Annotated in this window: 24 protein-coding genes and 3 pseudogenes (2 of these 27 running past the window's edge); 22 read left to right on the forward strand and 5 right to left on the reverse strand. The window is 75.1% G+C overall.

Features of this window, described 5'->3' with window-relative positions:
• The 14 genes and pseudogenes from ACZ5NJ_RS19690 to ACZ5NJ_RS19755 all read left to right on the forward strand — a co-directional run.
• On the forward strand, positions 1-7,251 hold the 3' portion of the coding sequence (locus ACZ5NJ_RS19690; RefSeq protein WP_468766308.1) for a type I polyketide synthase. 3,534 nt of this gene lie to the left of the window's left edge; the window shows 7,251 of its 10,785 coding nt (coding positions 3,535-10,785); its start codon lies off the left edge, out of view; the stop codon is at positions 7,249-7,251.
• Between the two features lie 37 nt (positions 7,252-7,288).
• Positions 7,289-7,339 (forward strand): annotated as a pseudogene (locus ACZ5NJ_RS19695) (hypothetical protein); the annotation flags it as partial.
• A 66-nt stretch (positions 7,340-7,405) separates the two neighbouring features.
• Positions 7,406-18,109: a type I polyketide synthase gene (locus ACZ5NJ_RS19700; RefSeq protein WP_468766378.1), complete on the forward strand. Its 10,704-nt coding sequence runs from the start codon at positions 7,406-7,408 to the stop codon at positions 18,107-18,109.
• A 147-nt stretch (positions 18,110-18,256) separates the two neighbouring features.
• Positions 18,257-23,755: pseudogene (locus tag ACZ5NJ_RS19705) on the forward strand (type I polyketide synthase); the annotation flags it as partial.
• Positions 23,756-23,806: 51 nt separating this feature from the next.
• Positions 23,807-34,441, forward strand: coding sequence for a type I polyketide synthase (locus ACZ5NJ_RS19710; protein WP_468766309.1), 10,635 nt, complete (start codon positions 23,807-23,809; stop codon positions 34,439-34,441).
• A gap of 30 nt (positions 34,442-34,471) precedes the next feature.
• Complete coding sequence (locus ACZ5NJ_RS19715) at positions 34,472-35,248, forward strand: arylamine N-acetyltransferase (RefSeq protein ID WP_468766310.1); 777 nt, start codon at positions 34,472-34,474, stop codon at positions 35,246-35,248.
• 85 nt (positions 35,249-35,333) lie between these two features.
• Positions 35,334-36,677: an NAD(P)/FAD-dependent oxidoreductase gene (locus ACZ5NJ_RS19720; protein WP_468766311.1), complete on the forward strand. Its 1,344-nt coding sequence runs from the start codon at positions 35,334-35,336 to the stop codon at positions 36,675-36,677.
• A gap of 7 nt (positions 36,678-36,684) precedes the next feature.
• The gene (locus tag ACZ5NJ_RS19725) at positions 36,685-37,758 is read left to right on the forward strand and encodes a 3-dehydroquinate synthase family protein (RefSeq protein WP_468766312.1); all 1,074 of its coding nucleotides are present in this window, start codon (positions 36,685-36,687) and stop codon (positions 37,756-37,758) included.
• A complete protein-coding gene (locus ACZ5NJ_RS19730) occupies positions 37,755-39,086 on the forward strand; it encodes a 3-deoxy-7-phosphoheptulonate synthase (RefSeq protein WP_468766313.1) in 1,332 nt (443 codons plus the stop codon). The genes ACZ5NJ_RS19725 and ACZ5NJ_RS19730 overlap by 4 nt, the downstream gene beginning before the upstream one ends.
• Complete coding sequence (locus tag ACZ5NJ_RS19735; protein WP_468766314.1) at positions 39,083-39,901, forward strand: shikimate dehydrogenase family protein; 819 nt, start codon at positions 39,083-39,085, stop codon at positions 39,899-39,901. Before ACZ5NJ_RS19730 ends, ACZ5NJ_RS19735 begins: the two co-directional genes overlap by 4 nt.
• A 133-nt stretch (positions 39,902-40,034) precedes the next feature.
• The gene (locus tag ACZ5NJ_RS19740) at positions 40,035-41,195 is read left to right on the forward strand and encodes a DegT/DnrJ/EryC1/StrS family aminotransferase (protein ID WP_468766315.1); all 1,161 of its coding nucleotides are present in this window, start codon (positions 40,035-40,037) and stop codon (positions 41,193-41,195) included.
• Positions 41,192-42,271, forward strand: coding sequence for a Gfo/Idh/MocA family protein (locus tag ACZ5NJ_RS19745; RefSeq protein ID WP_468766316.1), 1,080 nt, complete (start codon positions 41,192-41,194; stop codon positions 42,269-42,271). The genes ACZ5NJ_RS19740 and ACZ5NJ_RS19745 overlap by 4 nt, the downstream gene beginning before the upstream one ends.
• A gap of 76 nt (positions 42,272-42,347) precedes the next feature.
• Positions 42,348-43,040, forward strand: a complete 693-nt coding sequence (locus ACZ5NJ_RS19750) for an HAD-IA family hydrolase (protein WP_468766317.1) — start codon at positions 42,348-42,350, stop codon at positions 43,038-43,040.
• A gap of 13 nt (positions 43,041-43,053) precedes the next feature.
• Entirely contained in the window at positions 43,054-43,953 is a 900-nt protein-coding gene (locus ACZ5NJ_RS19755; RefSeq protein WP_468766318.1) for an ROK family protein, read from the forward strand.
• A gap of 30 nt (positions 43,954-43,983) precedes the next feature.
• Here ACZ5NJ_RS19755 and mhpA read toward each other — a convergent pair whose 3' ends face one another.
• On the reverse strand, positions 43,984-45,618 hold the full coding sequence (gene mhpA, locus ACZ5NJ_RS19760) for a bifunctional 3-(3-hydroxy-phenyl)propionate/3-hydroxycinnamic acid hydroxylase MhpA (protein ID WP_468766319.1): 1,635 nt from the start codon (positions 45,616-45,618) through the stop codon (positions 43,984-43,986).
• Between the two features lie 402 nt (positions 45,619-46,020).
• Here mhpA and ACZ5NJ_RS19765 point away from each other — a divergent pair, with 402 nt between their 5' ends.
• Together ACZ5NJ_RS19765 and ACZ5NJ_RS19770 are read left to right on the forward strand one after the other, a co-directional pair.
• Entirely contained in the window at positions 46,021-46,821 is an 801-nt protein-coding gene (locus ACZ5NJ_RS19765) for a thioesterase II family protein (protein ID WP_468766320.1), read from the forward strand.
• Between the two features lies 1 nt (position 46,822).
• Positions 46,823-48,157: a cation:proton antiporter gene (locus ACZ5NJ_RS19770; RefSeq protein ID WP_468766321.1), complete on the forward strand. Its 1,335-nt coding sequence runs from the start codon at positions 46,823-46,825 to the stop codon at positions 48,155-48,157.
• A 67-nt stretch (positions 48,158-48,224) separates the two neighbouring features.
• Here the strand turns inward: ACZ5NJ_RS19770 and ACZ5NJ_RS19775 are convergent, their stop codons facing one another.
• Entirely contained in the window at positions 48,225-49,538 is a 1,314-nt protein-coding gene (locus ACZ5NJ_RS19775; RefSeq protein WP_468766322.1) for a LuxR C-terminal-related transcriptional regulator, read from the reverse strand.
• Positions 49,539-49,791: 253 nt separating this feature from the next.
• Here ACZ5NJ_RS19775 and ACZ5NJ_RS19780 point away from each other — a divergent pair, with 253 nt between their 5' ends.
• From ACZ5NJ_RS19780 to ACZ5NJ_RS19790, 3 genes and pseudogenes are all read left to right on the forward strand, one after another.
• Positions 49,792-50,238: a type II 3-dehydroquinate dehydratase gene (locus ACZ5NJ_RS19780; protein ID WP_468766323.1), complete on the forward strand. Its 447-nt coding sequence runs from the start codon at positions 49,792-49,794 to the stop codon at positions 50,236-50,238.
• 147 nt (positions 50,239-50,385) lie between these two features.
• Positions 50,386-53,085: an AAA family ATPase gene (locus ACZ5NJ_RS19785; protein ID WP_468766324.1), complete on the forward strand. Its 2,700-nt coding sequence runs from the start codon at positions 50,386-50,388 to the stop codon at positions 53,083-53,085.
• Positions 53,079-53,455, forward strand: a pseudogene (locus ACZ5NJ_RS19790) (6-pyruvoyl trahydropterin synthase family protein). Before ACZ5NJ_RS19785 ends, ACZ5NJ_RS19790 begins: the two are co-directional and overlap by 7 nt.
• Before the next feature lie 7 nt (positions 53,456-53,462).
• Here ACZ5NJ_RS19790 and ACZ5NJ_RS19795 read toward each other — a convergent pair.
• Positions 53,463-53,888, reverse strand: coding sequence for a nuclear transport factor 2 family protein (locus ACZ5NJ_RS19795; RefSeq protein ID WP_468766325.1), 426 nt, complete (start codon positions 53,886-53,888; stop codon positions 53,463-53,465).
• A gap of 104 nt (positions 53,889-53,992) precedes the next feature.
• Between ACZ5NJ_RS19795 and ACZ5NJ_RS19800 the strand changes: the two genes are divergently transcribed.
• Complete coding sequence (locus ACZ5NJ_RS19800) at positions 53,993-54,562, forward strand: PadR family transcriptional regulator (RefSeq protein WP_468766326.1); 570 nt, start codon at positions 53,993-53,995, stop codon at positions 54,560-54,562.
• The gene (locus ACZ5NJ_RS19805) at positions 54,549-55,322 is read left to right on the forward strand and encodes an SGNH/GDSL hydrolase family protein (RefSeq protein ID WP_468766327.1); all 774 of its coding nucleotides are present in this window, start codon (positions 54,549-54,551) and stop codon (positions 55,320-55,322) included. The genes ACZ5NJ_RS19800 and ACZ5NJ_RS19805 overlap by 14 nt, the downstream gene beginning before the upstream one ends.
• Here ACZ5NJ_RS19805 and ACZ5NJ_RS19810 read toward each other — a convergent pair.
• The gene (locus ACZ5NJ_RS19810; protein WP_468766328.1) at positions 55,319-56,104 is read right to left on the reverse strand and encodes a VOC family protein; all 786 of its coding nucleotides are present in this window, start codon (positions 56,102-56,104) and stop codon (positions 55,319-55,321) included. The two genes, ACZ5NJ_RS19805 and ACZ5NJ_RS19810, sit on opposite strands and share 4 nt — an antisense overlap.
• A 176-nt stretch (positions 56,105-56,280) precedes the next feature.
• Here ACZ5NJ_RS19810 and ACZ5NJ_RS19815 point away from each other — a divergent pair, with 176 nt between their 5' ends.
• A complete protein-coding gene (locus ACZ5NJ_RS19815; protein WP_468766329.1) occupies positions 56,281-57,114 on the forward strand; it encodes a sulfurtransferase in 834 nt (277 codons plus the stop codon).
• Between the two features lie 43 nt (positions 57,115-57,157).
• Here the strand turns inward: ACZ5NJ_RS19815 and sepH are convergent, their stop codons facing one another.
• Positions 57,158-57,671, reverse strand: partial view of a septation protein SepH gene (sepH, locus tag ACZ5NJ_RS19820; RefSeq protein WP_468766330.1) — the 3' portion only. The gene runs 509 nt beyond the window's last position; only the last 514 of its 1,023 coding nucleotides appear in the window; its start codon lies off the right edge, out of view; it ends in the stop codon at positions 57,158-57,160.

Raw genomic sequence — 57,671 nt, forward strand, 5'->3', positions numbered from 1 at the left:
TGGAACGGGCTGCGGCTGCACGCCGTCGGCGCCTCGGCCCTGCGGGTACGGGTCGCGCCGTGCGGACCGGACGCGCTGTCGTTCCAGGCGGCCGACGAGGCCGGCGGAACGGTCCTGACCATGGACTCCCTCGTCTCCCGCGTGGTCTCCGCCGACCAGCTGGACGCCGCGGCCGGCGACGACGGCCGTGACGCGCTGTTCGGCGTGGAGTGGACCGAACTGGCCCCCGCCGAGGGCGCCGCGGCCACCACGCCGTGGGTGCCGGTGGCCGACGCCGCCGACGTGGCGGCCCTGGCCGGGGACGCCGCGGTGCCGGTCCTGGAGGCCGTCGGCGGCGCGGGCTCCGCGCTGGAGCTGACCTCCCGCGTGCTGGAGGCCGTCCAGGCCTGGCTCGCCGGGTCCGCGCCGGAGACCTCCCGGCTCGTCGTCGCCACCCGGGGTGCGGTGCCCGCCGGGGACAGCGGTGCGGTGACCGACCCGGCCGGGTCGGCGGTGTGGGGTCTCGTCCGGGCCGCGCAGGCCGAGAACCCGGACCGGATCGTCCTGATCGACCTGGACCCCGCCACCGGAACGGGCGTCCAGCCGGTACTGGGCACCGTCCTCGCCGGCGGCGAACCCCAGGTCGCGGTCCGCGGGACCACCCTCACCGCCCCGAGGCTGGCCCGGGCCGCCGGCGCGGCGGCCCCGGAGGCCCCCGCCGTCTTCTCGCCGCAGGGCACGGTCCTCGTTACGGGCGGTACCGGCTCCCTCGGCGCCCTCGTCGCCCGGCACCTGGTCGCCCGGCACGGCGTAAGGCACCTGCTGCTGGCCAGCCGCCGCGGCCCGGCCGCCGAGGGCGTGCAGGCACTCGTCGCCGAACTCGCCGAACAGGGCGCCACCGTCTCGGTGGTGGCCTGCGACGTCTCCGAGCGCGCGCAGGTCGCGGACCTGCTGGCCTCCGTCCCCGCCGAGCACCCCCTCAGCGGAGTCGTGCACCTCGCCGGCGTCCTGGACGACGGCGTGGTCGCCACCCTCACCCCGCAGCGGCTCGCAGGCGTGTTCGCCCCCAAGGTCGACGCGGTCACCCACCTCGACGCCCTCACCCGGGACCTGGACCTCGACGCGTTCGTCGTCTTCTCGTCCGCCGCCGCCCTCATGGGCTCGGCCGGCCAGGGCAACTACGCGGCCGCCAACGCCTTCCTCGACGGACTGATGTCCCACCGCCGGGCCGCCGGCCTGCCGGGCCTCTCCCTGGCCTGGGGCCTCTGGGAGCAGAGCGACGGCCTGACCGCCCACCTCAGCGCCGTCGACCAGGCGCGCATGAGCCGCGGCGGCGTCCTCGCGCTGACGCAGACCGAGGGCCTCGACATCTTCGACGCCGGCCTGCACACGGACCAGCCGCTGCTCGTCCCGATCAAGCTGGACCTGCGGACGCTCCGCTCCCAGGCCGCGGCCGGCGGCGGCGTCCCGCACCTGCTGCGCGGCCTGGTCCGCGCCGGCCGCCGCGTGGCGCGGGCGGCCGCGGCGGACAGCGGCGGACTCGTCCGCCGGCTCGCCGGGCTGCCGGCCGCCGAACAGGAGGCCCTGCTGCTGGGCATCGTCCAGCAGGAGGCGGGCGCCGTCCTCGGCTTCAGTGGCCCCGAACTGGCCCAGGGCACCCGCGGTTTCAACGAGATCGGCTTCGACTCCCTCACGGCGGTCGAGCTCCGCAACCGGCTGAGCGCGGCCACCGGCGTGAAGCTGCCCGCCACGCTGATCTTCGACTACCCGACCCCGGACGCCCTCGCCCGCCACCTGCGCGACGAGCTCGGCGAGACCGCCGACGACGCCGGCACCCCGGCGCCGGCCGTGGCGGCCGCCGCCGTGGACCCGGACGAGCCGATCGCCATCGTGGGGATGGCCTGCCGGCTGCCCGGCGGGGTGGCCGGCCCCGAGGACCTGTGGCGACTGGTGGCGGAGGGCCGCGAGGGCATGTCCTCCTTCCCCGACGACCGGGGCTGGGACCTGGACGGCCTGTTCGACCCCGACCCCGACAGCGCGGGCACCTCGTACACGCACCGCGGCGGGTTCCTCCACGAAGCCTCCCGGTTCGACCCGGCGTTCTTCGGGATCTCCCCGCGCGAGGCCCTCGCCATGGACCCGCAGCAGCGCCTGCTGCTGGAGGCGTCCTGGGAGGCCCTCGAACGGGCGGGCATCGACCCGACCCGGGAGCGGGGCGGCAACATCGGCGTCTTCTCCGGCGTCTCCATCCACGACTACCTGGAATCCCTCAGCAACATGCCCGCGGAGCTCGAAGGCTTCGTCACCACCGCCACGGCGGGCAGCGTGGCCTCGGGCCGCGTCTCCTACGCCTTTGGCTTCGAGGGCCCGGCGGTCACCGTCGACACGGCCTGCTCCTCGTCCCTGGTCGCCATGCACCTCGCGGCGCAGGCCCTGCGGCAGGGCGAGTGCTCCATGGCCCTCGCCGGCGGCGTCGCCGTCATGGGCTCGCCGATCGGCGTCCTCGGCATGTCCCGCCAGCGGGGCCTGGCCGCCGACGGCCGGTGCAAGGCGTTCGCGGACGGCGCGGACGGCACCGTCCTGTCCGAGGGCGTCGGCATCGTGGTGCTGGAACGGCTCTCGGTGGCCCGCGAGCGCGGCCACCGGGTGCTGGCCGTCATCCGCGGCAGCGCCGTCAACCAGGACGGCGCCTCCAACGGCCTGACCGCCCCCAACGGCCCCTCGCAGCAGCGGGTCATCCGCAAGGCGCTGCAGAGCGCCGGCCTCACCGCGTCCGACGTGGACGTCGTCGAGGCCCATGGCACGGGCACGGCCCTGGGCGACCCGATCGAGGCCCAGGCGCTGCTCGCCACGTACGGCAAGGCCCGGGACGCGGAGCGGCCGCTGTGGCTGGGCTCCCTGAAGTCCAACATCGGGCACACGCAGGCCGCCGCCGGCGTGGCGGGCGTCATCAAGATGGTGCAGGCGCTGCGGCAGGGCGTCCTGCCCCCGACCCTGCACGCGCAGGAGCCCACCCGGCAGGTGGACTGGTCGGAAGGCGCCATCGAGCTGCTGACCGAGTCCCGCGACTGGACCGGGAACGGCCGGCCGCGCCGGGCGGGCGTGTCCTCGTTCGGCATCAGCGGGACGAACGCCCACCTGATCCTGGAGGAGGCCCCTGAGGCCCCCGAGGCGGAGCCCGCGGAGCCGGTGTCGGTGGCGGGTGGTGTGGTGCCGCTGGTGGTGTCGGCGCGCAGCGCCGCCTCCCTGGCCGGTCAGGCCGAGCGGCTGGCGGCGTACGTCGGCGGGAGCGACGCCCCCCTGGCGGAGGCCGCCGCGGCCCTGGTCTCGCGGCGCGCGGTCTTCGGTGAACGCGCGGTCGTCGTGGCCGGATCCGCCGAGGAGGCGCTGACGCGGCTGGAGGCCGTCGCACGCGGTGAGGACGCGGCCGGTGTGGTGAGCGGCAGTGCGGGTGCGCCGGGGCGGACCGTGTGGGTGTTCCCGGGGCAGGGTGCGCAGTGGGCCGGTATGGGTCGTGAACTGCTCGACTCCTCGCCGGTGTTCGCGGCGCGGATCGCCGAGTGCGCTGCCGCGCTGGAGCCGTGGGTCGACTGGTCGCTGGTCGAGGTGCTGCGGGGTGAGGCCGGTCCGGAGCTGCTGGAGCGGGTGGATGTCCTCCAGCCGGCGAGTTTCGCGGTGATGGTGGGTCTGGCCGCCGTGTGGCGGTCGGTGGGCGTCAAGCCGGATGCGGTGCTCGGGCATTCGCAGGGTGAGATCGCCGCCGCCTGCGTCGCGGGCGCCCTGTCGTTGGAGGACGCGGCCCGGGTGGTGGCCCTGCGCAGTCAGGCCATCGCCAAGGAGCTGGCCGGCCGGGGCGGAATGGCCTCGGTGGCGCTGAGCGCCGACGAAGCGGTCGCGAAGCTGGCGCCGTGGGCGGACCGGGTCGAGGTGGCGGCGGTCAACAGCCCGTCGTCCGTGGTGATCGCCGGTGACGCCGAGGCGCTGGACAAGGCCCTGGAGGCACTGGCCTTCGAAGGCGTCCGGGTCCGCCGGGTCGCCGTCGATTACGCGTCCCACACCCGGCACGTCGAGGCCATCGAGGAGCTGCTCGCCGAGACCCTCGCGGGCATCGCGGCGAAGGCGCCGACGGTGCCGTTCTTCTCCACGGTCACCGGCGGTTGGGTCGAGGACGCCGATGTCCTGGACGGCGGCTACTGGTACCGCAACCTGCGCGGACAGGTCGGCTTCGGCCCTGCCGTGGCCGAACTGGCCTCGCAGGGTTACGGGGTGTTCCTGGAGGTCAGCGCCCACCCCGTGCTCGTCCAGCCCGTCACCGAGACCGTGGACGGCACGGACGCCGACGCCATCGTCGCGGGTTCGCTGCGCCGTGAGGACGGCGGCCTGCGCCGCCTGTACACCTCCATGGCCGAGCTCTTCGTCCGGGGTGTTCCCGTCGACTGGGCTGCGCTCCTGCCCGCCACATCGGCCCATGTGGACCTGCCCACCTACGCCTTCGACCACCAGTCCTACTGGCTCCGGATATCCGAGGCGGCCACCGACGCGGCCTCCCTCGGCCAGGCCAAGGCCGACCACCCGCTGCTGGGCGCGGTCGTCCAGCTGCCGCAGTCGGACGGGCTCGTCTTCACCTCGCGGCTCTCCCTGCGCACGCACGCCTGGCTCGGCGACCACCGGATCGGCGGCGTGGCCCTCGTCCCCGCCGCCGCCCTGGTGGAGCTCGCCGTACGGGCGGGCGACGAGGCCGGCTGCGGGGTGCTGGAGGAGTTGCTGATCGAGACCCCGCTCGCGCTGCCCGAGCACGGCGGCGTCCGGGTCCAGGTCGCGGTCGGCGCGCCCGCCGAGAACGGTGCCCGCTCGGTGGAGCTGTACTCGCTGCGCGAGGACGCCGCCGAGGGGGCCGCGTGGACGCGGCACGCCACCGGCGTCCTGTCGGCCGCCGCCCCGGCCGCGCGGGCCCCGGAGTTCGACTTCACCGCCTGGCCGCCCGCCGGCGCCCGGCCCGTCGAGGCCGGCGACTTCTACGGGGAGCTCGCCGGCCGCGGATACGGCTACGGGCCCGCGTTCCAGGGCCTGCGCGCGCTCTGGCGGCGCGGCGAGGAGGTCTTCGCCGAGGTCGCCCTCACCGAGGAGCAGCGCGGCGGGGCCGGTGCGTACGGTCTGCACCCCGCACTGCTGGAAGCGGCCCTGCACGTGGAGACGCCCGGCACGGCCGACGCTCCGGAACTCCGCCAGCCCCTCGACTGGAACCGGCTGGTGCTGCACGCCGCGGGCGCTTCGGCGCTGCGGGTGCGGGTCGCCCCGGCGGGGCCCGGGGCCGTCTCCCTGGAGGCCGCCGACGAGACCGGTGGCCCGGTGCTGACGGTGGATTCGCTGGCCCTGCGCCCCGTGTCCGTCGAGCAGGTGGACGCGGCGGCGGGCACGGTGGCCGCCACCTCGCTGTTCCAGGTGGAGTGGACGGAGCTGCCCCAGGCCGGGGGAGCGCCGGTGTCGTGGGCCCCGGTGGCCACCGCCGACGACGTCACGGCCCTGGCGGCCGACGGGGCGGCGGCGCCCGCCCTCGCGGTCCTGGAGGCCGTCGGCGGCGGGGGTTCGGCGCTGGAGCTGACCTCGCGCGTGCTGGGGGTCGTGCAGGCGTGGCTGGCGGGCTCCGGTCCGGAGGAGTCGCGGCTGGTCGTGGCCACTCGGGGTGCGGTGCCGGCGGGGGAGAGCGGTGCGGTGACCGACCCGGCCGGGTCGGCGGTGTGGGGTCTCGTCCGGGCCGCGCAGGCGGAGAACCCGGACCGGATCGTCCTGCTGGACACCGACCCCGCCGCCGACGGCGGGCCGGAGCCGGTCCTCGGTGCGGCGCTGGCGAGCGGTGAGCCCCAGGTCGCGGCCCGCGGCACCACCCTGTCCGTCCCGCGCCTGACCCGTACGGCGGGCCGGGCCACGGACGCCCCGGCCGTGTTCCGGCCCGAGGGCACCGTCCTGATCACCGGCGGCACCGGTTCGCTGGGCGCCCTCGCGGCCCGCCGTCTGGTTTCCGTCCACGGCGTACGGCACCTGCTGCTGGCCAGCCGCCGCGGCCCGCGGGCCGAAGGGGTCGAGGAACTGGTCGCCGAGCTGACCGAGCTGGGCGCCACCGTCACGGTGGCGGCCTGCGACGTCTCCGACCGGGCCCAGGCCGAAGCGCTGCTGGCGTCCGTACCGGCCGAGCACCCCCTCACCGGGGTCATCCACACCGCGGGCCTCATCGACGCCGGTGTGATCGAGGCGCTCACCCCCGAGCGGCTGGCCGGCGTCTTCCCGCCGAAGGTCGACGCCGTCACGCACCTGGACGAACTGACGCGGGGCCTGGACCTGGACGCGTTCGTCGTCTACTCCTCGGTCTCCGCCGTCTTCATGGGCGCCGGCAGCGGCAGCTACGCCGCCGCCAACGCCTTCCTCGACGGCCTGATGGCCCGCCGCCGGGCCGCCGGCCTGCCGGGCCTCTCCCTGGCCTGGGGCCTGTGGGACCAGACCGACGGCATGGCCGCCAACACCGACGACCTCACCCGGAACCGGATGAACCGGCGCGGCGGCCTGCGGGCGATGACCCCGGCGGAGGGCATGGAACTCTTCGACGCCACCGTGGGAGCCGGCCAGTCGCTGCTGGTCCCCGCCAAGCTGGACCTGCGCGCGGTACGGGCCGACGCGGCCGCGGGCGGCGTACCGCACATGCTGCGCGGACTGGTCACGGCCGGCCGGCAGCAGGCGCACACGGCGGCCGCGGCCGACGAGGGCCGCCGGCTGCACGACCGGCTGGCGGCACTGCCCGCCGCCGAGCGGAAGAAGCTCCTGGTCGACCTGGTCCGCACGCAGGTGGCAGCCGTCCTGGGCCACTCCGGACCGGAGCGCGTCCGGACGGACCTGGCCTTCAAGGACGCCGGGTTCGACTCGCTCACCGCGGTGGAACTGCGCAACCGGCTGCGCGAGGCGACGGGGCTGAAGCTTCCGGCCACGCTCGTCTTCGACTACCCGAACCCGCAGACCCTCGCCGCACACCTGCACGACGCACTGCTCCCGGAGAGCGCCGACGCGGGCGCACCCGACGTCGACGAGGCACGGCTGAGGCACGCCCTCGCGTCCGTCCCGCTCGCCCGGTTCCGGGAGGCAGGGCTGATGGACGCCCTGGTCCGGCTGATCGCCCAGGGTGATGGCGCACCGGAGACCGGCGGTGTCGACACGGCCGATGAAGGCAGGGCCATCGCCGAGCTGGACGTCGACGATCTCGTCCACCTGGCGCTCGGCGAATGAACACCTTCGAAACCGCTGAAAGAATGGGGAACCCAACGTGAGTGCGTCCTACGAGAAGGTCGTCGAGGCGCTGAGGAAGTCGCTGGAAGAAGTCGGCTCCCTCAAGAAGCAGAACCGCCGGCTCCACGACGCCTCCCGTGAACCGATCGCCATCGTGGGCATGGCCTGCCGGCTGCCCGGCGGGGTCGCCGGCCCCGAGGACCTGTGGCGGCTGGTGTCCGAGGGCCGGGACGCCGTCTCCGGGTTCCCCGAGGACCGCGGCTGGGACCTGGAGGGCCTGTTCGACCCGGACCCCGACCGTGCGGGCACCTCGTACGTCGACCAGGGCGGGTTCCTCCACGAGGCCGGCCTGTTCGACGCCGGGTTCTTCGGGATCTCCCCGCGCGAGGCCCTCGCCATGGACCCGCAGCAGCGGCTCCTGCTGGAGACCTCCTGGGAGGCCCTGGAGCGGGCCGGCATCGACCCGGTCTCGCTGAAGGGCGCCGATGTCGGTGTGTTCTCCGGGGTGTTCGGCCAGGGCTACGTCGCCCCCGGCGCCAGCATGGTCACGCCCGAGATCGAGGGCTTCGCCGGCACGGGCGGGTCCACGAGCGTGGCGTCCGGGCGGGTCTCCTACGTCCTTGGTTTCGAGGGCCCGGCGGTGTCGGTGGACACGGCCTGCTCCTCCTCCCTGGTCGCCATGCACCTGGCGGCGCAGTCGCTGCGGCAGGGCGAGTGCTCCATGGCCCTCGCCGGCGGGGCGACCGTCCTGGCCAGCCCGGGCGTCTTCGCCGAGTTCTCCCGGCAGAAGGGCCTGGCCGCCGACGGCCGTTGCAAGGCGTTCGCCGACGCGGCCGACGGCACCGGCTGGGCCGAGGGCGTCGGCGTGGTGGTGCTGGAACGGCTCTCCGTGGCCCGCGAGAAGGGGCACAAGGTACTGGCCGTGCTGCGCGGCAGCGCGGTCAACCAGGACGGCGCCTCCAACGGGCTGACCGCCCCCAACGGCCCGTCCCAGCAGCGCGTCATCCGCGGGGCACTGGCGAACGCCGGGCTCGCCCCGGCGGACGTGGACGTCGTCGAGGGCCACGGCACGGGCACCGCCCTCGGCGACCCCATCGAGGCCCAGGCCGTCCTGGCGACGTACGGGCAGGGCCGGGACGCGGAGCGCCCGCTGTGGCTCGGCTCGCTCAAGTCCAACATCGGCCACACGCAGGCCGCGGCGGGCGTCGCCGGCGTCATCAAGATGGTGGAGGCGCTCCGCAACGGCGTGCTGCCCCCCACCCTGCACGTGGACGTGCCCACCACCGAGGTGGACTGGTCGGCGGGTGCGGTGGAGCTGCTGACCGAGGCGCGGGACTGGCCGCGCGACGGCCGGCCGCGCCGGGCCGGTGTGTCGGCGTTCGGCGTCAGCGGGACGAACGCGCACCTGATCCTGGAGGAGGCCCCTGAGGCCCCTGAGGAGGAGCCCGCTGAGCCGGTGTCGGTGGCGGGTGGTGTGGTGCCGCTGGTGGTGTCGGCGCGCAGCGCCGCCTCCCTGGCCGGACAGGCCGAGCGGCTCGCCGAGTTCCTGGAGGGCGCCGAGGGCGTGTCCCTGGCCGAGGTGGCCGCCTCGCTGGCGTCGGGCCGTTCGGTGTTCGGCGAGCGGGCGGTCGTCACGGCCGACTCCGCCGAGGAGGCCCTGGCCGGGCTGCGGGCACTGGCCCGCGGTGAGGACGCGGCCGGGGTGGTGTCCGGCAGTGCGGGTGCGCTCGGCCCGCTCGTGTGGGTGTTCCCCGGTCAGGGCGCCCAGTGGGCGGGCATGGGCCGGGAACTCCTCGAAGCCTCGCCGGTGTTCGCCGAGCGCGTCGCGGAGTGCGCCGCCGCGCTGGAGCCGTGGACCGACTGGTCGCTGACCGAGGTCCTGCGGGGCGAGGCCCCGCCGGAGCTGCTCGACCGCGTGGACGTGCTCCAGCCCGCGAGCTTCGCCGTCATGGTCGCCCTCGCGGCCGTGTGGCAGTCGGTGGGCGTTCAGCCCGACGCGGTCCTCGGCCACTCGCAGGGTGAGATCGCCGCCGCCTGCGTGGCGGGTTCCCTGTCGCTGGAGGACGCGGCCCGGGTGGTGGCCCTGCGCAGCCAGGCCATCGCCAAGGAGCTCGCCGGCCGGGGCGGGATGGCCTCCGTCGCACTGAGCGCCGAAGCGGCGGCCGCGAAGCTGGCACCGTGGGCGGACCGGGTCGAGGTGGCCGCGGTCAACAGCCCGTCGTCCGTGGTGATCGCCGGTGATGCCGAAGCGCTCGACGAGGCCCTGGAGGCACTGGCCTTGGAGGGCATCCGGGTCCGCCGGGTCGCCGTGGACTACGCCTCGCACACCCGGCACGTCGAAGCCATCGAGGAGCTGCTCGCCGAAACCCTGTCCGGGGTGGACGCCCTGGCTCCCGCGATCCCCTTCTACTCGACCGTCACGGGCGGCTGGGTCGCCGAGGCCGGTGTCCTGGACGGCGGCTACTGGTACCGCAACCTGCGCGGCCAGGTCGGCTTCGGCCCGGCCGTCGCCGAACTGGCCTCGCAGGGTTACGGGGTGTTCCTGGAGGTCAGTGCCCACCCGGTGCTGGTCCAGCCGGTCAACGAGACCGTGGACGGACTCGACACCGACGTCGTGGTGACCGGCTCGCTGCGCCGCGAGGACGGCGGCCCGCGCCGCCTGTACGCCTCCATGGCCGAGCTCTTCGTCCACGGTGTGGACGTGGACTGGGCCGCGCTCCTGCCCGCCACGACGGCGCGGGTCGAGCTGCCGACGTACGCCTTCGAGCACCGGCACTACTGGCTGAAGGACACCGGCGCCGCGACGGACGCGGCCTCCCTGGGACAGACGCAGGTCGATCACCCGCTGCTCGGCGCGGTGGTCCGGCTGCCGCAGTCCGACGGGTTCATCTTCACCTCCCGCCTCTCCCTGCGCACGCACCCCTGGCTCGCCGACCATGCCGTCAGCGGCGTGGTCATCCTCCCCGGCTCCGGGCTGGTCGAGCTGGCCGTGCGCGCCGGCGACGAAGCCGGCTGCGAGCTGCTGGAGGAACTCGTCATCGAGGCGCCGCTGGTCGTCCCCGACCACGGCGGCGTACGGGTGCAGGTGGCGCTCGGCGCGCCCGGCGAGAACGGCTCGCGCTCCGTGGCCGTGTACTCCCTGCGCGAGGACGCCGAGGCCGACGCGTGGACGCGGCACGCCACCGGCGTCCTGTCGGCCACGGCCCAGCCGGCCGCCGCCGCCTTCGACTTCACCGCCTGGCCTCCGGCCGGCGCGCAGCCGGTCGAGGCCGGCGGGTTCTACGGCGACCTGGTCGAACGCGGCTACGGGTACGGGCCCGCGTTCCAGGGCCTGCGGGCGGTCTGGCGGCGCGACGGCGAGGTCTTCGCCGAGGTCGCCCTGCCCGACGAGTACCGCAAGGACGCCGGCGGGTACGGGGTCCACCCCGCGCTGCTGGACGCGGCCCTCCAGGCCGGGACCTTCGCCCACGCGGGCGCGGCGGACGAGGAGCCCGGGGAGCCGGTGCTGGCGTTCGCGTGGAACGGGCTGGCCCTGCACGCCTCCGGGGCCTCGGCCCTGCGCGTACGGGTCGCCCGGAAGGGAGCGGACGCGCTGTCGTTCCAGGCCGCCGACGAGACCGGCGGGCTGGTGGTGAGCCTGGACTCGCTGGTCTCCCGTCCGGTGTCCGCCGGGCAGCTGGAGACCCCGGCGGACAGCGCGGTCGCCAACGCGCTGTTCCGGGTGGAGTGGAGCGAGCTCCCGCAGCCGGAGGAGGAGGTCGACGACGTCCTGACGTGGGCGCCCGTCGCCACCGCCGAGGAGGTCTCGGCGCTGTCCGAGGCCCTGGCGGCCACCGAAGGCGTATCACTGGTCGCGGTCCTGGAGGCCGTCGGCGACGGCGGCGCGGACCCGGTGCTGGACCTGGCCTCCCGCGTGCTGGAAGTGATGCAGGCATGGCTGGCCGGGACCGCGCTGGAGGAGTCCCAGCTGGTCATCGCGACCCGGGGCGCCGTGCCCGCCGGCGCCGGCGGCACGGTGACCGACCCCGCCGGCGCCGCGGTGTGGGGCCTGGTGCGCGCCGCGCAGGCCGAGAACCCGGACCGGATCGTCCTGGTGGACGTCGACCCGGCCGCCGAAGGCGCCACGGACTCCGTGATGGACTCCGTCCTCGGTGCCGTACTGGCCAGCGGTGAGCCGCAGGTCGCCGTACGCGGGACCACGCTCTCCGTGCCCCGCCTCGCCCGCGCCGCCGCGCAGGTCCCGGACCTCCCGGCGACCTTCACCCCCGAGGGCACGGTCCTCGTCTCGGGCGCCGGATCACTGGGCGGCCTGGTGGCCCGGCACCTGGTGGCCCGGCACGGCGTGCGCCACCTGCTGGTGGCCAGCCGCCGCGGACCGGCCGCCGAGGGCATGACGGAACTCGTCGCCGAACTGGCCGAGCGGGGTGCCGAGGTCTCCGTGGCGGCCTGCGACCTCTCCGACCGCGACCAGCTCGCCGCGCTGCTGGCGTCCGTACCGGCCGAGCACCCCCTCTCCGGGGTCGTCCACACGGCCGGCGTGTTCGACGACGGCCTGATCGGGGCCCTGACCAGGGAACGGCTCGCCGGGGTGTTCGCACCGAAGGTGGACGCGGTACGCCACCTGGACGAGCTGACCCGGGGCCTGGACCTCGACGCCTTCGTCGTGTTCTCGTCCGTCGCGGGCCTGTCCGGCGGCGCCGGACAGGGCAACTACTCGTCCGCCAACCACTTCCTCGACGGCCTGATGGACCACCGCCGGGCCGCCGGCCTGCCGGGCCTCTCCCTGGCCTGGGGCCTGTGGGAGCAGTCCCTCGGCATGGCCTCGCACCTCAGCAGCGTCGACCAGGCCCGGGCGAGCCGCAGCGGTGTGCTGGAGATATCGGCCGCCGAGGGCATGGGCCTGTTCGACGCCGCCCTCGACGCCGGACAGCCGCTGCTCGTGCCCGTCAAGCTGGACCTGCGCGGGATACGGTCCGACGCGGCGGCCGGCGGCGCCGTCCCGTACCTGCTGCGCGGCCTCGTCAAGGCCGGCCGGCAGCAGGCGCAGGCGGGGGCCACCGCCGACGAGGGCCGCAGGCTCTCCGCACGGCTGGCCGGACTCCCGGCCCCGGAGCAGGAGGCCCTCCTCCTCGACCTGGTGCGCACCCAGGCCGCCGTCGTCCTCGGCCACACCGGGCCGGGCGGGGTCCGGGCCGACATGGCGTTCAAGGACGTCGGGTTCGACTCCCTCACCTCCGTCGAGCTCCGCAACCGGGTCCGTGAGGCGACCGGCCTGAAACTGCCGGCCACGCTCGTCTTCGACTATCCGACCCCGCTGGCCCTCGCCCGCTACCTGCGCGAGGAGTTCGGCGACACGACGGCGCCCGCCCCTGTCGAGCGGACGGCCACCGCGGCCGCCGACGCCGGCGAGCCGATCGCGATCGTCGGAATGGCCTGCCGCTACCCCGGCGGCGTCTCCTCGCCCGAGGAGCTGTGGAAGCTGGTGTCCGAGGGCCGCGACGCCGTCTCCGGGTTCCCCGACGACCGCGGCTGGGACCTGGAGGCCCTGTTCGACCAGGACCCCGACCAGGCCGGCACCTCGTACGTCGACCAGGGCGGATTCCTCCAGGGCGCGGGCCTGTTCGACGCCGGTTTCTTCGGGATCTCCCCGCGCGAGGCCCTCGCCATGGACCCGCAGCAGCGGCTCCTGCTGGAGACCTCCTGGGAAGCCCTGGAAGGCACCGGCATCGACCCGTTCTCGCTCAAGGGCAGCGACGTGGGCGTCTTCTCCGGCGTCTCCAGCCAGGGCTACGGCACCGGCACGGTCGCACCCGAGGTCGAGGGCTTCGCCGGCACGGGCCTCGCCCCGAGCGTGGCGACCGGCCGCGTGTCGTACGTCTTCGGCCTGGAGGGCCCCTCGGTGTCCGTGGACACCGCGTGCTCGTCCTCCCTGGTCGCCATGCACCTGGCCGCGCAGTCGCTGCGCCAGGGCGAGTGCTCCATGGCACTGGCCGGCGGCGCGATGGTGATGGCCACGCCCGGAGCCTTCCTCGCCTTCTCCCGGCAGCGCGGCCTGGCGACCGACGGCCGCTGCAAGGCCTTCGCGGACGGCGCCGACGGCATGGGCCTCGCCGAGGGCGTCGGCGTGGTCGTCCTGGAACGGCTGTCGGTGGCGCGGGAACGCGGCCACCGCGTGCTGGCGGTGCTGCGCGGCAGCGCCGTCAACCAGGACGGCGCCTCCAACGGCCTCACGGCGCCCAGCGGACCCTCGCAGCAGCGGGTGATCCGCAAGGCGCTGGCCGGCGCCGGGCTCGCCCCGTCCGACGTGGACGTCGTCGAGGGCCACGGCACGGGCACGGCCCTGGGCGACCCGATCGAGGCCCAGGCGCTCCTCGCCACCTACGGCAAGGGCCGTGACGCGCAGCGGCCGCTGTGGCTGGGCTCCCTCAAGTCCAACATCGGGCACACGCAGGCCGCCGCGGGCGTCGCCAGCGTCATCAAGATGGTGCAGGCCCTGCGCCACGGGGTCATGCCCCCCACCCTGCACGTCCAGCGCCCCACCACCGAGGTGGACTGGACGGCGGGCGCGGTGGAACTGCTCACCGAGGCCCGCGCGTGGCCGCGCGACGGCCGGCCGCGCCGTGCGGGCGTCTCCTCGTTCGGCGTCGGCGGCACGAACGCCCACCTCATCCTGGAGGAGGCCCCGGCCGAAGCCGCGGAGGAGACCGCGACACCGGCCCCGGCCCCGATGGCGGGTGGTGTGGTGCCGCTGGTGGTGTCGGCGCGCAGCGCCGCCTCCCTGGCCGGACAGTCCGAGCGGCTGGCGGGGTTCCTGGAGGACGCCGACGCGGTGTCACCGGCGGACCTGGCCGGGGCGCTGACCACCGGCCGCGCGGTCTTCGGCGAACGCGCGGTGGTCCTCGCGGGCTCGGCCGAGGAGGCGCTGACCGGGCTGCGGGCACTGGCCCGGGGTGAGGACGCGGCCGGTGTGGTGTCCGGCAGTGCGGGTGCGCCGGGGCGGGTGGTCTGGGTGTTCCCCGGCCAGGGTTCGCAGTGGGCCGGTATGGGCCGTGAACTGCTGGATTCGTCACCGGTGTTCGCGGCGCGGGTCGCGGAGTGCGCTGCCGCGCTGGAGCCGTGGGTCGACTGGTCGCTGACCGAGGTCCTGAGGGGTGAGGCGGCGCCCGAGCTGCTGGAGCGGGTGGACGTGCTCCAGCCGGCGAGCTTCGCGGTGATGGTGGGTCTGGCCGCCGTGTGGCGGTCCGTGGGTGTTCAGCCCGACGCGGTGCTCGGGCATTCGCAGGGTGAGATCGCCGCCGCGTGCGTCTCCGGTGCGCTGTCGTTGGAGGACGCGGCCCGGGTGGTGGCCCTGCGCAGTCAGGCCATCGCCGAGGAGTTGGCCGGGCGGGGCGGGATGGCCTCCGTCGCGCTGAGCGCCGACGAGGCCGTGGCCCGGCTGGAGCGGTGGGCGGACCGGGTCGAGGTGGCGGCGGTCAACAGCCCGTCGTCCGTGGTGATCGCCGGTGATGCCGAGGCGCTGGACGAGGCCTTGGAGGCGCTGGCCTTCGAAGGCGTCCGCGTCCGCCGCGTCGCCGTCGACTACGCGTCCCACACCCGGCACGTCGAAGCCATCGAGGAGCTGCTCGCCGAGACCCTCGCGGGCATCGCCGCGAAGGCGCCGACGGTGCCGTTCTTCTCCACGGTCACCGGCAGTTGGGTCGAAGAGGCCGACGTCCTGGACGGCGGCTACTGGTACCGCAACCTGCGCGGACAGGTCGGCTTCGGCCCTGCCGTCGCCGAACTGGCCTCGCAGGGCTACGGGGTGTTTCTGGAGGTCAGCGCGCACCCGGTGCTCGTGCAGCCGATCGCGGAGACCGTCGACGGCCTCGACACCGACCTGGTCGTGACCGGCTCCCTGCGCCGTGAGGACGGTGGCCCGCGCCGCCTGCTGACCTCCATGGCCGAGCTGTTCGTCCGAGGCGTCGACCTCGACTGGAGCGGTGTCCTGCCGCAGCCGGCCCGGCGTGTGGAGCTGCCGACGTACGCCTTCGACCACCGGCACTACTGGCTGCACCTCGCCGAGTCGGCGACCGACGCGGCCTCCCTCGGCCAGGCGACCGCCGACCACCCGCTGCTCGGCGCGGTGGTCCAGCTGCCGCAGTCCGACGGGCTCGTCTTCACCTCCCGGCTCTCCCTGCGCACGCACGCCTGGCTCGGCGACCACCGTGTCGGCGGCCTGGTGCTCCTCCCCGGCACCGGCCTCGTGGAACTCGCCGTACGCGCCGGGGACGAGGCCGGGTGCGGGCTCCTGGAGGAGCTCGTGACCGAGACGCCGCTGGTCGTCCCCGACCACGGCGGGGTCCGGCTCCAGGTCGCGGTCGGCGCGCCCGGCGAGAGCGGCTCGCGCACCGTGGAGATCTACTCCCGCCGCGAGGACGCCACCGACGGCGACGGCTGGACGCGGCACGCCACCGGCATGCTGTCCGCCGGCGGCCGGCCCGCCGGCAGGGGGTTCGACTTCGCGGCCTGGCCCCCGGCCGGTGCCCAGCAGGTCGACATCAGTGCCGGCTACGCCCTGCTCGCCGAGATGGGATACGCGTACGGGCCCACGTTCCAGGGCATGCGGGCGGTCTGGCGGCGCGGCGAGGAGCTCTTCGCCGAGGTCGCCCTGCCCGAGGAGCAGCGCAAGGAGGCCGCCGCGTTCGGCCTGCACCCCGCGCTGCTGGACGCGGCCCTCCAGACCGGGACGTTCAGCGCGGCGGCGGGCCCGGCGGACGAGGAGTCCGGCGAGCCGGTGATGCCGTTCGCGTGGAACGGGCTGGCCCTGCACGCCGCCGGGGCCTCGGCCCTGCGGGTGCGGGTCGCGCCGAGCGGTCCGGACGCGCTGTCGTTCCAGGCCGCCGACGAGACCGGCAGCCCGGTGGTCACCCTGGACTCGCTGGTCCTGCGACCGGTCGACGTCGAGCGGCTCGGCGCGACGGCCGACGCCGCGGCCGCCACCTCGCTCTTCCGGGTGGAGTGGACCGAGACGGCCGCCGCCGACGGGGCGGACTCCGGCCCGTCGTGGCTGCCGGTGACCGACGCCGCCGACGTGGCGGACCTGGCCGGGCGCGCCGCAGCCGCGGTGGTACCGGTGCTGGAGGCCGTCGGCGGCGGGGGTTCGGCGCTGGAGCTGACCTCGCGCGTGCTGGGGGTCGTGCAGGCGTGGCTGGCGGGCTCCGGTCCGGAGGAGTCGCGGCTGGTCGTGGCCACTCGGGGTGCGGTGCCGGCGGGGGAGAGCGGTGCGGTGACCGACCCGGCCGGGTCGGCGGTGTGGGGTCTCGTCCGGGCCGCGCAGGCGGAGAACCCGGACCGGATCGTCCTCGTCGACGTCGACCCCCTCGCCGAAGGCGGTACGGACTCGGTGCTGGATTCCGTCCTCGCCGGCGTACTGGCCTGCGGCGAACCGCAGGTCGCGGTCCGCGGGGCGGCCCTGCTGGTGCCGCGCCTCGCCCGCGCCGCCGGGCCGGTGGCGCAGGCTCCCGCGGTCTTCGCCCCGGAGGGCACCGTCCTGGTCTCGGGCGCCGGTTCGCTGGGCGCGCTCGCGGCCCGCCGTCTGGTCTCCGTCCACGGCGTACGGCACCTGCTGCTGGCCAGCCGCCGCGGCCCGCGGGCCGAAGGGGTCGAGGAACTGGTCGCCCAGCTGACCGAGCTGGGCGCCACCGTCACGGTGGCGGCCTGCGACCTCTCCGACCGGGCCCAGGCCGAAACGCTGCTGGCGTCCGTACCGACCGGGCACCCGCTCACCGGTGTCGTGCACACCGCCGGGGTCTTCGACCCGGGCGTCATCGGGACGCTGACCCCGGAGCGGCTGGCCGGGGTGTTCGCACCGAAGGTCGACGCCGTCACGCACCTCGACGAGCTGACGCGGGGCCTGGACCTGGACGCGTTCGTCGTCTACTCCTCCGCCTCCTCCGTCTTCATGGGCGCCGGCAGCGGCGCCTACGCGGCAGCCAACGCCTTCCTCGACGGCCTGATGGACCACCGCCGGGCCGCCGGCCTGCCGGGCCTCTCCCTGGCCTGGGGTCCCTGGGAACAGGTCACCGGCATGGCCACCACCATCGACGAGCTCACCAAGAACCGGATGAGCCGGCGAGAGGGACGCGGCGGAGTCCAGGCGCTCGGATCCGCCGAGGGCATGGAGCTCTTCGACGCCGCCCTCGGATCGGCCCAGTCGCTCCTCGTCCCGGTCAACGTGGACCTGCGCGCGGTACGGGCCGACGCGGCGGCGGGCGGCGGCGTACCGCCCCTGCTGCGCGGACTGGTCCCCGCGGGCCGGCAGCAGGCCAGGGCGGGCGGCACGGGTCAGGAGTCCCGGAACCTCACCGACCGGCTCGCCGGGCTCACCGCGGCGGAGCAGGAGGCCCTGCTCCTCGACCTGGTCCGCACCCAGGCGGCGGCCGTGCTCGGGCACACCGGCCCGGGCGGCCTCCGGGCCGAGACGGCGTTCAAGGAGGCCGGGTTCGACTCGCTCACCTCGGTCGAGCTCCGCAACCGGGTCCGCGAGGCGACGGGGCTGAAGCTCCCGGCGACGCTGGTCTTCGACTACCCGAGCCCGCTGGTCCTCGCCCGCCACCTGCGCGCGGAGTGCGGCGTCGAGGAGGCGTCCCCGGCCGACCCGGTGCTGGCCGGCCTCACCGGCCTGGAGGCGGCCATCGAGTCCGCCGCCGCCGACGAGGAGGCGCGCGAGCGGATCACCGTACGCCTGCGGGAACTGCTGAAGGCAGCCGAGGCGGCGGCCCGTCCGGGCACCGCTCAGGGAGGCGCGGACGCCTCCGACGAGGATCTCGAAACCGCTGACGACGAAGAGCTGTTCGCGATCTTCGACCGGCTCGACTGAGCCGGATCGTACGGCCGGGCCCGCACGGGCGTGCCCGGCCGTACCCCCCCGCACCCGGTGCGGGACCCCCACAGCAATCGCTCACATCACCTTTCCTTGGAGCTGAATCCAGTGGCTGACGAGGCACAACTCCGCGACTACCTCAAGAAGGCCATCGCCGACGCCCGCGATGTCCGCAAGCGGCTGCGCGAGGTCGAGGACCAGGCGCGCGAGCCGATCGCCATCGTCTCCATGGCCTGCCGCTACCCCGGCGGTGTGTCCTCTCCCGAAGACCTGTGGCGGCTGGTGTCCGAGGGCCGGGACGCGGTCTCCGGGTTCCCCGAGGACCGCGGCTGGGACCTGGAGGCCCTGGTCGACCCTGACCCCGACCACGCCGGCACCTCCTACACCGACCAGGGCGGATTCCTCCAGGGCGCGGGCCTGTTCGACGCCGGTTTCTTCGGGATCTCCCCGCGCGAGGCCCTCGCGATGGACCCGCAGCAGCGCCTGCTCCTGGAGACCTCGTGGGAGGCCCTGGAGCGGGCCGGCCTCGACCCGTACGCACTCAAGGGCGCGGACGTCGCCGTGTTCTCCGGGGTTTCCGGCCAGGGGTACGGCGCCGGCGCCGGCGTGGTGCCCCCGGAGGTCGAGGGCTTCGCGGGCACCGGAGCGGCGTCCTGCGTGGCCTCGGGCCGGGTGTCGTACGTCTTCGGTTTCGAGGGGCCGGCCCTGTCGATCGACACCGGCTGCTCCTCGTCGCTCGTGGCCATGCACCTCGCCGCCGAGTCGCTGCGGCGCGGCGAGTGCTCGATGGCCCTCGCCGGCGGCGCGATGGTGATGGCGACCCCCGGCTCCTTCATGGCCTTCTCCCGGCAGCGCGGCCTGGCGACCGACGGCCGCTGCAAGGCCTTCGCCGACGGCGCGGACGGCATGGGCCTCGCCGAGGGCGTCGGCGTGGTGCTGCTGGAGCGCCTCTCGGTGGCCCGCGAGAAGGGGCACAAGGTACTGGCCGTGCTGCGCGGCAGCGCCGTCAACCAGGACGGCGCCTCGAACGGGCTGACCGCCCCCAACGGCCCGTCCCAGCAGCGGGTCATCCGCGGGGCGCTCGCCGGCGCCGGACTCACCCCCGCCGACGTGGACGTGGTGGAGGGGCACGGCACGGGCACGGCCCTGGGCGACCCGATCGAGGCACAGGCGCTCCTCGCCACCTACGGCAAGGGCCGGGACCCGGAGCGGCCGCTGTGGCTGGGCTCGCTGAAGTCCAACATCGGGCACACGCAGGCCGCGGCGGGCGTCGGCAGCGTCATCAAGATGGTGGAGGCGCTGCGGCACGGCGTGATCCCCCCGACCCTGCACGCACAGCGGCCCACGACCCAGGTGGACTGGTCGGAGGGCGCGGTGGAGCTGCTGACCGAGGCGCGGGAGTGGCCGCGCTCCGGGCGGCCGCGCCGGGCGGGCGTCTCGTCCTTCGGGGTCAGCGGGACGAACGCGCACCTGATCCTGGAGGAGGCCCCTGAGGCCCCTGAGGAGGAGCCCGCGGAGCCGGTTTCCGCGCCCGGTGGTGTCGTGCCGCTGGTGGTGTCGGCGCGCAGCGCCGCCTCCCTGGCCGGACAGGCCGAGCGGCTGGCGGGGTTCCTGGAGGACGCCGAGGGCGTGTCCCTGGCGGAGGTGGCCGCCTCGCTGGCGTCGGGCCGTTCGGTGTTCGGCGAGCGGGCGGTCGTCACGGCCGACTCGGCCGAGGAGGCCCTGGCCGGGCTGCGGGCACTGGCCCGCGGTGAGGACGCGGCCGGTGTCGTGAGCGGCAGTGCGGGTGCACTGGGCTCGGTCGTGTGGGTGTTCCCGGGGCAGGGTTCGCAGTGGGCCGGTATGGGTCGTGAACTGCTCGATTCCTCACCGGTGTTCGCGGCGCGGATCGCGGAGTGCGCTGCCGCGCTGGAGCCGTGGGTCGACTGGTCGCTGGTCGACGTGCTGCGGGGTGAGGCTGCGCCGGAGCTGCTGGAGCGGGTGGATGTCCTCCAGCCGGCGAGTTTCGCGGTGATGGTGGGTCTGGCCGCCGTGTGGCGGTCGGTGGATGTCAAGCCGGATGCGGTACTGGGGCATTCGCAGGGTGAGATCGCCGCCGCGTGCGTCTCCGGGGCGCTGTCGCTGGAGGACGCGGCCCGGGTGGTGGCCCTGCGCAGCCAGGCCATTGCCAAGGAGCTCGCCGGGCGGGGTGGGATGGCTTCCGTCGCGCTGAGCGCCGACGAGGCGGCCGCTAAGGTGGCGCCGTGGGCGGACCGGGTCGAGGTCGCCGCCGTCAACGGGCCCACCTCGGTGGTCGTCGCCGGCGACGCCGAGGCGCTGGACGAGGCCCTGGAGGCGCTGGCCTTCGAGGGCGTCCGCGTACGACGCGTCGCGGTGGACTACGCGTCCCACACCCGGCACGTCGAGGCGATCGAGGAGCTGCTCGCCGAGACCCTCGCGGGCATCGCGGCGAAGGCGCCGACGGTGCCGTTCTTCTCCACGGTCACCGGCAGTTGGGTCGAAGAGGCCGACGTCCTGGACGGCGGCTACTGGTACCGCAACCTGCGCGGACAGGTCGGCTTCGGCCCTGCCGTCGCCGAACTGGCCTCGCAGGGTTACGGAGTGTTCCTGGAGGTCAGCGCCCACCCGGTGCTGGTCCAGCCGATCAACGAGACCGTCGACGGTACGGACGCCGACGTCGTCGTGACCGGTTCGCTGCGCCGTGAGGACGGTGGCCCGCGCCGCCTGTACGCCTCCATGGCCGAGCTCTTCGTCCGGGGCGTGGACATCGACTGGGCCGCGCTCCTGCCGGCCCCCACCACGCGCGTGGAGCTGCCGACGTACGCCTTCGAGCACCGGCACTACTGGCTCCACGCCACCGAGACCGCCACCGACGCGGCCTCCCTCGGCCAGGCCGAGACCGGGCACCCGCTGCTCGGTGCGGTGGTCCGGCTGCCGCAGTCCGACGGGCTCGTCTTCACCTCCCGCCTGTCGGTGCGTTCGCACCCCTGGCTGGCCCAGCACGCCATCGGCGGCGTGCTGCTCGTCCCCGGCACCGGGCTGGTGGAACTGGCCGTGCGCGCCGGTGACGAGGTGGGCTGCGGGCTGCTGGAGGAGCTCGTCATCGAGGCGCCGCTCGTGGTCCCCGACCACGGCGGGGTCCGGGTGCAGGTCGCGGTCGGCGCGCCCGGCGAGAACGGCTCGCGCCCCGTCGACATCTACTCCCTGCGCGAGGACGCCGACGCCGGCGACGGGTGGACCCGGCACGCCACCGGCACCCTGTCGCCCGCACCGGCCACGCCCGCCGCAGGCTTCGACTTCGCCGCCTGGCCGCCGGCCGGGGCACAGCCGCTCGACGTGGACGCCCCCGCGTTCTACGACGACCTGCGGGCGCACGGTCTGGCGTACGGGCCGGCGTTCCAGGGCCTGCGGGCGGTGTGGCGGCGCGGCGAGGAGGTCTTCGCCGAGGTCGCCCTGCCCGAGGAGGAGCGCAAGGAGGCCGGTGCGTTCGGCCTGCACCCGGCCCTCCTGGACGCCGCACTCCAGGCCGGGACCTTCACCCCCTCCGCCGGTACGGCGGGGGAGGAGGGGGCCGGGGAGCCGCGGCTGGCGTTCTCCTGGAACGGGTTCGCGCTGCACGCCGCCGGGGCCCCGGCCCTGCGGGTACGGGTCGCGCCGAGCGGTCCGGACGCGCTGTCCTTCCAGGCCGCCGACGAGACCGGCGGGCTCGTGGTGAGCCTGGACTCGCTGGTGTCCCGTCCGGTGTCCGCCCAGCAGCTGGAGACCGCGGCCCGGAGCGGGCACTCCGACGCCCTGTTCGCGGTGGAGTGGACCGAGCTGGCGCCGCCCGCCGAGGGGGCCGCGCCGTCCTGGGCGCCCGTGGCCGACGCCGCCGACGTGACGGCCCTCGCCGAGGGCGGGCCGGTGCCCGCCGTCGCGCTGCTGGAGGCCGTCGGTGACGAGGACTCCGTCCTGGCCCTGACCTCCCGCGTGCTGGGCGCCGTCCAGGCCTGGCTGGCCGGGGCCGGCCCGGAGGAGTCGCGGCTGGTCGTGGCCACGCGGGGCGCCGTGCCCGCCGGTGACGGCGGTACCGTGACCGACCCCGCCGCCTCGGCGGTGTGGGGCCTCGTCCGGGCCGCGCAGGCCGAGAACCCCGACCGGCTCGTCCTCGTCGACCTCGACCCCACCGCCGAAGGGGGAGCGGAGCCGGTGCTCGGCGCCCTCCTCGCCTGCGGCGAACCGCAGGTCGCCGTACGCGGGACCGGCCTCTCCGTCCCCCGGCTCGTCCGGACCGGCGGCGACGCCCCGGACGTCCCCGCGGTGTTCGCCCCCGACGGCACCGTCCTCGTCTCCGGCGGCGGCTCGCTGGGCTCCCTGATCGCCCGGCACCTCGTCGTCCGGCACGGCGTACGGCACCTGCTGCTGGCCAGCCGCCGGGGCCCGCAGGCCGAAGGCGTCCGCGAGCTCGTCGCCGAGCTGACGGCCGAGGGCGCCGACGTCACCGTGGCGGCCTGTGACCTGTCCGACCGCAGCCAGGCCGAGGCGCTGCTGGCCTCCGTCCCGGCCGGTCACCCCCTCACCGGCGTCGTCCACACCGCGGGCGTGTTCGAAGCCGGGCTGGTCGAGGCGCTGACGCCCGGACAGCTCGCGAAGCTGTTCGCCCCCAAGGTCGACGCGGTGCGCCACCTCGACGACCTCACCCGGGGCCTCGACCTCGACGCGTTCATCGTCTACTCCTCCGCCTCCTCCGTCTTCATGGGCGCCGGCAGCAGCGGTTACGCGGCCGCCAACGCCTTCCTCGACGGACTGATGGACCACCGCCGGGCCGCCGGCCTGCCCGCCCTCTCCCTCGCCTGGGGCACGTGGGCCCACGCCACCAACATGACCACCCACCTCAGCGCCGACGACCAGGCGCGCATGAGCCGCCGCGCCAGCCGCGACGGGGTCGTGGCGCTCACCCCCGCCGAGGGGATGGAACTGTTCGACGCCGCCGTGGCGGCCGGCCGGCCCCTGCTGGTGCCGGCCAGGCTCGACCTGCGGGGCGTCCGGGCCGGCGCCGCGGCGCGCGGCGGCGTACCGCACCTGCTGCGCGGACTGGTCCCCGTGGGCCGGCAGCAGGCGCGGGCGGCGGCCGCGGGGGACGGCGGCGGGCTGACGCGCCGGCTGGCCGAACTCGACGCGGCCGGGCAGGAGGCGCTGCTCCTCGACCTGGTGCGCACCCAGGCCGCGCTCGTGCTCGGGCACACCGACCCGGCGGGCATCCGGGCGGAGACGGCGTTCAAGGACGTCGGCTTCGACTCGCTCACCTCGGTCGAACTGCGCAACCGGGTCCGCGAGGCGACCGGCCTGAAGCTCCCGGCCACGCTCGTCTTCGACCACCCCACCCCGCTGATCCTCGCCCGCCACCTGCGCGACGGGCTCGGGATCGGCGACGACGCCCTGGCCCGGGTGAACTCCCGGCTGGAGGACGTCGAATCACTGATCGGCACCCTGACCCTCGACGCGTCCACGAAGGCCGGCATCGCGCTGCGCCTCCAGGGACTGCTGGCCAGGTGCAACGGAGCGCTCGGCACGTCGGACGCCCCCACGGTCGCCGACCAGCTGGAATCCGCCTCCGCAGACGAGATCTTCGAATTCATCGACGGCGAATTCGGCCTCCTCTGACACCGGTTCAGGCCCCGCGCTCCCCCACCACTTCGTAAGGAATCGAAAAGAATGGCCACGGACGAAAAACTCCTCCAGTACCTCAAGCGGGTCACGGCCGAGTTGCACACCCTGAAGAAGCAGGGGTCGAACCACGCCGGCGAGCCGATCGCCATCGTGGGCATGGCCTGCCGCCTGCCGGGCGGCGTGGCGGGCCCGGAGGACCTGTGGCAGCTGGTGTCCGAGGGCCGGGACGCGGTCTCCGGGTTCCCCGAGGACCGCGGCTGGGAGCTGGAGGGCCTCTTCCACCCCGACCCCGACCACCCCGGCACCTCGTACACCGACCAGGGCGGATTCCTCCAGGGCGCCGGCCTGTTCGACGCCGGGTTCTTCGGGATCTCCCCGCGCGAGGCCCTCGCCATGGACCCGCAGCAGCGGCTCCTGCTGGAGACCTCCTGGGAGGCACTGGAGGGCGCCGGCATCGACCCCGTCTCCCTCAAGGGCACCGACGTCGGTGTGTTCTCCGGCCTGTGCAGCCAGGGCTACGGCACCGGAGCCGGGGCCATCGCCCCGGAGCTGGAGAGCTTCACCGGGACGGGCGTGGCGCCCAGCGTGGCCTCGGGCCGGGTGTCGTACGTGTTCGGCTTCGAGGGGCCCGCGGTGTCGGTGGACACGGCCTGCTCCTCCTCCCTGGTCGCCATCCACCTCGCCGCGCAGGCGCTGCGCCAGGGCGAGTGCTCCGTGGCCCTCGCCGGCGGCGCGATGGTGATGTCGACGCCCGGCACCTTCGTCGCCTTCTCCCGGCAGCGGGGCATGGCCACCGACGGGCGCTGCAAGGCGTTCGCGGACGGCGCCAACGGCATGGGCCTGGCCGAGGGCGCCGGCGTCGTGGTGCTGGAACGGCTGTCCGTGGCCCGCGAGAAGGGGCACAAGGTGCTCGCCGTGCTGCGCGGCAGCGCCGTCAACCAGGACGGCGCCTCCAACGGCCTGACCGCCCCCAACGGCCCCTCCCAGCAGCGGGTGATCCGCAAGGCGCTGGCCGGCGCCGGACTGGTCTCGGCGGACGTCGACGTCGTCGAGGCGCACGGCACGGGCACCGCCCTCGGCGACCCGATCGAGGCCCAGGCCGTCCTGGCCACCTACGGGCAGGGCCGCGACCCGGAGCGGCCGCTGTGGCTCGGCTCCCTCAAGTCCAACATCGGGCACACGCAGGCCGCCGCCGGCGTCGCCAGCGTCATCAAGATGGTGCAGGCCCTGCGCCACGGCGTGATGCCGCCCACCCTGCACGTCGAACGGCCCACCACCGAGGTGGACTGGACGGCGGGCGCGGTGGAACTGCTTACCGAGGCCCGGGAGTGGCCGCGCGACGGCCGGCCGCGCCGGGCGGGCGTCTCCTCGTTCGGCATCAGCGGCACCAACGCCCACCTGATCCTGGAGGAGGCCCCCGCCGAGGAGGCCCCGGCCGGAGCCGGGGCGGAGCCCGACCCGGTGCCCGCCGGAATGGTCCCGCTGGTGGTCTCGGCGCGCACCCCCGGGTCCCTGGCCGGGCAGGCCGCGCGGCTGGCCTCGTACCTCGAGGACGCCGACGGGGTGGCGCCGGCGGAGGTGGGCCGGGCGCTGCTGTCCGAGCGGGCGCTCTTCGCCGAACGCGCCGTCGTCCTGGCCGGCTCCGCGCCCGAGGCGGTGGCCCGGCTGGAGGCGCTGGCCCGCGGGGAGGGCGCGGCCGGTGTCGTGACCGGCGCCGCCACCGGGCCGGCCCGGACCGTGTGGGTGTTCCCCGGCCAGGGCTCGCAGCGCGTGGGGATGGGCCGGGAACTGTACGAACGCCACCCGGTGTTCGCCGAGGCTTTCGACGCGGCCTGCGAGCAGCTCGACGACGCCCTCGCCGGCCGGGTCGACCACCCGGTCCGGGACGTGGTCCTCGGCCGGGCGCCCGGCGCCGGCGCGCTCCTCGACCAGACCGTGTACACCCAGGCGGGCCTGTTCGCCGTGGAGAGCGCCCTGTTCCGGCTGCTGGAGTCCTGGGGGCTGCGCCCGGACGCGGTCATCGGCCACTCGGTGGGTGAGATCACCGCCGCCCACGCGGCCGGCGCGCTCACCCTGCCCGACGCGGCCCGCCTGGTCGCGGCCCGCGGCCGGCTGATGCAGGCACTGCCCCCGGGCGGTGCGATGGTCGCCGTGGCCGCCGGCGAGGAGGAGGCCGCCGCGCTGCTCGGGGACGGCGTCGAGCTCGCGGCCGTCAACGGCCCGGACTCGGTGGTGCTCTCCGGCGAGGAGGACGCCGTGCTCGCCGCGGCCGCCGTGCTGCGCGGACGCGGCCGCAAGACGAAGCGGCTGGCCGTCTCGCACGCGTTCCACTCCGCCCGGATGGAGCCCATGCTGGACGGGTTCGCCGCCGAACTGGCCGGTGTGGCCTGGCAGGAACCGGCCGTCCCGGTGGTCTCGAACGTCACCGGCCGGTTCGCCGGCCCCGGCGAGCTCGCCGACCCGCAGTACTGGGCCGGGCACGTCCGCCGGCCCGTACGGTTCGCCGAGGGGATCGCGGCCGCCGTGGAGTCCGGGGCCACCCTGTTCCTGGAAGTCGGCCCGGGCGCCGCCCTGACCGGACTGGTCGAGGAGAGCGCCGCCGCCGCGGGCGCCGGAACGGTGACGGCCGTCGCCGCCCTGCGCGACGGCCGCCCCGAGGAGCAGACGCTGCTGGCGTCCGTGGCCGAACTGTTCGTCCGCGGCGCGGCCGTCGACTGGAGCGCGGTGCTGCCGCCGTCCGCGGCGTCCGGACGGGTGGACCTGCCGACGTACGCCTTCGACCACCGGCACTACTGGCTGAAGGAAGCGGCCGCCGCGACCGACGCCGTCGCGCTCGGCCAGGCGGCGGCCGACCACCCCATGCTCGGCGCGGTCGTCCGGCTGCCCCAGCTGGACGGGCTCGTCTTCACCTCCCGGCTGTCGCTGCGCACCCACCCCTGGCTCGCCGACCACGCCGTCGGCGGGGTCGTCCTCGTCCCCGGCACCGGGCTCGTCGAGCTGGCCGTACGGGCCGGCGACGAGACCGGGTGCGGGGTGCTGGAGGAGCTCGTCATCGAGGCGCCGCTGGTGGTCCCCGACCGCGGCGGGGTCCGCGTCCAGGTCGCCGTCGGCGCGCCGGGCGCGAACGGCTCGCGCACCGTGGAGATCCACTCCCTGCGCGAGGACGCGGACGACGAGGACGCGTGGACGCGGCACGCCACCGGCACCCTGTCCGCCGCCGCCCGGCGGGGCGGCAGCGGGTTCGACTTCGCCGCCTGGCCGCCCGCCGGCGCCCGGCCGGTCGAGGTCGGCGACTTCTACGAGGGGCTCGCCGGCCGCGGCTACGGGTACGGGCCCGCGTTCCAGGGCCTGCGGGCGGTGTGGCGGCGCGGCGAGGAGCTCTTCGGCGAGGTCGCCCTGCCCGAGGAGCAGCGCAAGGACGCCGACCGCTTCGGCCTCCACCCCGCACTGCTGGACGCCGCCCTGCACACCGGGATGTTCGCCGCCCCGGCGGACGCACCGGCCGACGAGGACGGGGCGGCCGGGGAGGCGGTGCTGCCGTTCGCGTGGAACGGGCTGGAGCTGCGCGCCTCGGGCGCCTCGGTGCTGCGCGTGCGGCTCGTGCCCGGCGGGCCCGGCGCCGTGTCCCTGGAAGCCGCCGACGAGACCGGCGGCCTGGTGGTGACCCTGGACTCGCTGGTGTCCCGCCCCGTCTCCGCCGAGCAGCTCGGCGCCGCCGCCGCACCGGCCGTCACCGACGCGCTGTTCGAGGTGGAATGGGCCCCGCTCACCCCGGCCGAGGGGGCCGTGGCCGAGCCGGAGTGGGCGCCCGTGGCCACCGCCGAGGACGTGGCGGCGCTGGAGCGCGGCGGCCCGGTGCCGGCCGTCGCGCTGCTGGAGGCCGTCGGCGACGAGGACTCCGTCCTCGCCCTGACCTCCCGGGTGCTGGGCGTCGTCCAGGCCTGGCTGGCCGGTACGGGCCTGGACGAGTCCCGGCTCGTCGTGGCGACCCGGGGCGCGGTGCCCGCCGGCGACGGCGCGGTGGCCGACCCCGCGGGAGCGGCGGTGTGGGGCCTGGTGCGCGCCGCCCAGGTGGAGAACCCGGACCGGATCGTCCTGATCGACACCGACCCCGCCTCCGAGGCGGGAGCCCAGCCGGTGCTGGGCGCCGTCCTGGCCGGCGGGGAGCCGCAGGTCGCGGTCCGGGCCGGCGCGCTCTCCGCGCCCCGGCTCGCCCGGACGGCCGCCCAGGTCCCCGACGTCCCCGCCGTGTTCGCGGCCGGCGGCACCGTCCTGGTCACCGGCGGTACCGGCTCGCTCGGCGCCCTCGTGGCCCGGCACCTGGTCGCCCGGCACGGCGTACGGCACCTGCTGCTGGCCAGCCGCCGCGGCCCGGCCGCCGAGGGCGCGCAGGCCCTGGTGGCGGAGCTGACCGGGCAGGGCGCCACCGTCTCGGTGGTGGCCTGCGACGTCTCCGACCGCGAGCAGGCGCAGGCGCTGCTGGCGTCCGTACCGGCCGGGCACCCGCTGACCGGCGTCGTGCACACGGCCGGTGTGCTCGACGACGGGGTCATCGGGGCGCTGACCCCGGAGCGGCTGGCCGGGGTGTTCGCCCCCAAGGTCGACGCGGTCCGGCACCTGGACGGGCTGACCCGGGGCCTCGGCCTCGCCGCCTTCGTGGTGTTCTCCTCCGCCTCCGGCGTGTTCGGATCCGCCGGCCAGGGCAACTACGCGGCCGCCAACGCCTTCCTCGACGGGCTGATGGCCCACCGCCGGGCCGCCGGGGAACACGGCCTGTCGCTCGCCTGGGGCCTGTGGGAGCAGACCTCCGGCATGACCGCCGACCTGAGCGCCGTCGACCAGGCGCGAATGAGCCGCGGCGGCGCGCTGGCCATCTCCGCGGCCGAGGGCATGGAGCTCTTCGACGCCGCCCTGGTGGCGGAGCGTGCCCTGCTCGTGCCGATCAAGCTGGACCTGCGCGGGGCGCGGTCCGGCGCCGCGGCCGGTGGCGGCGTCCCGCACCTGCTGCGCGGCCTGGTCCGCTCCGGCCGGCAGCAGGCCCGGGCGCAGTCCGCCGGGGACGGCGGGCTGGTCCGCCGGCTCGCCGGGCTCGGCGAGGAGGAGCGCGAGGCCCTCCTGCTGGACCTGGTGCGCGCCGAGGCCGCCGTCGTCCTCGGCCACACCGGGCCGGGCGGCGTGCGGGCCGACATGGCGTTCAAGGACGCCGGGTTCGACTCCCTCACCTCCGTCGAGCTCCGCAACCGGATGCGCGAGGCGACCGGCCTGAAGCTCCCGGCCACACTGGTCTTCGACTACCCGACCCCGCTGGCCCTCGCCGGCTACCTGCGCGAGGAGTTCGCCGACGCGACGGCGGCCGGCACCCCGGCGCCGGCCGTGGCGGCCGCCGCCGTGGACCCGGACGAGCCGATCGCCATCGTGGGGATGGCCTGCCGGCTGCCCGGCGGGGTCGCCGGCCCCGAGGACCTGTGGCGACTGGTGTCCGAGGGCCGCGAGGGCATGTCCTCCTTCCCCGACGACCGGGGCTGGGACCTGGACGGCCTGTTCGACCCCGACCCCGACAGCACGGGCACCTCGTACGTCGGCCAGGGCGGCTTCGTCCACGGCGCGGGGCTCTTCGACCCGGCGTTCTTCGGGATCTCCCCGCGCGAGGCCCTCGCCATGGACCCCCAGCAGCGGCTGCTGCTGGAGACCTCCTGGGAAGCCCTCGAACGGGTCGGCCTCGACCCGTTCTCGCTGAAGGGCACCGACGTCGGCGTGTTCGCCGGCGTGTCCAGCCAGGGATACGGGGCCGGCGTGGCCGCCCCGGAACTGGAGGGCTTCGCCAGCACGGGCACGGCGGCGAGCGTGGCCTCCGGCCGCGTGTCGTACGTGTTCGGCTTCGAGGGCCCGGCGGTCACCGTCGACACGGCCTGCTCCTCGTCCCTGGTCGCCATGCACCTGGCCGCGCAGTCGCTGCGCCAGGGCGAGTGCTCCATGGCCCTCGCCGGCGGCGCGACGGTCATGGCGACCCCGGTCTCCTTCGTGGAGTTCTCGCGCCAGCGGGGCCTCGCCGGTGACGGCCGCTGCAAGGCGTACGCGGACGGCGCGGACGGCACCGGCTGGGCCGAGGGCGTGGGCCTGGTGGTGCTGGAGCGCCTCTCGGTGGCGCGCGAGCGCGGGCACCGGGTGCTGGCGGTGCTGCGCGGCAGCGCCGTCAACCAGGACGGCGCTTCGAACGGCCTGACCGCCCCCAACGGCCCGTCCCAGCAGCGGGTCATCCGCAAGGCCCTGCACAGCGCCGGGCTGGGGGCGTCCGAGGTGGACGTCGTCGAGGGCCACGGCACGGGCACGGCGCTGGGCGACCCGATCGAGGCCCAGGCGCTCCTCGCCACGTACGGCAAGGGCCGGGACCCGGAGCGTCCGCTGTGGCTGGGCTCCCTGAAGTCCAACATCGGGCACACGCAGGCCGCCGCGGGCGTCGCCAGCGTCATCAAGATGGTGCAGTCGATGCGCCACGGCATCATGCCGCCGACCCTGCACGTGGACGCCCCGACGCGGCAGGTGGACTGGTCCGAGGGAGCCATCGAGCTGCTCACCGAGGCCCGGGAGTGGCCGCGCGACGGCCGGCCGCGCCGGGCGGGCGTGTCCTCGTTCGGCATCAGCGGCACGAACGCCCACCTGATCCTGGAGGAGGCCCCGGCCGAAGCCCGCGAGGAGGCCGCGGAGCCGGTTTCCGCGCCCGGTGGTGTCGTGCCGCTGGTGGTGTCGGCACGCAGCGCCGCCTCCCTGGCCGGTCAGGCCGAGCGGCTGGCGGGGTTCCTGGAGGACGCCGAGGGGGTGTCCCTGGCCGGGGTGGCCGGGGCGCTCGTCTCCGGGCGTGCCGTCTTCGGCGAGCGGGCGGTCGTCACGGCCGGCTCCGCCGAGGAGGCCCTCTTCGGGCTGCGGGCACTGGCCCGCGGCGAGGAAGCCGCCGGGGTCGTGACCGGCAGCGTGGGCCCGGCGGCGCCGGGCAGGGCCGTGTGGGTGTTCCCCGGGCAGGGCTCGCAGTGGGCCGGTATGGGCCGTGAACTGCTGGACTCCTCGCCGGTGTTCGCGGCGCGGATCGCCGAATGTGCCGCCGCGCTGGAGCCGTGGGTCGACTGGTCGCTGGTCGACGTGCTGCGGGGTGAGGCCGCGCCGGAGGTGCTGGAGCGGGTGGACGTGATCCAGCCGGCGAGCTTCGCGCTGATGGTGGGTCTCGCGGCCGTCTGGTCCTCGGTCGGGGTCCGCCCCGACGCGGTCGTCGGGCACTCCCAGGGCGAGATCGCCGCCGCGTGCGTCTCCGGCGCCCTGTCGCTGGAGGACGCGGCCCGGGTGGTGGCCCTGCGCAGCCGGGCCATCGCCGAGAAGCTCGCCGGCCGGGGCGGAATGGCCTCGGTGGCGCTGAGCGCGGACGAAGCGGTCGCGAAGTTGGAGCGGTGGGCGGACCGGGTCGAGGTGGCCGCGGTCAACAGCCCGTCGTCCGTGGTGATCGCCGGTGACGCCGAAGCGCTGGACGAGGCGTTGGATGCGCTGGCCTTCGAAGGCGTCCGGGTCCGCCGGGTCGCCGTGGACTACGCGTCCCACAGCCGGCATGTCGAGGCCATCGAGGGCACGCTCGCCGAGGCCCTCGCCGGGGTCGCGGCGAAGGCGCCCGAGGTGCCGTTCTACTCCACCGTCACCGGGAGTTGGGTGACGGAGGCCGATGTCCTGGACGGCGGCTACTGGTACCGCAACCTGCGCGGACAGGTCGACTTCGGCCCGGCCGTGGCCGAACTGGCCTCGCAAGGACACGGGGTGTTCCTGGAGGTCAGCGCCCATCCGGTGCTCATGCAGCCGATCGCGGAGACCGTCGACGGCCTCGACACCGACCTGGTCGTGACCGGCTCCCTGCGCCGTGAGGACGGCGGCCTCCGCCGCCTGCTGACCTCCATGGCCGAGCTGTTCGCCGGGGGAGTGGCCGTGGAATGGGCCGAGGTCCTGCCCGCGACGCCGGACTCCGTGCGCCCGGACCTCCCGACGTACGCCTTCGACCACCGGCACTTCTGGATCCAGGCCGCCGAACCGGCCACCGACGCGGCCTCCCTGGGCCTCGCCGGGGTCGAACACCCGCTGCTCGGCGCGGTGGTCCAGCTGCCGCAGAACGACGGGCTGCTCTGCACCTCGCGGCTGTCCCTGCGCACGCACGCCTGGCTCGCCGACCACGCGGTCGACGGAGTCGTCATCGTCCCCGGCACCGGCCTGGTCGAACTGGCCGTACGGGCGGGCGACGAGGCCGGCTGCGAGCTGCTGGAGGAGCTCGTGATCGAGGCGCCGCTCGTGGTGCCCGCCCAGGGCGGGGTCCAGGTGCAGGTCGCCGTCGGCGGCCCCGGCGACGCCGGTGCGCGCACCGTGGAGATCTACTCCCGCCGCGAGGGCGGCACCGACGGTGACGGCTGGACGCGCCACGCCTCCGGCACGCTGTCGGCCGCCGCCGCACCGGGCGGCCGCCGCGGCAGCGGGTTCGACTTCGCCGCCTGGCCGCCGGCCGGCGCGGAACCCGTCGACATCAGCGGCGGCTACGAGGCCATCGCCGGCGTCGGATACGGGTACGGGCCGGCGTTCCGGGCCGTACGGGCGGTGTGGCGGCGCGGCGAGGAGCTCTTCGCCGAGGTCGCCCTCCCCGAGGAGCACCGCGCGGAAGCCGGCCGGTACGGCATCCACCCGGCGCTGCTGGACGCCGCCCTGCACTCGCCCCTGCTGAACGGCGCGGCGCAGCCCCCGTCGGCCGGGGGCGAGGACCAGGAGCTGCGGCTGCCGTTCGCGTGGAACGGGCTGGCCCTGCACGCCGCCGGGGCACCGGCGCTGCGCGTCCGTCTCTTCCAGCCGGAGCCCCAGGCACTGGCCCTGGAGGCGGCGGACCGGACCGGCCGGCTCGTGGTGACCCTGGACTCCCTCGTCTCCCGGGTGGTGTCCACCGAGCAGCTGGAGACGGCCGCGGGTACGGCCCTCCCCGCCAACCCGCTGTTCCGGGTCGAGTGGACCGGGCTGCCCCGGACGCCGGCCGGCGGGCCCGCCCCCTCGTGGGTGCCGGTGGCCACCGCGGAGGAGGTGGCGACCCTGGCCGACGACGTGATCGAAGGCCGCACGCCCGCCCCGGCGCTGGCCGTCCTGGAGGCCGTCACCGGCGCCGCCCCGCTCCCCGCGGGTGAGGACCCGGTGCTGCACCTGGCCGACCGGGTGCTGGAGGTGGTCCAGTGCTGGCTGGCCGGGGCCGGGCTGGAGGAGTCGCGGCTGCTGGTCGTGACCCGGGGCGCGGTGCCCGCCGCCGGCGAGGCGACCGTGACCGACCCGGCCGGCTCGGCGGTGTGGGGCCTGGTGCGGGCCGCGCAGGCGGAGAACCCGGACCGGATCGTCCTGCTGGACACCGACCCCGGCGCCGACGGCGGTACGGAAGCGGTGCTGGAGTCCGTACTGGCCTGCGGCGAGCCGCAGGTCGCGGTCCGCGGGGCGGCCCTGCTGGTGCCGCGCCTGGCCCGCGCCGCCGGGCCGGTGGCGCAGGCTCCCGCGGTCTTCGCCCCGGAGGGCACCGTCCTGGTCTCGGGCGCCGGTTCGCTGGGCGCGCTCGCGGCCCGGCACCTGGTCGCCCGGCACGGGGTACGGCACCTGCTGCTGGCCAGCCGCCGGGGCCCGCAGGCCGAAGGGGTCCGGGAGCTCGTCGCCGAGCTGACGGCCGAGGGCGCCGACGTCACCGTGGCGGCCTGCGACCTCTCCGACCGCGCGCAGGTCGCGGACCTGCTGGCGTCCGTGCCCGCCGGGCACCCGCTCACCGGGGTCGTGCACACCGCGGGCGTCACGGACGACGGGGTGATCGGCATGCTGACCCCCGAGCGGCTGGCCCGGGTGTTCGCGCCGAAGGTGGACGCGGTACGGCACCTGGACGAGCTGACGCGGGGCCTGGACCTGGACGCGTTCGTCGTCTACTCCTCGGTCTCCGCCGTCTTCATGGGCGCCGGCAGCGGCAGCTACGCCGCCGCCAACGCCTTCCTCGACGGTCTGATGGACCAGCGCCGGGCCGCCGGCCTGCCGGGCCTCTCCCTGGCCTGGGGCCTGTGGGACCAGACCGGCGCGGGCATGGCGGCCGGCACCGACGACGTCGTCAAGGCCCGGCTCAACCGGCGCGGCGGCCTGACGGCGCTGACCCCGGCGGAGGGCATGGAACTCTTCGACGCCGCCCTCGCCTCCGGTCAGGCACAGCTGGTGCCCGCCAAGCTGGACCTGCGGGGGCTCCGCGGCGGGGCCGCGGCGGGCGGCGGCGTACCGCACATGCTGCGCGGGCTGGTCAAGGCCGGCCGCCGGCAGGCACACGCCGCGGCGGGCGCCGAGGAGGGCCGGCGACTGCCCGAGCGGCTGGCCGCACTGCCCGCCGCCGAGCAGCGGAAGGCGCTGCTCGACCTGGTGCGGGCGCAGGTGGCCGCCGTCCTGGGATACAGCGCGAACCACCACTTCGACGCCGACCAGGGGCTGTTCGAGATCGGCTTCGACTCCCTCACCGCCATCGAGCTCCGCAACCGGCTCCGCACCCTCGCGGAACGGAAGCTCTCTCCCAACCTGGTGTTCGACCACCCGACGCCCGGACTGCTCGCCGGATACCTGCACGAGCTGCTGTGCGGCGCACAGGCCGCCGTTCCCCTGGCCGTCTGAGGCCCGAACGTCCGAAAGAAGGTCAACGACATGTTCGACGTGGGCAGGTACCTGCGGCGGATCGGCTGCGCAGGAGAAACCGGAGTGGACATCGCCACCCTGCGCAAACTCCACAAGCACCACCTCATGGCGATTCCGTACAACGGCGTCACCGGGAACTACGACGACGGCGTGAACCTCGTCGACATCGACGAGGACGCCCTCTTCGAAACGACCGTCATGAACGGTCAGGGCGGCACCTGTTTCCAGTTGAACCGCCTTTTCTTCCGTCTCCTGCGCGAACTCGGATACGAGGTTACGCTGATGGCGGCCCGGACCGCGGAAGGGGCCGAGGCATTCGCGCTCGATGTCGAGCACATGTTCAGTCGCGTCGCGCTGGACGGGCAGGAATGGCTCGTGGACGTTGGATATCCTGGGCCTTCCTACATCGAGCCGCTGCTGGTCACCGACGCGGTGCAGACCCAGCACCGGTGCCAGTACCGGCTGGTCGACCGCGGGAACGAGATCGCCCTCCAGCGCCGCGGAGCCGTCACCCGGTGGAGCCTCGTCTACACCTTCACGATGGAATCCCGTCAGTGGAGCGACTGGAAGGAAATAGAGGACCTCCTCCGGGAGATCCTCGCGGAGGAAAGGCCGGGGGACGGCCGCGAAATCCTGTGCGGCCGGAGTTTCGAGAACGGCCAGGCCGTACTCAAGGGGCGCCGCTATCTGACGATCCGTGACGGCCGCGAGCAGGCCCACACCATCACGGACGACAACGAGCACCGGGCGCTGATCGACAGCATCCTCTCCGGTGGACCCGGCTGATCCGCCCCGTTCGCCGACTTCCGTACACCGGCCGCGGGCATGGGCCCCGCGAGCGCGTCAGCAAAAGAATCCGAAGGGAAATGTGATGGCAAACGACACGACCGATGTGATCGTGATCGGCGGAGGACCGGCCGGCGCCGTCAGCGCCACCGTCCTCGCCCAGCAGGGGCACAACGTCGTCCTGCTCGAACGCGACGAGTTCCCCCGCTTCCACATAGGCGAGTCCCTGCTGCCCTACATGATGGGCATGTTCGACCAGATCGGCCTGCGCCAGGCCGTCGAGGCCCAGGGCTACGTCCCCAAGTTCGGCGGCGAGTTCATCGACCCGACCGAGAAGAAGTTCTTCGAGGGCGTCTTCCGCGCCGACTTCACCAAGCAGGGCGACGGCCGCTACTCCAGCGCCTTCCAGGTCGAGCGCGCCCGCTTCGACAAGATGCTCACCGAGCAGGCCGCCGCCGCCGGCGCGCGCGTCCTCTTCGGGGCGAACGTCAACGAACTGCTCATGGAGGGCGACCGCATGGTCGGCGTCCGCTACGAGCGCGAGGGCGAGCAGCACGAGGTCCGCTCGAAGTACGTCATCGACGCCAGCGGCCGCGCCGGCCGGATCGCCAACCGCTTCGGCCTGCGCAAGACCCTGGAGAAGCTCCGCATGGTCGCCGTGTTCCGGCACTACGCCGGGCTCGACGAGAGCCACAACCTGGGCGTCGAGGGCGACATCCAGGTCGGCGCCCACGACGACGGCTGGGTGTGGGCGATCCCGCTCTCCAAGGACGCCATCAGCGTCGGCACGGTCATGCCCCGCGACGTCCTGCGCGGCTCGACCCCCGAGAAGGCGTTCGAGGAGCACGTGAGCCGCATCCCGCGGATCACCGCCCGCCTCACCGGCACCCACCCCACCAGCGACCTGCGCGTCGAGACCGACTACTGCTACCACTCGGACACGGTCACCGGCCCCGGCTGGGTCATGGTCGGCGACGCCGGCTGCTTCGGCGACCCGATGTTCTCCGGCGGCGTCCTGGTGGCCACGGCCACCGCCGTCCGCGCCGCCGAGACCATCGGCGCCGCCCTCGACGACCCGGCCGCCGAGGACCACCTGATCGACCGGTACGCGAGCTTCTTCAAGACCGGCTACGACACCTACATCCGGCTCATCCACGCCTACTACGACGGCGAACTGGTCGCCGTGGCCGCCGACGCCGCCCGCTCCACGGACCGCGACACCCTGGAGAAGTACCTGGTCCGCCTCATCGGCGGCGACTTCTGGAGCGAGCACAACCCGGTCGCCCAGGAGATGCGCAAGCGCACCGAGTGGGACACGTTCGCGCCGTTCAAGCGGGTCTTCGGCTGCCCCGCCTACCCGCACCTGGACGAGGCCGACCGCAAGGAGCGGGCCGAGTCCCGCGTCCGCAGGGCGACGGCGGGCAAGTAGGCGGACCATGGCTTCCATTCCTCTGCGCCTCAGAGACCATTCTTACGAGGTACTCATCGGCCCGGGCGTGCGCGCGTCGCTCGCCGAGACCGTCCAACGACTGGGCGCCAGACGGGCCGTCGTCGTGTCGGCCCGCCCGGAGGAATGGGTGCCCGACACCGGGGTGGAGACCCTGCTGCTGCCGGCCCGGGACGGCGAGCGGGACAAGACCCTCAGCACGGTGGAGGCGCTGTGCGGTGAGTTCGTGCGCTTCGGGCTCACCCGGTCCGACGTCGTCGTCTCCTGCGGCGGCGGAACCACCACCGACGTGGTCGGACTCGCGGCGGCGCTCTACCACCGGGGCGTCCCCGTGGTCCACCTGCCCACCACGCTGCTCGCCCAGGTCGACGCCAGCGTCGGCGGGAAGACAGCGGTGAACCTGCCGGCCGGCAAGAACCTGGTGGGCGCCTACTGGCAGCCCAGCGCCGTGCTGTGCGACACCGACTACCTCTCGACCCTGCCCATCCGGGAGGTGCTCAACGGCCTCGGCGAGATAGCCCGCTGCCACTTCATCGGCGCGGGCGACCTGCGGGGCCTGTCGCTGCCGGAGCAGATCACCGCCAGCGTCACCCTCAAGGCCGGCATCGTGGAGCGGGACGAGCGGGACGCCGGACCACGGCACCTGCTCAACTACGGCCACACGCTGGGCCACGCCCTGGAGCGGGCCACGGACTTCGCGCTGCGCCACGGCGAGGCCGTCGCGATCGGCACGGTCTTCGCGGGCCGCCTCGCCGGGGCCCTCGGCCGCATCGGCGAGGAGCGGGTGCGCGAGCACCAGGAGGTCGTCGGGTCCTACGGCCTCCCCACGTCCCTGCCCGAGGGGCCCGCCACCGAGACGCTCGTACGGCTGATGCGGCACGACAAGAAGGCGCTCACCGGCCTGACGTTCGTGCTGGACGGGCCGAACGGCGCGGAACTGGTGGACGACGTACCGCACGGGCTGGTCGCGGACGTCCTGGACCGGATGCCCCGGGCGGGCCTGGCCGATCTGGTCGGCGAACCCGCGCCGGGAGCCTCCTCGAACGATGCGGCTCTCACATGACGCGCACGATGCACTGGCCGGCCGCCCCCCACGCTCCGGCCGGCACCGCCCCGCCCCCGGACCCGGCGCCGGGTCCGGCGCCGGCCGCCCGTCTGGCGGCGGCGCTGGCCAGACCGGCCGCACAGCAGCCGGTCTGGCCGGATCCGCGGCTGGCCCGGGAGGTACGGGAACGGCTGTCCCTGGCCGAGCCGATCGTGACGCCGGCCGAGACGGCACGGCTGAGCGGCCGGCTCGCGGCGGTCGCCCGCGGCGAGGCCTTCCTCGTCCAGGGCGGTGACTGCGCCGAAACCTTCGCCGAGAACACCGAAGCGCATGTACGGGGCAACCTGCGGACGCTCGTGGACATGGCCGCGCTCCTCGGCCGCCGCACCGGACTGCCCGTCGTCAAGGTCGCCAGGCTGGCCGGCCAGTACGCCAAACCGCGCTCCCAGGACGTGGACGGACAGGGCCTGCCCGTCTACCGCGGCGACATGGTCAACTCGGTGGAGCCCACCCTCGCCGCCCGCACTCCCGACCCCCGCCGGATGCTGCGGGCCCACGCCCACGCGGCGGCCGCGATGGACCTCGTCCGCGCGTTCTCCGCGGAGGCCGCCCCGGGCGCCGGCCCGGACGGGGCCGAGGACGCGTACGGCGGCGAGATCCACGTCGGTCACGAGGCGCTCCTCCTCGACTACGAGCGCTCCCAGCTGCGGGCCGACACCAGCGGGCCCGAACCCCGGCTGTCCAGCGGACTGGGCCACTTCCTGTGGATCGGCGAGCGCACCCGCCGCCTCGACGGCGCCCACATCGCCTTCGCGGAACTCCTCTCCAACCCGATCGGCCTCAAGATCGGACCGGGCACCACCCCGGAGGCGGCCGCCGCGTACGTACGCCGGCTCGACCCGCACCGCGAACCCGGACGGCTCACCCTGGTCAGCCGTATGGGCCACGACCGGGTCCGCGAGGTCCTGCCGGCGATCGTCGAGGAGGTCACCGCGACCGGCCATCGGGTGGTGTGGCAGTGCGACCCCATGCACGGCAACACCCACACCTCGGCCAATGGATACAAGACCCGCGACGTCCGGCACATAGCCGACGAGATCACCGGATTCTTCGAGGTCCACCGGAGTCTGGGAACCCATCCCGGCGGAATTCACGTCGAAATGACGGGCGAGGACGTCACGGAATGCGTCGGCGGCTCCCGCGGAATCACCGAAGCCGATCTCCCCGCCCGGTACCGCACGGCCTGCGACCCCCGCCTCAACGCGGAACAGGCGAGGGAAATCGCCTCCCTGACCGCGGACCTGGCGGCGGCCGCGGTCACCGGCTCCGGGGCGGTGCCGCGATGACCGGCCACCCCGCCGGCGCCGGCATTCCCGTCACCGGCACCACCCGGCTGTACGCCGTCCTCGGCGATCCCGTCGCCCAGGTCCAGGCCCCGGCCCTGATGAACCCGGTCTTCGCGGAGCTCGGCATGGACGCCGTCCTCGTCCCGGTGCACGTCCGGCCGGAACACCTCGAACGGGTCGTCCGCGGCCTGCAGCGCGTCGAGAACCTCGACGGGATGTTCGTCACGGTGCCGCACAAGGCGGCCGTGTGCCGGCTCGCCGACCGCCGCGGCCCGACCGTGGACGTCGTCGGCAGCGCCAACGTGCTGCGCCGGGAGCCCGACGGCGGCTGGCTGGCCGAGAACTTCGACGGCTCGGGCTTCGTGTCCGGCCTGGTCGGCGCCGGACACGACCCCCGGGGCAGGAGGGTCGCGCTCGTCGGGACGGGCGGTGCCGGCAGCGCCGTCGCCGCCGCCCTGCTGACGGCCGGCGCGGCCCGGCTCTCCCTGTACGACGCGGACACCGCCACAGCGGGCGCCCTCGCCGCCCGCCTCGACGCGCACTGGCCCGGACGCGTCCGCGTCCTGCCCGGACCGCACCCGGGCGACACCGACATCGCCGTCAACGCCACCCCCCTGGGCATGCGCCCCGACGACCCCCTGCCCTTCCCCCTGGACGCCCTGCCCGCGGACGCGCTCGTGGCGGACATCGTCATGAAGCCCCACGAGACGCGGCTCCTGCGCGAAGCGGCCGCGCTGGGCCACCCCGTCCATCACGGGATTCACATGCTAGAGGGCCAACTGAATTCATATCGAGCATTCTTCGATTTGAAGTGAAATCCCCCGAGAACTACCGGACCGAGGGATGCGGAGAAGCATTCCGAGACCTACGTTGGACCGGTAATCCAGCCTATTTCGACGCCCCGCTCCGCATCTCGCGTCGAGCCACATCCATTTCCTCTGGAGAAACATGAACGCGCGACAGGCACCGGAATTCCCCCAGTGGCCCCAGTACGACGACGACGAGCGGGAAGGCCTCATCCGCGCCCTGGAACAGGGCCAGTGGTGGCGCATGGGAGGCAGCGAGGTCGACTCCTTCGAGCGGGAGTTCGCCGAGCACCACGGCGCCCCCCACGCCCTCGCCGTCACCAACGGCACCCACGCCCTCGAACTGGCCCTCCAGGTCCTCGGCGTCGGCCCGGGCTCCGAGGTCATCGTCCCCGCCTTCACGTTCATCTCGTCCTCCCAGGCCGCGCAGCGCCTCGGCGCCGTCGCCGTCCCGGTCGACGTCGACGAGCACACCTTCAACATCGACGTGGCCCGGGCCGCCGACGCCGTGACCCCGCGCACCCGGGCGATCATGCCGGTGCACATGGCCGGCTTCCTCGCCGACATGGACGCCCTCGACAAGCTCTCCGCCGACACCGGCGTCCCCCTCGTCCAGGACGCCGCGCACGCCCACGGCGCCCGCTGGCAGGGCAAGCGCGTCGGCGAGCTCGGCTCCGTCGCCGCGTTCAGCTTCCAGAACGGCAAGCTGATGACCGCCGGCGAGGGCGGCGCCGTCCTGTTCCCCGACGCGGAGATGTACGAGAACGCCTTCCTGCGCCACAGCTGCGGACGGCCCAGGACCGACCGCCGCTACCTCCACTCCATCGCCGGCTCCAACCTGCGCCTCAACGAGTTCTCGGCGTCGGTGCTGCGCGCCCAGCTGCGCCGCCTCGACGGGCAGATCGCCACCCGTCACGCGCGCTGGGCCCAGCTCTCCGGCCTGCTCGACTCCATCGACGGCGTGGTCCCGCAGCGCGGCGACGAGCGCACCGACGTCCCCTCGCACTACATGGCGATGTTCCGGGTGCCCGGCATCACCGAGGAGAAGCGCAACGCCGTCGTGGACCGCCTCGTGGAGATCGGCGTCCCGGCGTTCGCGGGCTTCCGCGCGATCTACCGCACCGACGCCTTCTGGGAGATCGGCGCGCCCGACACCACCCCCGAGGAACTCGCCCGGCGCTGCCCCCACTCCGACGCCCTGAGCCAGGACTGCATCTGGCTGCACCACCGGGTGCTGCTCGCGAGCGAAGGGGACATCCAGCGCACGGCCGAGATCATCGCCGACGTCGTGGGCGCCGCATGAGCGTCCGGGTCGCCGTCGTCGGCCTCGGCTGGGCGGGCCGCGAGCTGTGGCTGCCCCTGCTGAGCGAGCACGCCGACTTCGAGGTGGTGGCGGTCGTCGACACCCGGCCGGAGGCCCGCGAGGCCTTCGGCGGGGTGGCCGGCCTGCCCGTGTACTCGACGGTCGAGGCGCTGAGCCCCCGCTCGGTCGACCTCGCCGTCGTGGCCGTACCCAACTTCCTGCACGCCGAGGTGGCCGCGACCCTGCTCGGCCGGGGCGTCTGCGTCTTCCTGGAGAAGCCGGTCTGCCTGACCTCCGCCGAGGCCGACGCCCTGGCCGCCGCCGAACGCCGGGGCGGTGCCACGCTGCTGGCCGGCAGCGCGGCCCCGTACCGGGCGGACGTCGGCGCCCTCGCCGACGAGCTGCGCGGCCTCGGCCCCATCCGGCACGTCGACCTGGCCTGGGTACGGGCCCGCGGGATCCCGCAGGCCGGCGGCTGGTTCACCCAGCGCAGCAAGGCCGGCGGAGGTGTCCTGCTCGACCTGGGCTGGCACCTGCTCGACACCCTCGCCGCCCTGCTCGGCCCGGCCCGCTTCGCGCAGGTGGTCGGCGTCACGGCCAACGACTTCGTCAACGCCGGCTCCTGGAGCGCGGCATGGCGCCACGACCGGCCCGCCGCGGCGCCGGCCGGCGACGTCGAGGACACCGCCCGCGGTTTCCTCGTACGCGACGACGGGGTCTCCGTCTCGCTGCACGCCAGCTGGGCCTCGCACGAGGCACGGGACGTGACCCGCATCCAGGTGGTGGGCGGCGAGGGCACCGCCGAGCTCCGGTGCACCTTCGGCTTCAGCCCCAACCGCCGGCCCTCGGAGCTGACCCTCACCCGCGAGGGCACCACCACCTCGCTGCCGGTACCGGACGAGCCGATCGGCAACGAGTACCGGCGCCAGCTCGACGGCCTGGCCGCCGTCCTCGCCGACCCCCGCAACCGGGGCCGGGCCATCGGCGAGGCCCGGACGACGGTCGGCGTCATCGAGGACTTCTACGCGTCGGCCCTGTCCGCACGCACCCGCGACGCCGTCCCCGCCTACCGGTAGGCGACGGCGCGACCGGCGGCCGACCCGGCCGCACCACCGGTCCCACAGGACCAGTACACCCACGGGATGGCATCACGTGACACTTGCAACGGTAGGAACAGCGGCGACGGGCACGCTCCCGGCGGTCCGGCGCGCCGTGATCTTCGACCTCGACGGGGTCATCGTCGACAGCTTCGCGGTGATGGAGGAGGCGTTCGCCATCGCCTACCGGGAGGTCGTCGGCGAGGGCGAGGCGCCCTTCGAGGAGTACCGGCGCCACCAGGGCCGCTACTTCCCGGACATCATGCGGATCATGGGGCTGCCCCTGGAGATGGAGGAGCCCTTCGTCCGCGAGAGCTACCGGCTCGCCCCCCAGGTGCCGGTCTTCGACGGCATCAGCGAGCTCCTGCTGGCCCTGCGGGCCCGCGGGCTCAAGCTGGCGGTGGCCACCGGCAAGGCGGGCGAGCGCGCCCGCTCGCTGCTCGACGAGCTGGGCCTGCTGTCCTTCTTCGACCACGTCATCGGCTCGGACGAGGTCGCCCGCCCCAAGCCCGCCCCCGACATAGTGGAGCACGCCCTCGCCCTGCTGGGGCTGTCCCCGCAGGAGGCCGTCATGGTCGGCGACGCCCCGACCGACATCGCCAGCGCGCACGGCGCCGGCGTGGCCTCGGCCGCCGCGCTGTGGGCGGAGGTGGACGACGAGGACGCCCTGCTGGCCTCCGGACCGGGCACCGTCCTGCACCGCCCCGCCGAACTGCTGGCCCTGTGCCCGGCCGTGCCCCGCGTCTGAGGGACACGACGGCATGCGGCAGGCACATCACCTCGGGGTCGACATCGGGGGCACCAAGGTCGCCTTCCGGGCGGAGGCGGACGGGCGGTGCGTCGACGAGTCCTCCTTCCGCTGGGACCCGCGGCACAGCGCCGCCCGGGACCTGGAGCGGCTCGCCCGCCACGTGGGCGAGCTGCGCGGCAGGCTCGCCGGGCCGCTGACCGCGGTCGGCGTCGCGATGCCCGGGACGGTCGGGCCGGACGGCCGGGTCACCGCCTGGCCCAGCCGGCCCGAGTGGAACGGCCTCGACCTGGCCGGGGCGCTGCGCGCGCTGTTCCCCGGAGCGGCCACCGCCTGGGCCGACGACGGTGACCTCGGTGCCCTCGCCGAGGCCCGGGAGTCCGGCTGCGAGGACCTGCTCTACCTCGGGGTGGGCACCGGCGTCGGCGGGGGGTTCGTCCTGCGGGGCCGGCTCTGCCCCGGCCCGGACCGCGGCTCCTTCGAACTCGGGCACGTGATCGTCGACCTCGACGGCGCCCGCTGCCTCTGCGGCCGGCGCGGCTGCCTCCAGGCCCTCGCCTCCGGGCCGGCCACCCTCGACCGTGCGGCCCTGCTGCGCGGGGCGCCCGTCGCCTTCGAGGAGCTGGTGCGGGCGCTGGCCGACGAGGAGCCCTGGGCGGTCACCGCCGTCGACCGGACCTGCGGGGCCCTGGCCGCCGCGGTGTCGGGGGTCCAGGAGCTGCTCCACCCCCGGCTCGTCGTGATCGGCGGCGGTTTCGCGGCCGGGGTCCCCGGGATCGTCACCGGGGTCGGCGCCCACCTCGCCGCGCTGGCCCGCCCGGGCCAGGCACCGCTGCCGGTACGGACGGCCGCCCTCGGCGGCCTCTCCTCCCTGCGCGGCGCCCTCGCCCTGGCCCACCTCACGTCCCCCTGACCCCGGGCCCGGCCGGGCCCGGGGGAGCCGTCAGCGGGGGGTGCCCGCCGGGACCGCGGCGCGCAGGGCGGTGCGGAGGTCGTCGACCAGGGACGCGGCGCCCTCCGGGCCGGCCGCGGCGCCGAAGACGTGGTAGTCCGGGCGGACCAGCAGCGAAGTGGCGCCGAACCGCGCCAGGTACGGCCCGTAGACCCCGTCCAGGTCCGCGACGCCGATCACCCCGGCCCCGTCGTCCCCGTGCGCCTCCCGCCCGGGCGGCAGCAGCCGCACCACCCGGGCGTCCAGCTCCTCCAGGAAGGCGAGCCGCTCCCCGTCGAGCCCCTCGTGCGCGTCGTCCGTGGTCAGCAGGACGAAACCGCGGCCGACCACCTCGTCGAACAGCCCGCCCGGCCCGCCCGGCCGCGCCACCCGCCCCTGCGGTACGACGGCGCCCGCGGGCGCCTCGGCCTCCTGGGCCCCGGACGGCCGCCGCAGCAGCCCGCCCGTCAGCGGCTTCGCCGGTTCGGGCCGGGCCGCCGGCCGGCCGCGCCGGTTGGCCAGGACGGTGGCGTCCCGTTCCGCGGCGGCCGCCGGGTCCGTCACGCAGATCACCCGGCCCAGCTGCACCGACGCCAGGATCGCCTCCCTGGCCTGCGCCCGCCGCTCCTGCGTATAGGTGTCCAGCAGGGACTCGGGGGCCAGGCCGCGCAGCGCGAGGTCCAGTTTCCAGGCCAGGTTGACGACGTCCCGGACGCCCGAGCACATGCCCTGACCGGCGAACGGCGGCATGAGGTGCGCCGCGTCGCCGGCCAGCAGGACGTGCCCCACCCGCCACTCGTCGGCCCAGCGGGCCTGGAAGATGTAGGTGGTGCTGCGCAGCAGCGTGGCCGTCCCGGGAGTGACGCCGAAGGGAGCCAGCAGCCGCCAGGCCGTCTCCTCCCGGCCCAGCTCGGCGGCGCTCTCCCCGGGCAGCCGCATGAACTCCCAGCGCCGCCGCCCCGGTCCGCTCGCCACCACGGTCGTGGGCCGCGCCGGGTCGCAGACCTGCACGTTCGTCGGGGTGAACGCGCGGGGCTCGTGCAGCTCCACGTCGCAGAGCAGCCACTCGTACGAGAACCCGAGGTCGGTGACGGAGACGTCCAGGTGCTCGCGGACGAAGCTGTTGGCGCCGTCGCACCCGACCACCCACCGCGCGGAGAACACCCGCGCCTCGTCGTCGTCGGTGGTGGCCGTCACCTCCACCCGCTCCTCGCCGTCGGCGATCCCCACGACCTCGTGGCCGCGCAGCACCGTGATCCCGTCGAGCGCCTCCGCCTCGGCGGCGATCAGCTCCTCCAGCGCCGGCTGGTGCATCGTGTTGGCGTCGGGCCAGCCGTACGGGCCGGCGTCGCTGAACCCGATGTCCAGCAGCACCGCGCCGGCGGCGGTCTGCCACTGGTAGCCGTTGGCCGGTTCCGTCACCCGGCCGAGCCGCGGGCCGATGCCGGTGGCGGCCAGGAGCCGGGCGGTCTCCCCGTCGAAGCTGGTCGCCCGCGGCAGCCGGTAGGGCCTGGGCCGGCGTTCGAGGACCGTCACCCGCCAGCCCCGCCGGGCCAGCAGCACCGAAAGGGTGGCGCCGACGGGGCCGTTGCCCACGATGACGACGTCCGTGTCCGTCGCATTCGAGTACGTGTCGTGCGTGCGCATGTCGGCCTCGGCCCCCGCTCGAAATTCCGCCCGTGAAAAATCGCCAGAAGAGTATTTCGCCGCCACAGGCGTGTCAAAGGATCCGCAAAGGACTATCAGGTCGAGGGATGCGGACCCGGACAAGGGCGCGCCGCTCCCCGAAGTCCCGTCCCGCTGCTCGTGTCCGGCAGCATCGACCTGCGCAAGTACGAGGCCTATCAGACCGGGGGATGCCCTTCCGGCAACGCCTGTCCTACGCTCGTCGAACCAGTCGCCGGAGACTCACCTGCCGGTGCCGGCGGCCTGTTTCGCATCCCGGCGGGAAGGGGGCGGCCTATCAGATCGGGGGATGTCCGGGCGCAGACGCCCGTCCTACGCTTTCGAGGGACAATGCAAGGCCATTCCCGAAAGGAATTCCCGGTCGTGCCCCAACCAGCGGAACAATTCACGAAATGGGTCCGCAGATCCCATCCGGCACCGCAGGCGAAGACCCGCCTGGTGTGCCTGCCGCACGCCGGCGGCTCGGCGAGCTTCTACTTCCCGGTGTCCCGGGCGCTCGCGCCCGCGGTGGAGGTACTGGCCGTCCAGTACCCCGGCCGGCAGGACCGGCGCCACGAACCCAACATCCCCGACCTGCACGTCATGGCGGACCGGATCCTCGACGCGGTCCGGCACCTCGACGACAAGCCCCTGGCGCTGTTCGGACACAGCATGGGCGCCGTCCTCGCCTACGAGGTGGCGCTGCGCATGCAGGACGCCGGACTCCCCGCGCCCGCCCGGGTCTTCACCTCCGGCCGGCGCGCCCCCTCCTGCCTGCGGGACGAGCGGATCCACGCGGAGTCGGACGAACAGCTCGTCGCCGAACTCCGTAAGCTCAGCGGCACCGACAGCACCATGCTGACGGATCCCGAACTGCTGGAAATGATCATGCCTGCCATCCGCAGTGACTACCGTGCCGTCGAGACCTACGTCCACGACCCGGGCCGGAAGCTCGACTGCCCGGTGACCGTGCTCACCGGGGACGACGACCCCCGCGTCACGGTCGACGAAGCGGCGGCCTGGGAACACCACACCTCCGGCCCGACCGACCTCCGCGTCTACCCCGGGGGCCACTTCTACCTCGCCGAGCCCCGCGAGAGCGTACGGGTGATCGAACTCCTGCGGGAGCTGCTGGCAGGTCAGGGCGCCGGCGCACCGCCCCGGGCCCGAGCGGCGGTGGGGTGACATGGTCCTGAGCGCGGCACCCGTCCCCACCATCGCCCAGCACTCCCTGCTGGTGCTCCTGCTCCAGCTGGCCCTGCTCCTCCTCCTGGCCCTGGCCCTCGGGCAGTTGGCGGCGCGCTTCAAGATGCCCGCGATCGTCGGCGAGCTGTTCGCGGGGGTCCTCGTCGGCCCCTCGGTCCTCGGCCACCTGCTGCCCGCGTTCTCCGACTGGCTGCTGCCCCGGCAGCCCGAGCAGATGCACCTCCTGGACGCCGTGGGCCAGTTGGGCGTCCTGCTGCTCGTCGGCGTCACCGGCATGGAGCTGAAGTTCGACCTCGTCAGGCGAAGGGGGGCCACCGCGGTCCGGGTCAGCCTCGCCGGCCTGCTGCTGCCCCTGGGCCTCGGCATCGCCACGGGCTTCCTGCTGCCCGCCTCGCTCCTGCCCGGCGGCACCGACCAGACGGTGTTCGCCCTGTTCCTCGGCGTGGCCCTGTGCGTCAGCGCGATCCCCGTGATCGCGAAGACGCTGATGGACATGAACCTGCTGCACCGCGAGGTCGGTCAGCTGACCCTCGCCTCGGGCGTGATCGACGACGTCATCGGCTGGTTCCTGCTGTCCATCGTCTCGGCGATGGCCACGGCCGGACTGACCACCGGCAAGATCGCCACCTCCCTGCTCTACCCGGTGGGCGTGGTGCTCGTCGCCTTCCTCGTGGGCCGGCCCCTGGTGCGGCTCGCCCTGCGCGCGGCCAACCGGTCGCCGCAGGCCGGTCCGACCGTCGCCGTGGCGGCCCTGTGCGTCCTGCTCGGGTCGGCCGGCACCCACGCGCTGGGGCTGGAGGCCGTCTTCGGCGCCTTCGTCGCCGGCGTGCTGATCAGCACCAGCGGCGAGCTGGACCCGGAGAAGCTGGCCCCGCTGCGCACCACGGTGCTGGCCTTCCTCGCGCCGGTCTACTTCGCCACCGCCGGGCTGCGGATGGACCTGACCGCACTGGCCCGGCCCGCCGTGCTGCTGACGGCCGTCGCCGTGCTGGCCGTGGCCATCCTCGGCAAGTTCGTCGGCGCGTACGTCGGCGCGAAGCTGAGCGGACTCAACCGGTGGGAGGCCCTCGCCCTCGGCGCCGGCATGAACTCCCGCGGAGTGATCGAGGTGATCGTGGCGATGGTGGGCCTGCGGCTGGGCATCCTCGGCGCCGAGACGTACACCGTCGTCATCCTCGTCGCCATCGTGACCTCCCTCATGGCGCCGCCCATCCTCCGTGCCGCCATGGCGCGGGTCGAGGAGACGGCGGAGAGCCGGATGGTCCTGGGCGGAGGGGAACGCGCTCCGGCGCCCTCGCCGGCCGCCAGGGTCTGAGGGGCGTGACGCCGTCCCCGCGGGAACCGCTCCGGCGGGACGGCGTCACCCGGTGTCACCCCGGGCGTCAGCCGGCGTTGGCCAGCTCGGGCGCCGCGTTCGGGACACGGCTCCACGTGCGCGTCAGCTCCACCCGGGACGCCACGTTCATCTTGCGGAAGATCTTCTTCAGGTGGAAGGCCACCGTGTGCCCCGAGATGAACAGGTGCTCGCCCACCTGGGAGTTGGTGAACCCCTGGCTGACCAGTTCGGCCACGGCGGCCTCCGTGACCGTGAGGGAGCCGGTGCCCGCCCCGTCCGGGCCGCCGTACTGCGGATAGCGGCCGCGCCGCACCCCGAGGGAGCGGAGCTTGCTGACGACCCTGCGCGCATCGCGCGGGGCGGCCGAGTTCGCGTACCCGTCCACCGCCCGTTCCAGCACCTCGACGGCCCGGTCCCGCTCCCGGTCCACCTCGGAGAGCAGGCTCCCGGCGTCCTCGTAGGCGGAGGCGCCGGCCCACAGGTCCAGGTGCGACCGCGCGGCGGCGATGAGCCGTTCGGGGTCCTCCTCCAGCAGCCCGTCGGCGTGCATCCCCGCCGCCTCGACCGACCGGAGCCCGCCGTTGCGCTCGGCCAGCCGGGCCGCCTCGGCGCCCGCCCGCCGGGCGAGGGCCTCGTCGCCCAGGTTCCGCGCGGCCCGTACGAGCCAGGAGGCGGCCGCGGGCTGCGAGGACAGCAGGTCCAGGAGGAGCTGGTCGTCCGTGATGAGGCCGACGACGAGGTGCTCGGCGGACTTCGCGCCGCCCTGCACCTCCAGGTACTGGGCCGCGGCCCAGGCACATTGGCTCGGCCGGTCGGCCATCCGGCCGAGGAGGGCGTCCTCCCGCAGCTGGTTGACGAAGTCCAGGCTGGTGCTCATGTCGCCCCGCCGCAGCGCGCTCAGCGCCAGCACGGCGTGCGCCTCGGGGAGCAGGCAGGCGAGGTCCGCCTCCTGGGCCTTGAGGACGCCCCTGCCCGCCAGGTCGGCGGCCGAGCCGACGTCGCCCCGGGTGAACGCGAGGTCCGCCGTGCAGGTCAGCGCGGCCGCCACCAGCCCGTCGGGGTGGGCGGCGGTGGCCGCCAGCCCTTCTATGCCGGCGAGCACCCGTGCGCCGGAGGCGAGTTCGCGGATCCTGACCAGCAGCGCGGAATGCCACACCATGGCCGGCCCCACACATTCGCCGGAGCAGGAGGACCGCCTGCGGCCGGCCGCGGCGGCCAGCCGTACGGCCTCTTCCAGATCCCCGCGCGACCAGGCCGAGAACGACAGTTCGGCCAGCCTCACCGTCTCGCAGGAACCGCTCTCGCAGGTGCGCAGGACGGAGAGGACCGGTGGCAGGAAGCGAGTCACGGAATCGGGCATTACGTCTCCTGTCATCGGATCAACGGTCGCGCCGCGTCCACGTTCGTACGAAGGGGGGATGGACGCCCGGCTCATGATTCAGTACGGGTCCGGTCGGCGAACGAGATTTCAGCCCAGCTTCGAGTGCCGGTCGAGACGGCACCCGGACGCCCGGAGCCGCCGGGACTATCAGCCCTGATGATGGCGCGCGGCCCGGCCCCCCCGACAGCATGGGGACGACCCGGTCCCCCAGCCCACAGCGAGGTGTTGTCCCGTGAGCGTCGTGCTTCTCCTGAACGGTCCGAACCTGGGCGTTCTGGGCCGCCGCGAGCCGGAGATCTACGGCACCGACACGCTGGCCGACATCGAGGCGGCCGTCGCCGACGAGGTGGCCGCCCGCGGCTGGGAGGTGCGCTCCGTCCAGAGCGACTGCGAGGGCGAGCTCGTCCGCGCGGTCCACCGGCACTGCGACACCACCGTCGGCGCCATCGTGAACCCGGGCGCCCTGATGATCGCCGGCTGGAGCCTGCGCGACGCCCTGGCGAGCTACACCCCGCCCTGGATCGAGGTCCACCTCAGCAACGTCTGGGCCCGCGAACGCTTCCGCCACGAATCGGTGATCGCCCCCCTGGCCGCCGGCGTGATCGCGGGCCTCGGCTCCTACGGCTACCGCCTGGCCGCCCGCTCCCTCCTCCACCTCGCGGACCGCGCCCCGGCCTGATCCGCGAGAGGCGACCCGGCCGCCGTTTCGACGGGCGCGGGCGGCGGCCCCGGCCGGGTGGTGGCCGGAACGCGCCGGGTCGCGGGTGCTCCGGAGCGGCATGATCTACCGTGGGCGGCACCTGCTGGTGTGGCGTGAGACGGGGGCATGGGCGTGCCGATCGGATTTGTCGACCGCGTGGAACACATGGAGGAACTGCGCTCGGTCGTCGCCGCGCTCGGTGACGGGCGGGGCGGACAGGCCATCGCGGTCGACGGCGTGTCGGGCATGGGCAAGTCGGCGCTGCTGCGGGCGTTCGAGGCCGAGGCCCCCGCCGCCTGCCGCGTCGTGTCCACCCGGTGCCGGCCCGGCATCGGACCCGACCTGATGTACGGCCCGGTCCTCGACCTGCTGCTGAAACTGGGAGAGGCCGAGCCCCGGCGGCGCGGGCGCCTGCGGCGGATGCTCGGCGCCACCGGCCACGGGGTGGTCCGCTCCGCCCCCGAGGTGCTCTCGGCGATCGTCCCGGGCCTCGGAGCCGTGTTCACCCTGGGCCGGGAGATCACCGAGGCCTCCCTCGACTCCGGCTCCATGCCCTTCGACAGCCTCCTGCCCTTCCGGCACGCGGCGGCCCTGCGCATCGTGGAGGGGCTGCTCGACCTGGTGCGGCAGGGCCCGCCCACCGTCCTCGTCATAGACGACCTCCAGCACGTCGACGAGAGCAGCCAGTTCGTCCTGGACCAGCTGCTGCGCGGCCTCGCCCGCGAACAGCTGGCCGTCGTCCTCACCCACACCAGCGACTCCGCGTACGCCGACGGCAAGGAGTCCAAGGTGGAGGCGCTGCTGCACAGCTGGGCCGGCGAAGGGCTGCTGCGGCGCCGGACGATGCGCGGGCTGCCGCAGGACGCCATCGCCGAACTCGTCGCGCAGCGCCATCCCGCCGCTCCGCCGGCCTTCTCCCACCGCCTCGCCGAACTGACCGGCGGGCACGCCGTCTTCGTCTCCCTCTGCCTCGACGAGTGGACCCCGCAGGACGGCGCCGAGGTCCGCCTGCCGGCCAGCCTCTCCCGGGTCGTCGAGGAGCGGCTGCGCGCCCTGACCGGGGAGGACCGCCTCCTGCTGGCCACCGCCGCGACCCAGGGCGACGTGTTCCTGTCGCACACCGTCGCCGCCGCGACGGGCCTGCCCCACGACCTGGTCATGGAACGGCTGCGCCTGATCGCCCGCGACCACCGGCTGCTCCTCCCCGGGACACCCCCGGCGTGGGCCCGCTGGGAGGCCGCGGACTGCTACCGCTTCGAGCACCGTGCCCTGTGGAGCGTGGTCTACACGGAACAGAGCGCCGAGCAGATGCGCTCGCGCCACGCCCGTATCGCGCGGGCGCTCGGCCAGGGCCCGCCGGAGACCATGTCGCTGGAGCGCCGCCTGGAGATCGCCCGCCACCTCCGGCTCGGCGGTCCCTCCTGCCTCCTCGCCTCCGCCGACGCCCACTTCGCGCTGGCCCGCGACGCGGCCACCCAGGGGCTCTCCTTCGCCGAGGCCGAGCGGCACTGCGAGGAGGTCATCCGGGCCGTACGGGAGCTGCCCGCCGGCACCGAGGGCCGCGACCAGCGCCTCGTCCGCGTCGTCGAACTGCTGCTCTCCCTGACCGAGGTCCGCTGGCGCGGCCAGAGCACCCCCGCCGGCGGCCCGGACATCGACGCCCTGGCCGCCGAGGCCGAGGCGGCCGCCGCCCGCTGCGCCGACCCCGACCTCGTCATCCGGGCCACCCTGCTGCGGGGCAAGACCCTGCTGGCCACCCGCGGCCTCGTCCCCTCCCTGGAGAAGCTGAGGGCCGCCGTCGAATTGGCCGAGGAACACGGCGACCCGGCGGCCCTGTTCGTGGCCCGCGTCGAGTACGGCCGCCAGGTCTCCAAGCGCAGGCTCGCCGACGGCCTGGCCCAGCTGCGCGAGGCCGAGCGCCTGTACGCCTCGGACCCGCGCCTCGGCGGCGGCGCCACCCCGGTCCTCCAGCACGCCCGCAACCTGGGCGAGATGCAGCTCGGCATCACCCTCTTCGACAGCGGGCACCTGTCCGAGGCGCTCACCCGGCTGGAGCGCTGCACGGCACGCCTGCGCGAGGAACCGCTCAACGCCGAACTGCCCATGGCGCTCAACTACCTCGCCCAGGTCCGCCTCGGCCTCGGCGACGGACCGGGCGCGGTCGACGCGCTGCGCGAGGCCCTCGGCTTCGAGGCGGAGCGGGGCGGTGACAGCGCCTGGCACGCCTACAACGCCGCGCTGCTGGCCCGTGTCCTCGCCGGGCGCCCCGAGACGCGGGCGGAGAGCCGGCGGCTGATCGCGGACGCCTGGGCGGAGACCGAGCGGACCTGGCTGGCCAACCTGGTCCCCATCGTCCGCAACCTCTACGCCGAAGTCCTCCTCACCGGCGCGGACGGGGACCCTTGCGCCCCCGGCACGGCGGCGGCCCTCGACGAGGCGGAGCGGCTGGCGGTCGCCACCTGCGTCGAGACGCGGCGCAGCGGCATGGTCCGCAGCGAGATCGCCGCCCACTGCCTGCGCAGCCGGATCCGGCTGCGCCGCGGCGAGCCGGCCGAGGCCGGGGAACAGGCCCGGGAGGCCCTCAGGATGCTGGACGAGGTGGGGGACATGCCCGCGCTGCGGACGGAGGAGGTCCTCCACGACGTGGCGCGGGCCCTCGCGGCGTGCGGTGCCGGGGAGGAGGCCCGGGTGCTGCGGGACCGGGCCCGGCGGGAGGTCCTGCGCAAGGCCGGGCTGATCGGGGACGCGGCGCTGCGCGAGCGGTTCCTGACCGGGGTGCCGCTCAACCGCTCCCTCCTCGCGGACGGCGGGGAGGGAACGTGCTGACGATCACCAAGGAGTTCCACTTCTCGGCCAGCCACGTCCTGGACCGGCTGCCGTCCTGGCACCCGTGCGCCCGGATGCACGGCCACAACTACGCCGTGGTCATCGAGCTCTCCGGCCGCCGCGAGGACCTCACCGAGGCCGGGTTCGTCCGGGACTACCGGGACCTGGACGCCTTCAAGCAGTGGATGGACGAGACCTTCGACCACCGGCACCTCAACGAGGCGCTGGGGGGGGTATCTCACCGTCCGCGGAGAACCTGGCCGTGTGGATCTACGACCAGTGGACGGAGCGGATCCCCGAGCTGACGGCCGTCAGGATCTCCGAGACCCCGAAGACCTGGGCGGAGTACCGCCCGGTCAGGGGCGCCTGACGCGCGCTCAGGCGGGCCCGGGGGCGAGCCCGTCCTCGACCAGGCCGGCCAGCACCGCCTGACCCAGGGCGTGCACGGCCGACTGGGGCCGGACCATCACGGTGAACTCCTTGATCCGGCCCTCCGCGTCGAACTGCAGCTGGTCGATCCCGTGGATCTGCCGGCCCGCCACCAGCGCCCGGAAGGGCAGGACCACCGTCGGGGCGGCCTCCCCGTCGGCGGTGGTCTCGGCCTCCCCCTCCAGTCGTCCCAGGTAGCGCAGGTCCTCGAAGGTGCGCAGCAGCACCCCGAAGAGGCCCATGACCATCGCCTTGCCCTCGAACGGGACGAACTTCACCGGGCTGTAGAGGCGGACGTCGTCGGTGAACAGCTCGTCCAGCGCGGCGAGATCGCGCTTCTCCACGGCGGTGCGGAAGCGTTCGGCGGTCTCCATGACCCCTCCTGGAATTCCTCGGGTACGCGACTACTCAACAATGTGACTAGTCACTTTTTTGAGTATGATGCCGAGGCGTACGAGGAAAGGGAAGGGGACCGGACATGGCACTGCGCCACGCGGTCCTGGCGGCGCTGCTCGACGACGAGTACAGCGGCTACCAGCTGGCCAAGGCCTTCGACATCAGCGTCGCCAACTTCTGGCACGCGCTGCCCCAGCAGCTGTACGCCGAGCTGGCCCGCCTGGAGGCGGACGGGCTGGTCGCGGGCCGCGAGGTGGTCCAGGAGAGCCGGCCCAACAAGCGCCTCTTCCGGGTCACCGACGCCGGCCGCGCCGAGCTGGAGCGGTTCGCCGAGGCCGCGTCCAAGCCGTCCTCCATCCGCGACGACCTCCTCGTCAAGGTCCAGACCGCCGACCGCATCGGCGCCGGCCCGGTCGTCGAACAGCTGGAGCGGCGGGCGGCCGCGGCCGAGGCCAAGCTCGAACTCCTCGGAAAACTCCTGGTGAACATGCGCGGCGACCTGGACGAGGCCGAGTACCTCCTGCGCGGCGAACGGGTCGGGCGCTACCTGACCTGCCTGCGCGGCCTCGCCTTCGAACGGGAGCACCGGGACTGGTGCCTGCGGGCCGCGGCCGTACTACGCGAAAGGCAGCAGACGGATGAGGAACGCTGAACCCCTGCGCTACGTCGCCCTGGGCGACAGCCAGACCGAGGGGGTCGGGGACGGCGACGACACGGTGGGCCTGCGCGGCTTCGCCGACCGGCTCGCCGAGCACCTCGCGGCCGCCCACCCCGGCCTGCTCTACGCCAACCTCGCCGTCCGCGGCCGCCTCGCCGCTCAGGTCCGCGCCGGGCAGCTGGGGCCGGCGCTGGAGCTGCGGCCCGACGTGGCCACCGTCGTGGCCGGCGTCAACGACGTGCTCCGGCCGCGGTTCGACGCCGCCGAGGTGGCCGGGGAACTGGAGGCGATGTTCGCCGCGCTCACCGCCGCCGGGGCCCGGGTGGCCACCGCGACCTTCCCCGACGTGGCCCGGATAGCGCCGATGGCCCGGCCGCTGCGCCCCCGCGTGGAGGAGCTCAACGCCCGCGTCCGCGCCGCCGCCGCACGCCACGGCGTCGTGGTCGCCGAGACGGCCGGGGCGCCCGTCGCGACCGACCCGCGCCTGTGGAGCACCGACCGGCTCCACGCGAGCCCCCTCGGCCACGCCCGGATCGCCGCCGCCCTGGCCGAGGCCCTCGCCCTGCCGGGCTCCGACGACGCCTGGCGGCGCCCCCTGCCGCCCCGGCCGCCCCGCCCCGCCGCCCGGGCGGTGGCGGCGGAGGTGGGCTGGGCGGCCGGCTTCCTCGGCCCCTGGCTCGGCCGGCGGCTGCGCGGCACCTCCTCCGGCGACGGCCGCACCGCCAAGCGCCCCCAGCCGCTGCCGTTCGTCTAGGCCTCTTTGCCGGACCGCACCAGGGCGAACACCGCCCCCTCCGGGTCCGCCACCAGGGCCAGCCGGCCCCGGATGCGGTCCCGGGGCGGGTTCAGCACCCGGCCGCCCAGTGCGGCGACCCGGGCCGCCGCTGCGTCGGTGTCGCGGACCTCGAAGTAGGTCATCCAGTGCGGCCCCCGGTCGTGCGGCAGCGACCGTCCCACCCCGTGGACCGCCGCCACCGGCCGGCCGGCCAGCCGCAGGGTCAGGTAGTCGAAGTCGGCCGAGGCCGCCGGGTGCCGCTCGGCCTCGTGGCCGAAGACGTGCTCGTAGAACTTGCCGACCGTCGAGGTGTCCTGGGTGACCAGCTCGTTCCAGACCGGGGTCCCCGGCACTCCGTAGCGCTGCCCGTGCCCCGAGTCCTGCCAGATGCCGAAGATCGCCCCCAGCGGGTCGGAGCAGATCGCCACCCGCCCCTCGGCCCCGGCGTCCATCGGGCCCACCGCCACCGTGCCGCCGCAGGAGCGGATCGCCTCGGCCGCGCAGTCGGCGTCGTCCGTGGCGAAGTACGTGGTCCAGGCGACGGGGAGGTGCCGGTCCGGCGGCATCTCGCCGATCCCCGCCACCTCCTCCCCGTCGAGGACGGCCCGGACGCCCGGGCCGAGCTGCGCGGGTCCCGGCTCGTACTCCCAGCCGAACAGGTCGGCGTAGAAGTCCTCGGTCCTCCCGAGGCCGTGCACCATCAGGCTCACCCAGCACGGTGTGCCGGACGGCCGCCGCGAAGCCCCCGCTGCATCGGTCATGTCAGCAGTCTCCTCCGTCGTGTCCCGAATGACGCCGCTGATGCTTCCACTCCGCGGGGCGCCGCGCGCCCAGACCGGGCCGGACGGTGCGGCGGCTGACGGAGATGACCGAATCACTGCGGCCCGTCGATGTCCGGCTTGTTACGGGCCCCGAGTGGGGGGAGGAAGATGGGCCCATGACTGCGATTCTCTCGGCCTCCGCGCTGGCGGACGAGCTGGCCTCCGGCCGCCCGCCGGTGCTCCTGGACGTCCGCTGGCAGCTGGGCGGCCCCGACCAGCGCCCCGCCTACGAGGCGGCACACCTGCCCGGCGCCGTGTACGTCGACCTCGACCGCGAACTGGCAGGTCCGCCCGGGTCCGGCGGCCGCCACCCGCTGCCCGACCCGGAGGCCTTCGGCGCCGTGATGCGCCGCGCCGGCGTGCGGGCGGACGAACCGGTGGTCGTGTACGACGGCGGCCAGGGGTGGGCGGCCGCCCGCGCCTGGTGGCTGCTGCGCTGGACGGGTCACCCGAACGTGCGAGTCCTGGACGGGGGCCTGACCGCGTGGACGGCGGCGGGCGGCCCGGTGACCGCCGACGCGCCGACTCCGGCCGAGGGCGATTTCAAGCCAAACCCGGGGCGGTTCGGCCTGCTGGAAGCCGACGACGCGGCCGCCCTGGCCCGTACGGGACTGCTCCTGGACGCCCGGGCGGGGGAGCGCTACCGGGGCGAGGTCGAGCCCATCGACCCGGTCGGCGGCCACATCCCGGGCGCGGTGTCGGCCCCGACCACCGAGAACGTGGGCCCCGACGGGCTGTTCCTGCCGGCGGAGACCCTGCGGGCCCGGTTCACGGCGCTGGGCGCCACGCCGGACACCGAGGTGGGCGTGTACTGCGGTTCCGGGGTCTCCGGGGCGCACGAGGTCCTCGCGCTGGAGGTGGCGGGCATCCCGGCCGCCCTCTACGCGGGCAGCTGGTCGCACTGGTCCTCGGATCCGGCGCGCCCGGTGGCCACCGGCCCCAACCCCTGACCCGTCCGTCCGGCGGTGCCCCGCGGGGCACCGCCGGACCGGGCTACTCCTGCTTCTTGCGCCGGGTCCCGAAGACGATCTCGTCCCAGCTGGGCACCGCCGCGCGGCGCCCGGGCCGGACCCCGTCGGCCTCGGCCTGCCGGTCCGTCGTTCCGGTCAGCCGCTCGCGGTGTCCCGCGACCGTGCGGGGCATCAGTACGTCGGCGTACGCCGCTCCGGCGCCGGCCGAGGCCGCCGCGGCCGGGGGTTCCTCCGTCGCGGCCTCCTCGTCGGCCACGTCGGTGCGCTCCGGGACCACGAGGTCGCCCCGGAAGCTGGGAACGGCCTCCAGCAGACTGGTCAGCGTGTCCCGTTCCTCCTCGGGCTCCGGCGCGGGCGGCGGCGGGGCCGGGCGCTCGATCGGCCGGTCGAGGGTGCGGTCCAGCGGCCGGTCGCGTGGCAGCCGGGCGATCCTCGGCACGAACGGGAAGCTCGGCTCCGGGGTGGAGGGCAGGTCGTCCGACTCGCCGATCAGGGAGCGGGCCTCGTCGTCCACGGCGACGACCAGCCGGCGCGGC

The organism is Streptomyces sp. NPDC032091 (assembly GCF_055580265.1).

What these genes read in the sequence shown, in the direction of transcription:
- ACZ5NJ_RS19735 (WP_468766314.1), top strand. Translation starts at nt 39,083, where the DNA reads ATGACCGGCCACCCCGCCGGCGCCGGCATTCCCGTCACCGGCACCACC.
- mhpA (WP_468766319.1), bottom strand. Translation starts at nt 45,618, where the DNA reads ATGCGCACGCACGACACGTACTCGAATGCGACGGACACGGACGTCGTC.
- ACZ5NJ_RS19785 (WP_468766324.1), top strand. Translation starts at nt 50,386, where the DNA reads ATGGGCGTGCCGATCGGATTTGTCGACCGCGTGGAACACATGGAGGAA.
- ACZ5NJ_RS19805 (WP_468766327.1), top strand. Translation starts at nt 54,549, where the DNA reads ATGAGGAACGCTGAACCCCTGCGCTACGTCGCCCTGGGCGACAGCCAG.
- ACZ5NJ_RS19755 (WP_468766318.1), top strand. Translation starts at nt 43,054, where the DNA reads ATGCGGCAGGCACATCACCTCGGGGTCGACATCGGGGGCACCAAGGTC.
- ACZ5NJ_RS19710 (WP_468766309.1), top strand. Translation starts at nt 23,807, where the DNA reads ATGGCCACGGACGAAAAACTCCTCCAGTACCTCAAGCGGGTCACGGCC.
- ACZ5NJ_RS19720 (WP_468766311.1), top strand. Translation starts at nt 35,334, where the DNA reads ATGGCAAACGACACGACCGATGTGATCGTGATCGGCGGAGGACCGGCC.
- ACZ5NJ_RS19800 (WP_468766326.1), top strand. Translation starts at nt 53,993, where the DNA reads ATGGCACTGCGCCACGCGGTCCTGGCGGCGCTGCTCGACGACGAGTAC.
- ACZ5NJ_RS19725 (WP_468766312.1), top strand. Translation starts at nt 36,685, where the DNA reads ATGGCTTCCATTCCTCTGCGCCTCAGAGACCATTCTTACGAGGTACTC.
- ACZ5NJ_RS19715 (WP_468766310.1), top strand. Translation starts at nt 34,472, where the DNA reads ATGTTCGACGTGGGCAGGTACCTGCGGCGGATCGGCTGCGCAGGAGAA.
- ACZ5NJ_RS19770 (WP_468766321.1), top strand. Translation starts at nt 46,823, where the DNA reads ATGGTCCTGAGCGCGGCACCCGTCCCCACCATCGCCCAGCACTCCCTG.
- ACZ5NJ_RS19815 (WP_468766329.1), top strand. Translation starts at nt 56,281, where the DNA reads ATGACTGCGATTCTCTCGGCCTCCGCGCTGGCGGACGAGCTGGCCTCC.
- ACZ5NJ_RS19730 (WP_468766313.1), top strand. Translation starts at nt 37,755, where the DNA reads ATGACGCGCACGATGCACTGGCCGGCCGCCCCCCACGCTCCGGCCGGC.
- ACZ5NJ_RS19810 (WP_468766328.1), bottom strand. Translation starts at nt 56,104, where the DNA reads ATGACCGATGCAGCGGGGGCTTCGCGGCGGCCGTCCGGCACACCGTGC.
- ACZ5NJ_RS19740 (WP_468766315.1), top strand. Translation starts at nt 40,035, where the DNA reads ATGAACGCGCGACAGGCACCGGAATTCCCCCAGTGGCCCCAGTACGAC.
- ACZ5NJ_RS19795 (WP_468766325.1), bottom strand. Translation starts at nt 53,888, where the DNA reads ATGGAGACCGCCGAACGCTTCCGCACCGCCGTGGAGAAGCGCGATCTC.
- ACZ5NJ_RS19775 (WP_468766322.1), bottom strand. Translation starts at nt 49,538, where the DNA reads ATGCCCGATTCCGTGACTCGCTTCCTGCCACCGGTCCTCTCCGTCCTG.
- ACZ5NJ_RS19745 (WP_468766316.1), top strand. Translation starts at nt 41,192, where the DNA reads ATGAGCGTCCGGGTCGCCGTCGTCGGCCTCGGCTGGGCGGGCCGCGAG.